Origin of the sequence: Rubinisphaera margarita, from assembly GCF_022267515.1 — a bacterium.
Taxonomy (GTDB): Bacteria; Planctomycetota; Planctomycetia; order Planctomycetales; family Planctomycetaceae; genus Rubinisphaera; species Rubinisphaera margarita.
The window spans coordinates 115,344-173,014 of record NZ_JAKFGB010000009.1 but is presented as its reverse complement, the minus strand read 5'-3'; the positions used below and the strand labels follow the sequence as shown (position 1 = coordinate 173,014).

Annotated in this window: 49 protein-coding genes and 1 tRNA gene (2 of these 50 cut by a window edge); 23 read left to right on the top strand and 27 right to left on the bottom strand. The window is 58.7% G+C overall.

Annotation, left to right across the window (positions count from 1 at the left end; translation table 11 throughout):
* From L1A08_RS03970 to L1A08_RS03950, 5 genes are all read left to right on the top strand, one after another.
* A protein-coding gene (locus L1A08_RS03970) for a hypothetical protein (protein WP_238754460.1) crosses the window boundary here: on the top strand, window positions 1–968 show its 3' portion. Its footprint begins 694 nt before the window's first position; the window shows 968 of its 1,662 coding nt (coding positions 695–1,662); its start codon lies off the left edge, out of view; the stop codon is at window positions 966–968.
* A gap of 42 nt (window positions 969–1,010) precedes the next feature.
* Complete coding sequence (locus tag L1A08_RS03965; RefSeq protein ID WP_238754458.1) at window positions 1,011–2,750, top strand: hypothetical protein; 1,740 nt, start codon at window positions 1,011–1,013, stop codon at window positions 2,748–2,750.
* Complete coding sequence (locus tag L1A08_RS03960) at window positions 2,747–4,474, top strand: hypothetical protein (protein WP_238754456.1); 1,728 nt, start codon at window positions 2,747–2,749, stop codon at window positions 4,472–4,474. The genes L1A08_RS03965 and L1A08_RS03960 overlap by 4 nt, the downstream gene beginning before the upstream one ends.
* 321 nt (window positions 4,475–4,795) lie before the next feature.
* Window positions 4,796–5,926, top strand: a complete 1,131-nt coding sequence (locus L1A08_RS03955; protein WP_238754454.1) for a PIN/TRAM domain-containing protein — start codon at window positions 4,796–4,798, stop codon at window positions 5,924–5,926.
* Window positions 5,927–5,994: 68 nt separating this feature from the next.
* A complete protein-coding gene (locus tag L1A08_RS03950; RefSeq protein ID WP_238754453.1) occupies window positions 5,995–7,866 on the top strand; it encodes a hypothetical protein in 1,872 nt (623 codons plus the stop codon).
* A 62-nt stretch (window positions 7,867–7,928) separates the two neighbouring features.
* Here the strand turns inward: L1A08_RS03950 and L1A08_RS03945 are convergent, their stop codons facing one another.
* From L1A08_RS03945 to L1A08_RS03925, 5 genes are all read right to left on the bottom strand, one after another.
* Window positions 7,929–8,372 (bottom strand): DoxX family protein, encoded by a 444-nt coding sequence (locus L1A08_RS03945; RefSeq protein WP_238754451.1) that lies wholly within the window; start codon window positions 8,370–8,372, stop codon window positions 7,929–7,931.
* 164 nt (window positions 8,373–8,536) lie between these two features.
* Window positions 8,537–9,769 (bottom strand): M16 family metallopeptidase, encoded by a 1,233-nt coding sequence (locus L1A08_RS03940; RefSeq protein ID WP_238754449.1) that lies wholly within the window; start codon window positions 9,767–9,769, stop codon window positions 8,537–8,539.
* A 272-nt stretch (window positions 9,770–10,041) separates the two neighbouring features.
* Window positions 10,042–11,373, bottom strand: a complete 1,332-nt coding sequence (locus tag L1A08_RS03935; RefSeq protein ID WP_238754447.1) for an outer membrane beta-barrel protein — start codon at window positions 11,371–11,373, stop codon at window positions 10,042–10,044.
* A 606-nt stretch (window positions 11,374–11,979) separates the two neighbouring features.
* Window positions 11,980–12,366, bottom strand: a complete 387-nt coding sequence (locus L1A08_RS03930) for a hypothetical protein (protein WP_238754445.1) — start codon at window positions 12,364–12,366, stop codon at window positions 11,980–11,982.
* Between the two features lie 91 nt (window positions 12,367–12,457).
* On the bottom strand, window positions 12,458–14,062 hold the full coding sequence (locus L1A08_RS03925) for an OprO/OprP family phosphate-selective porin (protein ID WP_238754443.1): 1,605 nt from the start codon (window positions 14,060–14,062) through the stop codon (window positions 12,458–12,460).
* A gap of 414 nt (window positions 14,063–14,476) precedes the next feature.
* Between L1A08_RS03925 and hisG the strand changes: the two genes are divergently transcribed.
* Window positions 14,477–15,355, top strand: coding sequence for an ATP phosphoribosyltransferase (hisG, locus tag L1A08_RS03920; RefSeq protein WP_238754440.1), 879 nt, complete (start codon window positions 14,477–14,479; stop codon window positions 15,353–15,355).
* Window positions 15,356–16,111: 756 nt separating this feature from the next.
* On the opposite strand, the gene L1A08_RS03915 is transcribed toward hisG, so the two are convergent.
* From L1A08_RS03915 to aroA, 5 genes are all read right to left on the bottom strand, one after another.
* On the bottom strand, window positions 16,112–17,161 hold the full coding sequence (locus tag L1A08_RS03915; RefSeq protein ID WP_238754438.1) for a DUF3500 domain-containing protein: 1,050 nt from the start codon (window positions 17,159–17,161) through the stop codon (window positions 16,112–16,114).
* Between the two features lie 121 nt (window positions 17,162–17,282).
* A complete protein-coding gene (locus L1A08_RS03910) occupies window positions 17,283–18,323 on the bottom strand; it encodes a type II secretion system F family protein (protein WP_238754436.1) in 1,041 nt (346 codons plus the stop codon).
* A gap of 449 nt (window positions 18,324–18,772) precedes the next feature.
* Entirely contained in the window at window positions 18,773–20,791 is a 2,019-nt protein-coding gene (yidC, locus tag L1A08_RS03905) for a membrane protein insertase YidC (RefSeq protein ID WP_238754433.1), read from the bottom strand.
* A gap of 283 nt (window positions 20,792–21,074) precedes the next feature.
* Complete coding sequence (locus tag L1A08_RS03900; protein ID WP_238754431.1) at window positions 21,075–21,818, bottom strand: metallophosphoesterase family protein; 744 nt, start codon at window positions 21,816–21,818, stop codon at window positions 21,075–21,077.
* A gap of 244 nt (window positions 21,819–22,062) precedes the next feature.
* Window positions 22,063–23,364, bottom strand: a complete 1,302-nt coding sequence (gene aroA, locus L1A08_RS03895) for a 3-phosphoshikimate 1-carboxyvinyltransferase (protein WP_238754429.1) — start codon at window positions 23,362–23,364, stop codon at window positions 22,063–22,065.
* 229 nt (window positions 23,365–23,593) lie between these two features.
* Between aroA and L1A08_RS03890 the strand changes: the two genes are divergently transcribed.
* The 5 genes from L1A08_RS03890 (at window position 23,594) to L1A08_RS03870 (ending at window position 28,278) form a co-directional block, all read left to right on the top strand.
* Entirely contained in the window at window positions 23,594–23,899 is a 306-nt protein-coding gene (locus L1A08_RS03890; protein ID WP_238754427.1) for a hypothetical protein, read from the top strand.
* Window positions 23,900–23,932: 33 nt separating this feature from the next.
* On the top strand, window positions 23,933–24,766 hold the full coding sequence (locus L1A08_RS03885; RefSeq protein WP_238754425.1) for a DUF1570 domain-containing protein: 834 nt from the start codon (window positions 23,933–23,935) through the stop codon (window positions 24,764–24,766).
* A gap of 237 nt (window positions 24,767–25,003) precedes the next feature.
* Complete coding sequence (locus L1A08_RS03880; protein WP_238754423.1) at window positions 25,004–25,702, top strand: DUF2293 domain-containing protein; 699 nt, start codon at window positions 25,004–25,006, stop codon at window positions 25,700–25,702.
* 507 nt (window positions 25,703–26,209) lie between these two features.
* Window positions 26,210–27,637, top strand: coding sequence for a sulfatase family protein (locus tag L1A08_RS03875; protein WP_238754419.1), 1,428 nt, complete (start codon window positions 26,210–26,212; stop codon window positions 27,635–27,637).
* 212 nt (window positions 27,638–27,849) lie between these two features.
* Window positions 27,850–28,278, top strand: coding sequence for a hypothetical protein (locus L1A08_RS03870; RefSeq protein ID WP_238754417.1), 429 nt, complete (start codon window positions 27,850–27,852; stop codon window positions 28,276–28,278).
* 1,100 nt (window positions 28,279–29,378) lie between these two features.
* Here L1A08_RS03870 and L1A08_RS03865 read toward each other — a convergent pair.
* The gene (locus L1A08_RS03865; protein ID WP_238754415.1) at window positions 29,379–29,819 is read right to left on the bottom strand and encodes an SMI1/KNR4 family protein; all 441 of its coding nucleotides are present in this window, start codon (window positions 29,817–29,819) and stop codon (window positions 29,379–29,381) included.
* A 473-nt stretch (window positions 29,820–30,292) separates the two neighbouring features.
* Between L1A08_RS03865 and L1A08_RS22950 the strand changes: the two genes are divergently transcribed.
* From L1A08_RS22950 to L1A08_RS03850, 4 genes are all read left to right on the top strand, one after another.
* A complete protein-coding gene (locus L1A08_RS22950; protein ID WP_390896845.1) occupies window positions 30,293–30,718 on the top strand; it encodes a DUF1573 domain-containing protein in 426 nt (141 codons plus the stop codon).
* Between the two features lie 90 nt (window positions 30,719–30,808).
* Window positions 30,809–31,948 (top strand): hypothetical protein, encoded by a 1,140-nt coding sequence (locus L1A08_RS03860; protein ID WP_238754412.1) that lies wholly within the window; start codon window positions 30,809–30,811, stop codon window positions 31,946–31,948.
* 190 nt (window positions 31,949–32,138) lie between these two features.
* Complete coding sequence (locus L1A08_RS03855) at window positions 32,139–32,543, top strand: IS5 family transposase (RefSeq protein ID WP_238754411.1); 405 nt, start codon at window positions 32,139–32,141, stop codon at window positions 32,541–32,543.
* Window positions 32,540–32,935 carry an IS5 family transposase gene (locus tag L1A08_RS03850; RefSeq protein WP_238754409.1) on the top strand — a complete coding sequence of 132 codons (396 nt, stop codon included), beginning with the start codon at window positions 32,540–32,542 and terminating at the stop codon, window positions 32,933–32,935. The genes L1A08_RS03855 and L1A08_RS03850 overlap by 4 nt, the downstream gene beginning before the upstream one ends.
* A gap of 130 nt (window positions 32,936–33,065) precedes the next feature.
* On the opposite strand, the gene L1A08_RS03845 is transcribed toward L1A08_RS03850, so the two are convergent.
* From L1A08_RS03845 to L1A08_RS03830, 3 genes are all read right to left on the bottom strand, one after another.
* Window positions 33,066–34,472 (bottom strand): alkaline phosphatase PhoX, encoded by a 1,407-nt coding sequence (locus L1A08_RS03845; RefSeq protein WP_238754407.1) that lies wholly within the window; start codon window positions 34,470–34,472, stop codon window positions 33,066–33,068.
* Window positions 34,473–34,962: 490 nt separating this feature from the next.
* Entirely contained in the window at window positions 34,963–35,613 is a 651-nt protein-coding gene (locus tag L1A08_RS22695) for an ankyrin repeat domain-containing protein (protein WP_261362719.1), read from the bottom strand.
* Between the two features lie 690 nt (window positions 35,614–36,303).
* Window positions 36,304–36,966, bottom strand: coding sequence for a class I SAM-dependent methyltransferase (locus L1A08_RS03830; RefSeq protein ID WP_238754404.1), 663 nt, complete (start codon window positions 36,964–36,966; stop codon window positions 36,304–36,306).
* 301 nt (window positions 36,967–37,267) lie between these two features.
* On the opposite strand from L1A08_RS03830, the gene L1A08_RS03825 reads away from it, so the two are divergent.
* The 4 genes from L1A08_RS03825 (at window position 37,268) to L1A08_RS03810 (ending at window position 42,884) form a co-directional block, all read left to right on the top strand.
* Complete coding sequence (locus L1A08_RS03825) at window positions 37,268–38,503, top strand: FAD-dependent oxidoreductase (protein ID WP_238754402.1); 1,236 nt, start codon at window positions 37,268–37,270, stop codon at window positions 38,501–38,503.
* A gap of 47 nt (window positions 38,504–38,550) precedes the next feature.
* Entirely contained in the window at window positions 38,551–39,327 is a 777-nt protein-coding gene (locus L1A08_RS03820) for an aldo/keto reductase (RefSeq protein WP_238754400.1), read from the top strand.
* Between the two features lie 280 nt (window positions 39,328–39,607).
* Window positions 39,608–41,509, top strand: a complete 1,902-nt coding sequence (locus L1A08_RS03815; RefSeq protein WP_238754398.1) for a DUF1549 and DUF1553 domain-containing protein — start codon at window positions 39,608–39,610, stop codon at window positions 41,507–41,509.
* Between the two features lie 85 nt (window positions 41,510–41,594).
* Window positions 41,595–42,884 carry a DUF1501 domain-containing protein gene (locus L1A08_RS03810; protein WP_238754396.1) on the top strand — a complete coding sequence of 430 codons (1,290 nt, stop codon included), beginning with the start codon at window positions 41,595–41,597 and terminating at the stop codon, window positions 42,882–42,884.
* 275 nt (window positions 42,885–43,159) lie between these two features.
* On the opposite strand, the gene hemC is transcribed toward L1A08_RS03810, so the two are convergent.
* Together hemC and L1A08_RS03800 are read right to left on the bottom strand one after the other, a co-directional pair.
* Window positions 43,160–44,158: a hydroxymethylbilane synthase gene (gene hemC / locus L1A08_RS03805; RefSeq protein ID WP_238754394.1), complete on the bottom strand. Its 999-nt coding sequence runs from the start codon at window positions 44,156–44,158 to the stop codon at window positions 43,160–43,162.
* 109 nt (window positions 44,159–44,267) lie between these two features.
* A complete protein-coding gene (locus L1A08_RS03800; protein WP_238754392.1) occupies window positions 44,268–45,506 on the bottom strand; it encodes an outer membrane protein assembly factor BamB family protein in 1,239 nt (412 codons plus the stop codon).
* Between the two features lie 312 nt (window positions 45,507–45,818).
* Here L1A08_RS03800 and L1A08_RS03795 point away from each other — a divergent pair, with 312 nt between their 5' ends.
* From L1A08_RS03795 to L1A08_RS03780, 4 genes are all read left to right on the top strand, one after another.
* Window positions 45,819–46,169: a PilZ domain-containing protein gene (locus L1A08_RS03795; RefSeq protein WP_238754390.1), complete on the top strand. Its 351-nt coding sequence runs from the start codon at window positions 45,819–45,821 to the stop codon at window positions 46,167–46,169.
* 389 nt (window positions 46,170–46,558) lie between these two features.
* Window positions 46,559–46,879: an HU family DNA-binding protein gene (locus L1A08_RS03790; protein ID WP_238754388.1), complete on the top strand. Its 321-nt coding sequence runs from the start codon at window positions 46,559–46,561 to the stop codon at window positions 46,877–46,879.
* 319 nt (window positions 46,880–47,198) lie between these two features.
* Window positions 47,199–47,396: a carbon storage regulator CsrA gene (csrA, locus tag L1A08_RS03785; RefSeq protein ID WP_238754386.1), complete on the top strand. Its 198-nt coding sequence runs from the start codon at window positions 47,199–47,201 to the stop codon at window positions 47,394–47,396.
* Window positions 47,397–47,507: 111 nt separating this feature from the next.
* A tRNA-Glu gene (locus L1A08_RS03780) sits at window positions 47,508–47,582 on the top strand.
* A gap of 320 nt (window positions 47,583–47,902) precedes the next feature.
* On the opposite strand, the gene L1A08_RS03775 is transcribed toward L1A08_RS03780, so the two are convergent.
* The 11 genes from L1A08_RS03775 to L1A08_RS03725 all read right to left on the bottom strand — a co-directional run.
* The gene (locus L1A08_RS03775) at window positions 47,903–49,126 is read right to left on the bottom strand and encodes a DUF1207 domain-containing protein (RefSeq protein ID WP_238754384.1); all 1,224 of its coding nucleotides are present in this window, start codon (window positions 49,124–49,126) and stop codon (window positions 47,903–47,905) included.
* A 146-nt stretch (window positions 49,127–49,272) separates the two neighbouring features.
* On the bottom strand, window positions 49,273–50,223 hold the full coding sequence (locus L1A08_RS03770) for a glycosyltransferase family 4 protein (protein ID WP_238754382.1): 951 nt from the start codon (window positions 50,221–50,223) through the stop codon (window positions 49,273–49,275).
* Window positions 50,224–50,934 (bottom strand): glycosyltransferase family 2 protein, encoded by a 711-nt coding sequence (locus L1A08_RS03765; RefSeq protein WP_238754380.1) that lies wholly within the window; start codon window positions 50,932–50,934, stop codon window positions 50,224–50,226.
* Window positions 50,921–52,051, bottom strand: a complete 1,131-nt coding sequence (locus L1A08_RS03760) for a hypothetical protein (protein WP_238754378.1) — start codon at window positions 52,049–52,051, stop codon at window positions 50,921–50,923. Before L1A08_RS03760 ends, L1A08_RS03765 begins: the two co-directional genes overlap by 14 nt.
* 35 nt (window positions 52,052–52,086) lie before the next feature.
* A complete protein-coding gene (locus tag L1A08_RS03755; protein WP_238754376.1) occupies window positions 52,087–54,015 on the bottom strand; it encodes a hypothetical protein in 1,929 nt (642 codons plus the stop codon).
* Between the two features lie 265 nt (window positions 54,016–54,280).
* Window positions 54,281–54,721: a hypothetical protein gene (locus L1A08_RS03750; protein WP_238754374.1), complete on the bottom strand. Its 441-nt coding sequence runs from the start codon at window positions 54,719–54,721 to the stop codon at window positions 54,281–54,283.
* 50 nt (window positions 54,722–54,771) lie between these two features.
* Window positions 54,772–55,536, bottom strand: a complete 765-nt coding sequence (locus L1A08_RS03745) for a hypothetical protein (protein WP_238754372.1) — start codon at window positions 55,534–55,536, stop codon at window positions 54,772–54,774.
* Between the two features lie 76 nt (window positions 55,537–55,612).
* Entirely contained in the window at window positions 55,613–56,122 is a 510-nt protein-coding gene (locus tag L1A08_RS03740; protein ID WP_238754370.1) for a hypothetical protein, read from the bottom strand.
* 15 nt (window positions 56,123–56,137) lie between these two features.
* The gene (locus L1A08_RS03735) at window positions 56,138–56,587 is read right to left on the bottom strand and encodes a hypothetical protein (protein ID WP_238754368.1); all 450 of its coding nucleotides are present in this window, start codon (window positions 56,585–56,587) and stop codon (window positions 56,138–56,140) included.
* Window positions 56,588–56,860: 273 nt separating this feature from the next.
* Window positions 56,861–57,286, bottom strand: a complete 426-nt coding sequence (locus tag L1A08_RS03730) for a hypothetical protein (RefSeq protein WP_238754366.1) — start codon at window positions 57,284–57,286, stop codon at window positions 56,861–56,863.
* Window positions 57,287–57,344: 58 nt separating this feature from the next.
* A protein-coding gene (locus L1A08_RS03725; RefSeq protein WP_238754364.1) for a hypothetical protein crosses the window boundary here: on the bottom strand, window positions 57,345–57,671 show its 3' portion. 30 nt of this gene lie beyond the right edge of the window; 327 of the gene's 357 nt are visible here — the last part of the coding sequence; its start codon lies beyond the right edge, outside the window; the stop codon is at window positions 57,345–57,347.

The following is a 57,671-nucleotide window of genomic DNA, read 5'->3' as shown; positions in this document are numbered from 1 at the left end:
TGTCTCTTGGCGAGAAGCGTCTCGATGAGGCCGAGCGGGACGTCCTCGATCTGCATCGGCTTGCCCGGCACGTGGCTCATGGCTGGACGATTATTGAGTATCTCAACGCGTCCGCCCTCGAATACGCCGCCAGTGCGGCTGCTCTGTCGTTCCTGAATGCCGAGGGGATGACCGCGAACCGGGCCGCCGGTTTTCGGGGGAAGATCGAAGAGCTCGGCTCGTTGATGACCCGCGACGAGCTTTCCATTCTGGTGGACCGCGGCGAGCGTTTGATGAGCCTCGATGCGATCGTCGCCATGTCGACGCGCCGCCTGAAGATGGAAGATCTTGTCGGCGGAGAAGCGGATGCCTTCATCCAGAAGCTCCTGACCGGGCTCTGGAACTCGGCAATCGACTGGAACACGACACTCGTCCTGACGAATAGCAGCTTCGATGCCCAGGTGGCGGCCCTGCGGAAACCAGACAACAGCGAGCGGGACAAGCTTTTTGACGCCCTGGAGAATGCGAATCTCGAACGACAGGCGAAAGTCGCGGAGTTCAAGGCCCCGTTGAAAGTGATGCTAGCCGACGCCCGCGAACGCGGCGAAGTCTACGCTTACGTTTTCGCCCGACTGCGCGAATCGTCCATGCGTCAGATCGATCGCGTCCATCAGCGAAACATCGCCCGCCATCGCCTGACGCTGCTGAGCCTGGCTCTCATCGAACACCGCATTAGTGAGAGCGAGTTCCCTGCCCGGCTCGACCTGTTAACGAAGAAGGACCTCGATGAACTCTCCATTGATCCCTTCACCAATGAGTCTCTGAAGTACAGCGTCAGCGAAGACGGCCAGTCCATGCTTCTCTACTCAGCCGGCGTTGACGGTCTCGACAGTCAGGGCCGCACTTACGGCGAAGAAACCCCGGACGGAAGTTCTGCCGACGACATCCGAGCCTGGGGAGGACATCCACCAGAGTGGATGAACAACTAACGCTACTGAGAATCACTACCTCCAAAACGATTGACTCCCCGCATGCGTATTTCCCCTGGATTCATTTTTCTGGCGTCCATGACGTCCTCCTCGTCTTCCGAAGAACGCCGCACATGGCGGAGTTGGATGCGGCGGCATCCCGTGTGGACTGTTGTGGGCGGGTTGTCGGCCTTCGTGCTGTTGCTGTCGATTGTCGCGGCCTGGGTGAACTTCGGGCAGCCGTGGCCGGCGATTCGGGTGTCGCGGGAGACGACTTATATCACCGAGCCGTTGAAGCCGAACGGATTGCCCGACTATATCGCCGCTCTCAATGAGATGATGCGGGAGGGGGTGACGCCGGAAACGAATGCGATGGTGCTGCTGCAGAAGGCGGTCGGGCCACAACCGGAAGGAAGCGACATCGAATTCGGTCACGCAATGTCTGATGAACTGGGCGTTCCCCGGTTGCCGGTTGGCGGGAGGTATTTCGTCACCGCGAATGACTTCCTCAATTCTCTACTCGCGGGCCTGAGTGAGGATGAGCGTCGGGCGGGCGTAGAGCAGTTCGATGAAGAGTTCAGTGCCGCGTACAAAGGTCCGTGGGCCCGAACCGATTTTCCCGACATCGCGGACTGGATTGAACAGAACCGGACGCCGCTCAGACTGGTTCACGAAGCCACGATGCGGGAGGAATACTTCCGGCCCGCGATCTTGCCGGCATCCGGCGATGCCTCGGATCGTCTCCTGATGCGAAGCCGTCTTCCCGATGTGCAATTGAATAGCACGATGGCGAAGATGCTGGTCTCTCGTGCGATGTGGCATCTTCAGGAGCAACGTTTTTCAGAAGCCAGAGCTGATCTGATGACCGTGCATCGTCTGGCTCGACATGTCTGCCGGGGATGGACGCTGGTGGAAGTCTTCGTAGCCATGACGATCGAAAATCAGGCAAGCACGGGGGATGTCCAGTTGGCCCTCCATCCCGAATTGCCCTCCGGAATGGCCCGCGAATACCGGCGGGAACTCGGCGAATTGCCGCCGGTGATTACGACCGAAGCCCTAGCCCGGAATGTGGATCGCGGGGAGCGAATGGCGGCTCTCGAACTGATCACTGCGATGCGGGATCGCCCGGATTTGTGGGACGGATTCAGCGGTCTGTATCGCATGAAACCTCCCCCCTTTCTACTCGACAGCACCCCTCGCCTCACGATGGACCTCAACGAGACACTCATCATCGTCAACAATGCTTTCGACCAGCTTGTCGAAGCAGTCGGCGAGCAGGACGAAAGCCGTCGAACAGCACTGAAAAGTGAACTGGAACGAATCCGGACGGAGCGAGAAAAATTCATCCAGCAACTGACACAGAACCCGGTCTCTGTCTTTCTGGCGGGACCGCACGGCCGGGGAGTCATCCTTGGCGAATGCTTCGCGTTCGCGCACATTCACAACGGATATCTGATTCATCCAAACCTGCAGGCGAGCGCGACCAGGCTGCAGCGTTCCCTCCTCGCGCTGGCCCTCGGCGAATACAAAGCTCGGCACGGTCGGTTTCCGGAGTCGCTTGCCAAACTCGTGCCGGAGTATCTCGATGAAACGCCATTCGATGCCTTTGCCGGCCGGGAGTGGATTTATCGCGTCAGTGAGGACGGGCAATCGATTCTCACCTACTCGATCGGCGAAGACCGCGTCGATGACAACGGCCGCACCCGGGACGAACCGACCGGTCCGAAAGGAGACGACATCACGATTCGAGTCGGCACTCTATCGGATGCAAATGAAGAGCCCGCCGCCGAGGTGGAGCCATGAAGTTTGCGTTGAACGGCTTCGGACGCTGGATGCGGCGGCATCCAATTCTGGCGGCCGGGATTGGGGTGCCGGCTGTCTTCGTCGCGTGGATTTTGTTTCCGGTTCTCTGGGTGCTCGTATTCGGGCCGCCGGAGTTGATCATTTCGCGGGAGACGACATTTATCACCGAGCCGCTGGATGAGGACGGGCTGCCCGATTACGTCGCCGCGTGGAATCGGCGGATGGGGGAGGGCGTGACGCCCGAGAACAACGCGGCGGCTCATCTGTGGGAAGCGACCGGGCCGGTTTTTGGAGAGACTTCGCATCGGAATTCGACGCCAGCCGATGCGGAACGCATCCGGCGTGCTCAGGGATTTGATCCGGTTCCGCCGACGGGAGACTATCTGATCAGCGGCTCTTCGTGGATTGCGAACGAGCTGGCACCCGCGCGATCGACGCTCAAGCCGGAGGACTATGAACGGGAACTCGATTTATTTCTGGAGGACGTCGAACGACTGACGCAAACGCCATGGCGGGCGGGCGGCCATCCCGAAGTCGCGGCCTGGCTCGATTCGAATTCATTGCCGCTGCAAACTCTGCGGGAGGCCGTTTCTCTGCCGGATTACTTCGAGCCGGTGATTGCTGAGCCGTTGCCGAGTCACTCGATGACCGGGGGACTGCGGTACTTCGCATTGAGTCATGACCCCAATCCTCTGCCGGTGATCAGATCGGTTCTGGCGACGAGGATCTGCCTGCATATTGGAGAGGGTGACTTTGCAGAAGCTCATCGGGAGTTGCTGACGCTTCACCGAGTGATCCATCACTGGGCAAGCCGGCAGACGGTAATCGATGTGAGCAGATTCCATGGAGCCGTCTTCATCGAACAGGAAGCCCTCCGACTTCATGGCCTGTTATCGGCTGCTCCGGGACTGCCTCCAGAACTGGCCAGGCAGATCCGCCGCGATCTCGAAGCCCTTGGACCGGCATTCCCCCGGGATGACGGAATAGAACTCGTTGACTGGAGCATGCGAATCGGTGTGCTTGAGGTGATGATCGCGATCGCCAGCGGACGGTTGCCACCGGAATTACTTGAATTCATCCTCTATCAGGAAGAAATCGAGCGTGTCTTCGAGATACTGAAAAGCATGGGGATCGACTGGAACACATCGCTTCGCTATGCCAACCGCGTGTTCGACGACGCCATTGAGATTTTGAAGGAACCCGATCCGCTGTTGCGACGGCAGCGGCTCATAGATCTCGATGCCGAACTGCGTCCACGATCACCCGCTGATCTTGGATTTCGGACGCTGACCGCTCTCTCGGGGCTCAAAGGGCGAGGCCGGATTGTCGGATGGTTCCTGATGATGCTTTGCCTGGAAGCCGACTTCGAAGGGATCGACGAAATGATCACCGATTCCGAGAGCTATCACGCGGTCGCGGTAACCGGTTACGCCCTGGCCGAGTACAAAGCGGTTCACGGCGTCTACCCAGAACGTCTGGATGAGTTGGCTCCAGAGATTCTCGAAACCGTGCCCGAAGACCCGCAGACGGCCCATTCGCTGGTCTACGTCGTGAGCGACGACCGGCAGTCGATGAAGGTTTATTCGCTGGGGGACAACCGGCTCGATGATCTCGGGGTCAATCGGACTGATCCCGATGCGCTGACTCGGTTGGCTGATGACTTGGGCATCCGAACCGGTGAGTTCGCGGCGACTGTTCCGGTTGAGCCGGGGATTTCAAATTGAGTCTTCGGCCAGGGCTCCACGACTGCCGTCGCAGTCGAACGAATCGCGGCCCGTCTTCATCGTTTCCTCGCAAATTCCTGTCAAAAGTTCGCATGTGCTGCGGAATACTGTAGAATTCGTGGCTGGAAAGTCTGGCGGCTGTTCCGAATCGCTGCATGGAAAGGCCGCAAGATGCCTGCCGATGGAGCCGGGCACCGATGGCCTGCGGCTGTGTTCCCTCCGAGGGACGGAACGTTCGTTCTGCCGTCCCGCCCGAATCCTGATCCAGCGAATCGTTTACGATCTCCCGAGCATTGCTCGACTCCACAGGAAATAGATTTCATGTTATTGAGCATCATCCGAGCTCTCTTCATATGCATTGCAGCCGGGGCGTTCGCGACGTTCGTGAACCAGCAGGACGGGATGCCGGACGTTATTCACAACAACCGGTTCCTGACCTTCTTCATCCTGATGCTGATTGCCGTCGGTGTCATTTTGACCGATGTGCTGATCAAGCGGAAACGAATCGAGGACCTCTCGGCTCTGTACTTCGGCCTGCTCATTGGGGTGTTGCTCAGTTATCTGCTGCTCCAGGCGGTGGAGCCGCTGTTCGCTCAGGCATTCGGAAATGCCGGGGTGACCTACTACCACATGTTTTCTCTCGTGATGCTGTTATCGGTCCCCTATTTCAGCATCTCGTTCCTGATGCAGACCAAGGACGATTTCCGCTTCATCATCCCTTATGTGGAGTTTTCCCGCGAATTGAAGGGGGGCCGCCCGCTCGTGCTCGACAGTCACGCCCTGATCGACGGCCGCATTGCCGAGCTGGTCGAAACGCACGTCGTCGACTCGCAGATGCTGGTGCCCGACTTTGTGCTCGAAGATCTGCAGCGGATCGCCGACAGTGGCGACAAAGTCCGCCGGGGCCGCGGGCGGCGGGGGCTCGATGTACTCAGCCGTATTCAACAGCACCCGCATGCCGAGATCCGCATCTTCGAAACGAGCTCAGCCAAGGGGATGTCGGTCAAGCATTCTTCGCACGATCAGTCGCTGATTGATGTCGCCAAGATCGTGAGCGGACGCATCGTGACCAACGATGTGAACCTGAACAAGATCGCCGGCGTGCAGAATGTGGAGGTGGTGAACCTCAACGACGTCGCCAACGCCCTCAAACCGAAGTATATTCCCGGCGAGCATGTCCGGATCAATCTCATCAAGGAAGGGGAATCGTACGGCCAGGGAGTTGGCTATCTGGACGACGGCACGATGGTCGTCTGCGAACAGGGCAAGGATCTGATCGGCCAGCAGGTCGATGTCGAAGTGACCAGCGTGCTGCAGAACAGTGCCGGCCGCATGATCTTCGGTAAGCCTTCAGGGACGGAATCGAATCAGTCGGGACGTTCGCATCGGTCTGCGGATCGAGCCGAACGCACAGAGCGGCCCGAACGAACCGAGCGCACTGAACGCAGCTGACCTGAACTTCCGCTGTCGTTGTCTTTTCCCAGTCCTGCTTTCGGGCGACAGCCCGCATCGAGTTGTGTATGTCCCTCGCTGAACACCCTGCCCCGGATACGAATGCCGCTTCCTCCTCCGCGAACCTGGAAAGCCTGCGACGATTTCCGTGGAAGAAGTCGCATCGCACGGCCATCGAAAGAGCGATTGACCGGAACCGCAGCGATCGCCTTGCGGAACTGGTTGCGTGCCGACCATTTGACGGCCAGGGAAAAGCCGGAACTCGCCTTCGCATTCAGTTGCTGACCGGTGTGAACGATCTTCTCCGCAGTCAGCCCGACAGCGATCCGTCGTTCGCCGCGGCGATCGAGTCCGTTCTCATCACCTTATCCGGAACTTCGTCGAATCCGAGCGGCGACGTGCCTGGGGAAGCGGCGGACAAGGTTCTGGACCGTCTCAACGATGCCGAGACGGTTTCTTCCGGGGAACGACTCGCCGGGATCGTTCTGCTGCTGTGTGGCGCGGACGAGAAGCGATCGCTGTTCAATGCAGATCAGTTGGTTGGCCTGTTCGAACAGGCGGCTCAGACCCGGCAGGAGGTCGCCGGAGCAGGTGGACTGCCGGAGTCGGACCACGTGCCTCATCTGGAGTCTTTGCTGGTGCGAGGCGAACTCCCCCTGCTGCTCTCGCTGGCCACGCCACAGCTCAGCGGCTCGCGGCAACTTTTCCGAGATGCCGTGGCAGGCTACGCCAGTGAGTTGGATGCCGTGACGGACGGCGACGGCACGCCGCATGCCTCACTTCTCGCTGAGTTGCCGTTCTGGCTCGACAGCTTCACCCGGGCCGCCATGATTTGCGAGGTGCTGGGAGAACGCTTTCTGAAGAAGAAAGATGCCGAGCGGTTCGACGAATTCCTGGAACGCGTCGCCAGCCTGACAACCGCCGACGGACGACTTGCCATCGAGGTCGAGACCGACGGAATCTGGGCCCGTGTGCTGCAAAATGCACTGGAGTTGAGGCACGGCAAGAAGCTGCCTCCGTGGGCCCGGCAGACCATGCTGGCCCTCAATGCACGCGTCCGCGGTAAAGCGAAGTCGTCGAGTGATGACCTCTCGGCCGCGACGCAGTCCGACTGGGGGCAACTGGTTTCGATGCGTTCGAACTGGTACGCCGGAGCCGATGTTTTGGCCGCAGCCTACGACCAGCCGAACATTCAACTAGGGTTGACGACGCTCGGCATGAGGGCCCTGGGGGGGCGATGGGAGACCGAACTGGTTCTCGACGGCGAAGTCTGTCGCCTGTCGGCGGACTGGCAGTCGCTCTGCTGGTACAGCGAGCCGGAGGGGGACTTTCTCGAGCTGCGCCTTCAGACCGAACACGCCACGATCGACCGGCAGCTGTATCTGTCGCGGAACGATCACATCGCTCTGCTGACCGATTCGATCACCACGAACGTCGATGCGGCTGTCGAAGTCCGCTGGAAGCTGCCGCTGCTCGGCAACTGGAAACCGGCCAGGCTGCAGCCGGGCCGGGCTCTGCGACTGTTCCGTGAAAAGCGAGAACTCCGGGTGATTCCGCTGGCGATCCCGTCTGATGCCGTCGAACGGGCGGACGGTTCACTGTCGACCGATGGGTCCACGATCACCGCGACGCTGACCGGCCAGCAGAATCTGTGCCTGCCATTGCTGCTCGACTGGTCACCAGTTCGCCAAAAGAAACCGTGCGACTGGAACCGCCTGACCGTGACCCAGGAACGAGAGATTCTCAACTCCCGGGTCGCCTTCGCCGCCCGTTGTCGGGTGGGCAGCAGTCAGTGGCTTTACCTGCGAAACCTGGAATTCGGCGGCTTCCCCCGAGCCGTGATCGGCCTGCACACCGATGCGGAAACCGTCATTGCCGAGTTCCCCTCCACCGGCGTCGCCGAGCGACTGGTCGAAGTCCACTACGAGGACGAAGATTAACCGACGATCGGTTGCGATTTACGCAACAAAAGCAGGTTGCGTCGAGACGCGTCCCGCTGGTCTTATTCGCCCTTCTGCGGCTTTGTCTTTGTCGACTTTTTGCGTGAGAAGATCCGGGCCACGAGCGGGTAGAGTGCGAATCGGCCGCCGCCGGTGAAGATCAGCGTAACAAATCCCGCGAGGTAGAGAGCCGCTTTCTCTTTGACCGCGAAGGCGTCGCTGGCGTGGATCATTCCGAAGGCGACGAGCATCGTGAACGCGAGAGGAATGGCGACAATCGGCGTGGCAAACCCGAGAATCAGCAGGCCGGCACAAACAACCTCGGCTCCGATTGCGGAGATCAGACTGAGCTGACTGCCCATTCCCAGGGGATCGGGAAATGAGGAAGAGAGCTCGCCGTATTTCAGCAGCTTGGGGATGCCGTGAGTCAGCATCATCCCGCCAAGGGCGACGCGGAGAATGAGCAGGCCGACGGAAGTGAGCGTGTCCTGTTGACGCAGTGCCATGATTTTTCGTCCTGTGTGCGGGAGGGATTGAGTGGGGACTCGTTTCGCGCAATTGTCTGGAAGACGTAACCGTCCCATCCGCGTAAATTGCAGCGTTTCCGTTGAAAACGCGACCTGACACGGACAGACCATCGAACGCTCGGCAGTCGAATTTCGAATTTGTTTTAGATGTCGAGGGTTTCGCGCGGGCCGATGGCGACGGTCGTCAGCTGCCCCAGCGGGTACTGATCGAGCAGCGAGCGAACATCAGCCGTCGTGAGAGCGCTCAGTGTGTTCAGATCATCTTCGACCGACCGGTATTCCTGCCGGTAAACCCAGTTGCTGCCGAGCGACGAGAGCCGTCCCATCGGGCGTTCGCTGCGCAGGACAATCCGCGAAGCGACTTTGTTCTTCGCCTGCTCGAGCTCTTCTTCGGTGACGCCGTTCTGGTTGATTTCCTCGTAGATCTGGGTGAACTTCGCGAGGTTCTCTTCGACATCATCAGGATGGCAGGTCAGGAACGACATGTAGGCTCCGGAGCCATCGTAGTCGTTGTAGCTCAGTTCGGCTGCTTCGGCATGGCCCGGCTCGATCAGTTCCCAGTACAGGCGACTGTTGGAATCGTCCCCCACGATGACGGAGAGGATGTCGGCGGCGAATCGGAGTTCGCTCTGCGACGGCGGAGCGGGAGCCATCTGTGCGACATGTTCCTGGATCGATCCTGCCTTGGTGAGGACCGTAAGACCACCGGGAGGACGTGCTTCGTCGATCGACCGATCCGACTTACCCGCTGGCCAGTGAGCGCAGTACTCCTCCGCCAGTTGAGTGAGCCGTTCCCAGTCGAGATTCCCGGCGACCGCCAGGGTGATGTTCCCCGCCAGGTAGTGCTTGCGGTGATATTCCCGCATCTGCTCGGCGGTCAACGCGGTGATACTGTCGACACTTCCCAGAATGCTGCGGGAGAGGGGATGCCCTTCGAAGTGCGTGTGCATCAGCTTTTCATACGCAGAGAAGGTCGGCATGTCGTCGTACATGCCGATTTCTTCGAGGATGACCTTCTTCTCCATATTGAAGTCGTCATCCCGGAGCGTCGGGTAGAGGATCGTCGAGATGAGCTGGAAGGTCTGTTCGAGGTACTCCGGCAGAATTGCGGCGTAGAACAGCGTGACTTCTTCGCTGGTTGACGCGTTGTACTTGGCGCCGACCTCGTCAAAGATGCGGTTCACATCGACCGGCGAAAACGTGTCGGTTCCCTTGAAGACCATATGTTCAAGGAAGTGGCTGACGCCGCTGACCTCGTCGGTCTCGTCCCGGGATCCGGTGCGAACGAAAAAGCCAAACGCCAGGCTGTGCACGTTCGGATTGACTTCGGCAACAATGTTGAGGCCGTTGGAGAGCGTGGTCTGTTGAAATTTCATGAGCAATCAATCGCTGCGAAACTGATAAAATGTCGTCAGGGAATGATAGCAGCGAGGGCGTCAGGTGACTATGGGGGATGAACCCGGGAATGTGAGCCGGGGGCGCCATTTCAGAGACGCTCAGCGGGGGCTGGCACTTTCCGGGGAGACTGCTATTTCCGGAGTTGAGGCGGCGCGCAAAAAAAATCGCCGTCGTCTGAGGAAATCCGCAGACGACGGCGTGGCGTCGTGAACTCAATTGTTCTGCATCAGGTTCGATGCATCAGCCTGAACTAGAAGGTCAGGATGGCGTCGACGCTGAAGATGAAGCTGTCGAACGGGTCGCCAGGATTGTTGTTGGCGTCGAAGGCAGCTGCGTTGTTAACAGCGTTGGCGATGGCGTTGTCCGCGAAGTAGTAGCGAACTTCCGGACGGATCACCAGGTTGTCCATCGGACGAATGTTGGTGCCGAACGTTGCCGAGTAAGCATCGCTTCCACCAGCACGCCACCATTCGAAGCGGGTACCAACACCGACCTTGTCGGTCAGATCGTAGATCAGGTACTGGTTGATGCCGTAAGCTTCGACCGAACCGAGGCCGCCGATCGAGTAGGCACTGGCCGAAGCGGCGGTACCGTATTCGGTGGCGTCGACATAGTCAGACTGAGCAACGTAGTTCCAGCGACCGTCACAACCGAAGGTGTGATCCAGCACGAGGCTGTGGCTGTAACCGGTACCAATCCAACCCAGGTCACCGAAGGTGGTGATGTAGGTCAGCGAGGTGTTGTCGCTCAGAGCAACGCTCGAACCACCCAGGAAGTTGCTGCCGCCCGAGTTCTGATCGAAAGCCGTGTCCCAACCGAGTGTCCAACCGTAGTAGTTGGTCACATTGTCGGACATGGCGTGTGTCGCCAGAACGCCGGTGTGGGTAAACGCTTCGCTGTTGAACATCGTCATCGAGTGGCTGTAGAAGAAGTTATCCGGAGCCGGAACAACTTCGTAGCCGAGCAGCGTGTAGAAGTGACCGGCTTTAACCGACCAGTCTCCGTAAGCGACTTCACCGTAGGCCTGAGGCAGAGCCCAGCCGTATCCGTTGTGAATGTTGCGGCCGTTGTCCCAGTCCCAGCGAGAATGGGTATTCCCGAAGGCTTGGGTGAACTGAGCGTCCGAACCGTACATAATGTCGAAACGTCCACCGAAGTCGACGCCGCAGCTGCCATCGGCAACCTTCTCGACATACAGCCAGTTCTGCTGGAAGTTGAAGCGGTTATCGAACTGGTTGAACAGACCGTTCTGACCAGTGTAGTAACCCATCTGTGCCCAGCCGCCGACAGTCCAGCCGTTTTCTTCGATGTCGCAGCAACCGACACAATCGTCGACGCAGAGATCATCGCAGCAGTCGTCGATGCAGAGATCGTCGACACAACCGTCGTCGTAGCTCCACAGCCCGCACATCGACTTGAGCCGACCGCAGAGGCGATCACCAGCCGAAGTGAACACGCAGTCTGGCTCACAGCATGAATCCAGACAATCGCCAGCCTGTGCAGAACCGGCGGTGCCCATCGACATCCCGGCTGCAATCAGGAAAGCGCTCAGCACCTTCCAACTCTTTGGGGTCAGTAACATCATGTTTCTCCTTGCTCTCCCTTGGGATGATTTGTGGCAGAGTGAAGGCAGGTTTACGCTCCTGCATCACAGATCCCCACCTGCGAGGATCTGATCTCATGCAGGAGGATCTGCCACAAAACGAACGAACCAGGATGGAAATCCTGTGACGAGCGCAAATGGGGCAACTCTTTCAGAAAGATTTATCGGCCACACTTGCGAAACAGGATGAAATGAATTGACTGGCCCCGTCGGCAAAACAGGTTCCTAAGAAATAATTCTGCAAGATCGAAATAACCGTTACAGATTACCGGAAATACGTGTACCCAACGCCACTATCCACCCCGGATTGTGCTGAATTTCCGGGCACAAAAGGCCACCATTCCGGCTTTCCCAGATTCACTGATACGACCCGCGTCCCGAGAAACCGGCTTCTGGCAAGCGGCTCGGCCATGATTTTTTCAGAAAATCCGCCTCTCCGGCGCGGTCAGCCGAATGCCTCGATTGCGTCACCGACGAGCTTTGCCCGGGTTCTGCAGCCTCGCAACACACTCGCTTTGCCCGATGCCAATAAAAAAAAAGCCGCCCTGAAATCAGGGCGGCTCGGCAGGGTGTCGACAGCGCGCGTTACTTAGCAGCCTTCTCCGGAACACATTCCTGGTCGCAGCAGGGGTAGAACTTCTTCAGATTCCACTTGAAGCGACAGAAATCGCGTTCGAACTCATAGATTTTGAGCGTGTTGATCTTTCGAATCCGCGGACAGCCAAGTTCGCAGCACTTCTGCCAGGGAAACTTGACCGGAGGAATACAGACATAGTCTTTCTCCACCTGCCAGCAGTAGTCGTCCTCGGTCTCGTTCTCCCAGCAGGGCTGACAGGTCGCCTTATACGGCTCGCAGACAGGCGGGCAGCACGGCGGACAACTCCCGGTCTCGAGGCAGGCGTCCTGGGCCAGGGCGGCTGAGCCTCCGCAGATCGTCAATAACAGTAAGGCCAGATAGCCAGAACTTCGCATTTTCTCACCTCTTTATAACAGCACCGATTTCAAACCGGTTCGATTTCGATGTCAGGCCGATTGTCCCTCGGCCGTTGGATGACCCCAGGCTCTAGAAATCGGCTCCGAAACGGACACCGGCCGTGAGCGAATTCCCGCCGGTGTAGCCCGCCACGGGCTCGTGATCCCGAATATCGCCGTAAATCAGGTTGAACTGCATCCGGGAATAGGCCGTCCAGTACCAGTTCAGTCCCAGAGTGGCCGTCTGACCGACGCCGCCGCGAATGTCCTGATCGGAGATATCGAGCAAGTCGTACCGGCCGGCCAGCTGCCAGGCTCCCCAGCCGCTGCCAATTCCACCGCAGCAGCGTTCGACCAGGAAGAAGTTTTCGAAGGGACGGATGCGATCGATGGAGCCATCGGTGCGATCGATCGGAATGTGTTCGCCGGTGAGAAAGTACGAAGCCTGGACGTAATAGCCGTCGAAGTGAAGATCGGGTCCCGTCCCCGCGGTGGTATCGTCCCGCTGCATCCAGATGTTCATGTACTCGCTGGTCAGCTGAAGCGAGCCAATGTTGAGCATCGTTTCGAACGCCAGCACTTCATACCAGTTGGCTCCCGCGATGCGTCCCGTGTCGAGCCAGCGGGATTCCGATCGCTGCGAGAGACGGGTGCGGAAGCGGCCTTCATTTTCATTGGTGACCATATTATCGGCGTCGCCATCGGGATTGGCGAACATCCCCGCGATGCCCAGGTGCAGATAGCCGCGACCGCCGGAGGTGCAGTCGTACCAGGGAGTTCCGGTGAATCGGGCGTGGAGGCCGTATTGGCCGGCATCCCCGCGGTTTGCGCGGTCGCCAGCGGAGTTTTCCAGCGTGGCGATCCCGTATTGCCAGTTGAACGACTCGGCGTCGTTGTAGCCGTGCATCATGATCCCCATCCGGCGGGCATCTTCGTTCACGGCTTCCACGATCAGCGGACGTTCGAGGAAAATGTTGAACCGGCTGCTGTTCCAGTGATCCAGGCCGATTGGTCGCTTCTGATGACCGAGAATCAGGCTCTGGTTATACGGAAGCTCGCGGAAGCCGATGTAAACGTCTTTGATCGCGGCGTCTTCCAGTTCAGCGAAGTCGAGCTGCATTCGCCAGAACATGGTCTGAGTAATATCGCCGGCGAACTCCATTCGAATTCGACGGAAGGCCCAGACATCTTCCGGGTCCTTGCCATAGGCGGGAGAAGCCGGATTGGGATTCTCGTAGAAGTCGATGCCCTCGCTCGATTCGGCGAAGCTCCAGTAATCCCAGTGAATCCGACCACCCACCTCGAATGTGGTCTTTTTGAGGGCGTCCTGCTTCTTCTTTTCCTCGGCTTCCTTCATCTTCTCCCAGTTTTCTTCCAGCTTCGCGAGCCGGTCGAGAACTTCCTCATCAACCGTGGTGACGGCAGGGACCCCGGGAAGCGGATCCCCCTGCCCGTCCTGGTCGTACTGAGCTTCGAGGCGGTCGATTCGGGACTCGGATTCTTCCATCCGAACGGCCAGACCTTCGAGCCAGTTGTCACTGGAGTTTTTGAAAACCAGCTGAGAAGGCACCGTGGCGGTCGCCAGCGGAGAAGAAGCGGAAGCAGGCGCCGGCGGCGGAGGGACCGGCGGCGATGCGAAAGCTGGCGCTGCCCACAGACAGCACACCAGACTCGTCAACGTAGATCGAATTTTCACGGAGTATCCTTACTCTTGAGAGACGCGACGAGTGGTCGGCTCTTACAACTGAAGTCCCTTCAGAGGCGCCCTTGTCCCCTCGCTGGTGGTGAAAGTCCGTTTATTCCGGATGCTCCACCAACGACTACTCTGAGAGCTGAATCGACTTTGATGAAATTGGGGGTTCGTCCGGAGATCGGAGTTGAACCGAATCTTAACAATTCCTTCAAATTCACATTCTGGTCGTATCGGCTGTAGCGATTGTGCAGCCTGTTGGCGAACCGCCCGTACAGGACTGCATGCGAAACACGCGGCAATCATTTCCGGGTTCGCGATCCCGTCTGCAGCCACGCTGGCATGGTCCCGAACCTCTTGGTAGTCTGCCTGTTTGCAATCACGTGCTCCAGAATTCGCATAGAGAAAGGTTTGATCCGGATGGCGGACAAGCTGCTGAAACTCGGAATCCCTGCTGGGTCGTTACAGGAAGCGACCGCCGAACTGTTCCGCCAGGCGGGCTACAACATCAAATTCTCATCGCGCTCGTACTATCCGACCGTTGATGACGACGAAATCGAGTGCCTTTCGATCCGCGCCCAGGAAATGGCCCGCTATGTCGAACAGGGCATCCTCGACGCCGGGATCACCGGTCACGACTGGATTACCGAAACGGGAGCCGACGTTCACGAAGTTTGCGAACTCGTTTTCTCCAAGGTCAGCCGCCGACCGGTCCGCTGGGTCCTGGCCGTGCCGGAGGATTCCGACATCCATTCCGTCAAAGATCTGGAAGGCAAACGGATCGCCACCGAAGCGGTCGGCCTGACGAAGATGTATCTCGACAAGCACGGCGTCAAAGCCGAAGTCGAGTTCTCCTGGGGGGCGACCGAAGTGAAGCCGCCTCGCCTGGTCGATGCGATCGTCGAAGTGACGGAAACCGGTTCATCGCTGCGAGCGAACAACCTGCGAATCGTCGACGAAGTGCTGCAGAGCACCACCCGACTGATCGTGAACAAGAAAGCCTGGGCCGATGACTGGAAGCAACAGAAGCTGAACAACATCGCTCTGATGCTGCAGTCGTGTCTGGCCGCCGAAGGCAAAGTGGGCCTGATGCTGAACGTCCGCCGGACCGATCTGGAGAAGGTCCTGAAGAGCCTCCCCGCTCTGCAGCAGCCGACGGTCTCGTCGCTGTCCGATCCGGACTGGGTCGCGATCAACACGATTATCAGTGAATCGGTCGTCCGCTCGATCATCCCGGAACTCCGCGAAGCCGGCGCGACCGGGATCGTCGAGTTCCCGATCAACAAGATCATCGACTAAAGAAAGCGGCTGCACACCGACAGGGGTGACCCCGAAAGATTCTTTCGGGGCGGCGCAGCCGTGGGAGAACGGAGTTGGTTCCGGGGGCTGGGGAGAGGGTTCACTCACACGGAAGATGAAGTCGCGCTGAATTGACACCTCGTCAAACGGCGTCCTCCAACGGCTTCGCCGCCCTGATAGCGGAGCTATCAGGGCCACCCAGGCTGAGAAACACTTGATGCTTTGCAGCGTCGAACTGTTCCCGCTGAGCATTCAACAACGCGATGAATCTCTGTGCCATCCGTCCATTGTGACAACCGCGTCGCGACCGAAGGGTGGCCCCGAAAGATTCTTTCGGGGAGGCGCAGCCGTGGGAGAACGGAGTTGGACCCCGGGGCCTGGGGAGAGGGTTCACTCACGCGGAAGATGAAGTCGCGCCGGGTGCCATGCCCACGCTCGCGTGGGCATGCTGTCCGAAAGGGTCCCTCCGGAAGAATCTTTCAGGTCCGCGAAGCATGGACCCCGCATTCCCCTTCACCCTAACCCTCTCCCCCGGCGGGGGCGAGGGGACTTCTGTGGGGTAACGTCTTAAGGACTCACCCCCGTCAAATAGCAATCCTCCTACGGCTTCGCCGCCCTGATCGCGGAGCTATCACGGCCACCCAGGCGCCGGTGCGGAACAGGACGACAAAAGCCTCCGCGATCCCTGGCGATCGCGGAGGCTTCTTTATTGTCACGTCTTGTCAGCGGCAGTTGACTGCCGGTGCGGTGATCGCTCTAGTTGATCGGCAGGGCGAAGTCGCCATCGCGGTCACGGTAGACGCAATGGATGTGGTTGGCCGGGTTGCCGGCGGCGTCCGGCTGGGTGTTCACGAACTCGATCGAGAACGAGCGGCTTTCGATGCGGTAGTAGTGGCCAATGCCCGGCTCGGTGGCTCCGGCCCAGGCGAAGTAGACGTTCTTGAAACCGTCGCGACGGATCTCTTCGAGTCGCTCTGCTGCTCGGCGATCGGTCACGGCATTGACGTAGACGTCGACCAGCTTGCGGAGGATTTCCGTCTGCTTTTCATCGAGATCACGGGCCTGGATGCCGACGGGACGATCTTTCGGCGGATGCGGACTGCCGGCATTGCGGATCTCGCGGGGAGCTTCATCGGCAATAATCGCCGACGTCTTCTGCTTGCTGCTCAGCGAATTGACCAGATCGAAGCCAAGCTGTTCTTCGTCGTGCAGCACGGCCATGTTCATTTCAAAGCCGAGATCGTTCTTCGTCTTGATGACCGCCGGGTTAGCGGCGAAGAACTGCGGCGTGGCGGCGATCAGTTTGCCATCTTCGCTGACGAAGTTGAGCGACAGGTGATGCCCTTCGAAGCTCAGCCCCCAGCGGCTCTCTTCACGAGGATCGCCGAAGAGGGTGACGTAATATTTGAGGGGATCGCGGCGATCGCGGGTCTTGGGATCTTCCAAGGAGTAGAGCAGCTTCTCAAGCGACATAATCGTCTCGGCCTTTTTGTAGCCGGCTTCGCTAAGGCAGGTCTTGAGCAGATTCAGAGCGGTTCCCCGCTGTTCTTCGCTCATCGAGCGGAGCATCAGCCCCTTGCGGGTGTCCATCGGAATGAAATGCCAGTCGACCCGCTGCGACGACTCGTAAGGCAGTAGAGCCAGGTCAGTCTGCCGTTCATCGAGCGAATTGAGCAATTCGGTTGCCCGGGCAGTCATGTCCGGTTTGGAAGATTCTTTCTTCAGCAGCGACCAGGCGTCGGAGACAAGAAGCGAGCTGCAGAGGATGGCCGCACACAGGGCAAGGAGGCCGGGGAATCGTTTCATGAGGATCAACTCCTGAGGTGGGATCGTTCAGAGTTCGGGAAGGATCAGTCATATCATAATCAACTGATCATTACCACCACCCCCGGGCGGACTCTCGCTCCGCAACCTCCGACCGGAGAGGCTACATCCCCTGCATCACCTCGTTGATCAATCCGATGTACCAGAGCATGATGCTGAAGACGACGAAGATGATGAACCCGGCAACAATCGCCCAGACAAGCCATCCGAGCGCCCCGGCCAGCGCCTGCAGCGAGCGACGAGCCTGCTCTTCGAATTCGGGGCTCAGACGATGCAACATCTCCGGCACCGTGCCCGAAGTTTCGCCAACGTGAATCATCTCGATCACATCTTTTGGGAACAGGCCGGACTCTCGCAGAGACGTCGTGACACTTTCACCCTGTTGAATCCAATGATTGATGCGGTCGGTCTGTCCGATGAAAGCGCCATTGCTGGTGGCCCGCATCGAGGCTTCGATACTCTCATCAATCGGCATTCCTGCTTCCTGCGTGAGATGATAGGCCCAGGCGAAGCGGGCGATGGCGAACGACTGCATGCAATGGCCGACCACGGGAATCCGCATTAATGTCGTGTCGAGATACGTCTGCCCGGCCATGTTCGAACGAACGATTTTGTAAGCCAGGAACAATCCTGCCGCGGTGCCAAAGACCATCGTCAGCCAGGTGATCGCTCCCGCCGTTCCAGTCAGTCCCCAGCCAAGGACATCGATCGGATCGCCGCCCTGCGATTGAGCAATCCAGCCGAGAAGCAGGATCAGTCCGGCGATGACAAAGACCGCCATGACCAACTGAATGATCGGCCAGGCGATGGCGGAATAGAAGTCTTTTCGCAGGCGAAGAAGATTGTCGTAATGATCGGCCAGTCCAGACAGGATCTCCGGGAGAGCCCCCGTCCGCTCGGCGACATCGACCATGTTGATCGTCAATTCGGGGAAGACATCCCGTTCGCGCATCGCCGGGGCGATCTCTTCGCCCTTTTGAATGTCTTCGGCAATTCGCACGCTCGCGACACGCACGTCGGGATTGGCTGCTTTCTCGCCGGCAATCAGGAAGGCTTTGTGAGCCGGGATGCCGGTTTCCAGCAGCGTGGCTAGAGACCGACACAGCAGTGCCAGCGATTTCAAGGGCAGAGAGCGACGGAACATGCGCGGGTCACCTTGCAGAAGCGGATCGAAGCCGATGCTTTGAGCATACCGCGAGACGCCTTCCGAACAAGGGCCGGCAGACCTGACGGCACCATCGGGCCGCCGACGGCACAGTATCGAGAATGAAGAAACCGAAAAGTCTGGAAGGATTCCGCAGACGTCCCGATACTTCGTTCCTCAAAGCGACCTGCTCTCTTAAACGCAAACGGCGGCAAGATGCCGCCGCTGGAAATCGAAAATCTGCCGCAAGAGGAGGCTAAGCAGACGAAAGCCGCGTACGAGAGGCTCCTTTCCTGCACACGGGGACACATTGCCCTCGAAGCGACGTCGCGATTTGATCACGACGGTCAATCAACAAGACACGGACATGGAGGATGTCCTTAGAGCGGATCGCTGATCGTTCCTGCCAACCACAATCGGCGGCAGGGCAGGCTTGTCCAACCGAAGACCTACTTCTTGCCCTTGCGGGAAGGAGCGGGCTTGAGCTGGGCGGATTTGTTGCCCGGGTTGGCGGCGGCGTCGATGGCAGCCATCTGTTCGCGGAACCAGCCGGGCTTTTTGTCGCTGGCGTCGTCGCTCGGCTTCTTCTTTCCGGTTTCGGCCTTCTTCTGCTTGAGGCTCTCAGCCGTGGTATCGTGCAGATCGAGGATTTTGCGTTCCGCGATCGCCCACAGCGACGATGCGATGAAGTAGATACAGAGACCAGCCGGGACGCGATAGAACATGAAGCCGATGAAGATCATCATGTAACTCATCATCTTTTGCTGCAGAGCCTGTTCTTCGTTCGCCGGCGGCGGGGAGAACATTTTCTGCTGAGCGATGAACAGTCCCACTGTCAGAATCGGCAGCAGGTTGAAGTCGTTGCCGAGGAACGGAATCGAAAACGGCAGCGTGAAGAGTTTGTCCGGGCTGGCGAGGTTATCGATCCAGAGGAATTCGGCCATTCGCAGATCGACAGAAACGCTGAGCGCCTGGTAGAGACCGATAAAGATCGGAATCTGCAGCAGCATCGGCAGACAGCCGGCGAAGAAGCCGCTCTCTTTCATCAGGTCCATCTGAGCCTGAGCGAGCTTTTCCTTGTCGCCTTCGTGCTTCTTCTTGATCTCCTCGAACTTCGGCTGCAGCTCCTTCATCTTCTTAGCCGCCAGAGCATGCTTCCGAGAGATCGGATACATCGCTCCGCGGACCATCACGGTCAGCATGATGATCGAGATGCCGTACGGCAGGTAGACGGTGTCGTGGAAGAAGTGCAGGATGGCCAGCATGATCTTGCTGATCCAGCCAAACCAGCCGTATTCGATAATGCCTTCGGCATCGTAAGGCTGCAGGAGAGCTGTTCTCTTGGGACCGGCGAAGAGTGTGTATTCGTGGGAAACCGTCTGTCCGGGCTGCACCGGGACGGGCGCGGATTCAATCTGGAAGCTGATCAGACTCCGCTCCGCCTCGCGAGCACGACTGATGAGCATCGGCTGAGATACCGGCGGCTGACCATCTGTCGAATTCGCCGGATCAGGAATCAGCAATGTCGCGAAGAACTGGCCATCGACTCCGAGATATCGCAGCGGAGCCCGGAACTCTTCGACCCCTTCGGGTTCATCGGCTTCGTCGAGAATGGTCGAGGCGAGGATTGTCTCGCGACGGACGCCGCCCCCGTTGAGGAAGCCCGCCTGAACCGCCAGATACCGGCGAGTGTTTTCTTCGTCTTCCAGCGGAAAGCCGACGGGTCCCTGCAAGGCATACTGCATTTCAGCCGCATTTTGCCCTGTGTTCCTGAACTCGAGCGTGAGTTTGAGTTCGTACCCTTCCGCCGAGGTGTCACGTCGGGCCGGATCTCCCTTGTGCAGTTCGTAGATCTTGCGCAGCACCAGGTTTCCGTCCGGAGCCGGGTATTCGAACACGACTTTGTGATCGGTCAGTTCCTCTTCGACGACGTTCCAGTTCACACTGTCGAGCGATTTGCCCTGCGGGATCAGCTGATTATCCACGGCCGCCGCACGGAGGTCGAACGTGGCCAGTTTGCTGCCCTTGACCGAGCCGAGCAGTTGCAGCGGACGTTCGCGATCGGTCAGTTCCCGGTAGCGGTTGTCGTTGAGCTGCAAGGAGTTAATCGCGGCTCCAGCGGCCTCGAGTTCAACCTGCATGAAGAATTCGGACTTCGGATCCAGAGTTCCGATCGTGACGCGTCGAGCGGGGAAGTCAGCGACTTCCTGCGACGGGGCCGAAGGGGCAGGTTCCTCAGCGGGAGGCTCGTTTGCGTTATTCTCGACGACCGGAGCTTCGGGCTTCGGCGTCGAGGTTCCTTCCGGATCGGCGACCAGGGCCTGCTTCTGCTTATCCTGGGCGATTTGCCGAGCAGCCTTCTGCTCGATCAGCTCCGGATAGAAGTACGGGAGACCGACGTTAAGCCAGAGGTACATTGCTCCGAGCGAGAGCACGAAAAACGTGATAAAACGTCGTTGTTGATCCATCGACGGGGAATCTTCCGGGAAAAACAGAAAGCCAAAAATCGGGTCGCGAGAATTGGCGGTATTGTAGGGAAATCACAGGAGTGGCGGGAGGCATAATCCAGCCGAACGCAGCCGCACTCTCCAGAAAGGCCGCCCGCGCAAAGGGCTCAAACACCGTGAATTACGGCGTTCGACCAATTCCCCTGCCGGTGTTCGCGACGTGTGCGCCGCATTGCCGCACCCCAACCGGACCCGCATCGACACTGCCGGCTTCCCTGTCCGGCGACTGGCGCTGCGTGCGGGACTACCGGCCTTCGCGAAGCCGGTCACCCAGGAAGTTGTCGAGCTCGGGAATCGGATAGATCTTGCTGGCCGTCTGCTCGAAGTCATATTCGACCCGCTGGAAATTCACCGTCTTGCCGTCCAGGATGACGTAAGACGCCCGCGGATCGCCATTTCGCGGCTGGCCGACCGATCCGACATTCACCAGCGCCTTGCGGTCGTCCAGCTCGTAACGGAATTCGATCTCTTCCGGAGCAATGAAATTCAGATCTTCCGTGAAAACGCCCGGGATATGGGTGTGCCCCTGAAAACAGTGGCGTTCCACGAGACTGAATATCCGCTCCATTTTCCGCTGATTGTAGATGTCTTCGGGGAAGACGTACTCGTTCAGCGGGTTGCGGGCTGAGCCGTGCACGAACATCACTTTGTCTTCGCGCCGGATTCGCGGCAGTTCGCCCAGGAACTCCCAGCGTCTCTCGTTCTTGCTGCGATCCCCCGTTTCCAGTTGCTTTCGCGTCCAGAAAATGGCCCGTTCTGCTCCGGCGTTGAAGCCTTCCGGGTCGAACATCGCCGCCTGATCGTGGTTGCCGAGGATCGTTACCTTGGCTCTTTCCATAATCAGATCGATACATTCGCCGGGATTCGGCCCGTATCCGATAATATCGCCCAAGCAGTAGAGGGTGGGAACGTTCTTGCTGGAGATGTCGGCCAGCACGGCCTCAAGTGCTTCCAGATTCCCGTGGATATCGCTGATAATCGCTAACAAAGTCGGCTGTCCCTGATCATCGGATGCCCGACGACGCTGCTCCTTGAAAGTCGTAAAGCCATGCTCGCGGTGGAAAAGCCACCTGACGAGGTTCTGCGCCGTCTCTAGAAGCCGCCGCCACGACGACCTCGCCCAGAACAGGCCAAATTTCAGTGTATCGCAGCAGATTCGCCGGGGTCAACAAACGACAACATCAATACAACAGGGAGAACGCAAATTCCTGTCATGAGTTTGCACAACCCGATCAGCGAGCCGAGGCACAGAATTTCTCCAGATCTTCGAAGTAATTCGGGTACGTCTTCGCCGTACAGCCCGGATCAGCGATCTCGATGCCCGGATACTTCAACCCGATCAGGCTGAAACTCATCGCCATGCGATGGTCGTCGTATGTCTGCACGCAGGCCGGCTTCACTGGGCCAGGATGAATGGTGTAGCCGTCGTCGTGCTCATCGGCTCGAATTCCGAGCCGCTTCAGTTCGGTGACCACGGCGGCCACACGATCGGTTTCCTTAATCCGCATGTGGGCCACGTTACGGATTCGTGTCGGTCCTTCCGCGAACACAGCGACGGCGGCCAGCGTCTGTGCGGTATCGCTGATGGCGTTCATGTCGACTTCAATTCCCTGCAAAGGACGCCCCTGCAGCGTAATCGATTGATCGTTCCAGGTGACCACGCAGCCCATTTCTTCCAGCACATCCACAAAGTGAACGTCCCCCTGCATCGCATTTCGGCTCAGGCCGGGGATAGTCACTTCGCCTCCGGTAATCGCTGCCGCGGCGAAGAAATAACTGGCTGCTGAAGCATCCGGCTCAATCAGATAACTGCAGCCTTTGTAGCGCTGAGGCCGAATCCGGTACGACTGCAGATCTTCGGTTTCGACTTCGACGCCGAAGCGTTTCATCACGTCGAGCGTCATTTCGATGTAGGGAATTGAAACGAGTTCTCCTTCGACGATGATTTCGAGCGGCTCCTGTGCATAGGGAGCCGTCATCAGCAGGCCGCTCAGGTACTGGCTCGAAAGATTCCCGGCAATGTGAACCGTTCCGCCGGGCAGACCGGCACCGCGAATCGTGACGGGCGGACAGTTATTCCCGAGCGAGCACCGGGCCTCAACGCCGAGTTCATTCAGTGCGTTCACCAGATCGACGATGGGGCGTTCCCGCATCCGCTTGTTGCCGTCGAGCGTGAATTCGCCGTGGCCTGCCGAACACAGGGCCGTCAGAAAGCGGATGCTCGTCCCGCTGTTTTCCAGCCAGAGGTCCGCATTGCTGACCGGGATCTTGCCGCCGCAGCCGGAAATGGAAATCACCGAATCGTCCAGCTTCTCCCACTGAATCCCGAGACGCTCAAGGCTTTCCAGCATGACGCGCGTGTCATCGCTGTCGAGCGTCCCCTGCAGTTTGGAGACGCCGTCGGCCAGAGCGGCTACGATGAGCGCCCGGTTGGTGATGCTCTTGGACCCGGGCGGCACAATGCATCCGCTGACGGGGCGGCTGACGGGCTGGATGGCGATCGGGTCGCCGTTATGTATGTCTTTGGTTGTCATGATGTTACTGCAAAGAAGAGCGTCGGAAGATCGATCCGGTATCATAGGGTCCTGCCGGGAGTCTGACCAATGAAACCCGCCTTGTGGCATTTTCGGGTTTGTGAGACACTTGTAAAGCATGCAAATTCGCACGCTCTGCCGGTGGCGTATGGTCACCATTTCAGACTGTGTGCAGGACCCACGGACGGGCCAGCCGAGGCTTCCGCGGATTTCTCAAGGATGGGACAGGATGACCAGATTGCTCGCCCTGTTCGCCGGCATTCTGCTTGGCGGACTGCTGATGTACTTCTCATTCAGCTACCACATCGTGACGACCGGAAAAAAGACGTACTACGTCCCCAAGACGAAGGCTCAGGTGGCCGATTTCTACGTCGACATCCGCGAATGGAACCACCAGAACTGGGCCGAACACCCCGAACTGGCAAACGCAATGATCAAAGCCGGCCATGGCGACCTCGTCCGTCGCAGTATCGCTGAAGACCTGCTCGATGCCGTGTTCCGCCGCAGCGGCGCACCGGATCGCGTCCGCAAATAGTCCCGCCTCCCCTGCAGCCAGCGAGTCCCCGTCATGCCCAGCGGTCAAAACCTCGAAGCCGGTCCCGTTGCCGTCCGCATCCGCCGTGGTTCGGTCGCCTGCACCCTCGGTCTACTCTTGTTGACCGGCTGCAGTGGTGGAACGTTTCGCGCGAACAACGACGATGTCCCCAATCGGTATCAGATCGAAACCGAAAGCATGATCCTTCACAGCGACGTGAAGCTCGACAAGGATCACGAGATCATTCAAAACCTGATGCAGCTCCGCCGCGATATCGGGCAGGTGCTCGAACTGAAACTCGGCGAGAAACAGGTCGAAGTTTACCTGTTCAAGGATCAGGAGTCGTACAACAAATGGCTCGCCAACAACTATCCCGGTCTGCCGCCGCGACGGGCGTATTTCATCGGCACCTCACAAAGTCTCTGTGTTTATACTGTCTGGTCCGATCGTGTTCTTGAAGACCTGCGGCACGAATATACGCATAGCGTTCTGCATGCTTCGCTGCCCAAGGTGCCGCTCTGGCTCGATGAAGGACTGGCCGAGTACTTCGAACTGCCGACGGCTCCCGGAATTCCCCGAGCCGATTACCTGGCCGAACTCTCCACCCTGCTCCGCAATGGCTGGCGACCAAACCTGCAGCGTCTCGAACGGCTCGAAGCGGTCGGCGAGATGCAGCGGCTCGACTACGCCGAATCCTGGGCCTGGGTCCACTGGATGCTCCACAACAACACACAAACCCGCACCGCACTGCTCGATTACGCCCACAACCCGGCTCTGGCCAGCACCCAGCCGCTCCTCCGCCGTCTGCAACGCGTCCACCCCGACGCCGAAGCCGCCCTCATCCAATGGATCGAAGGCGCCCGGTAATCGAAACGAGTGGCCCAGCCGCCCGGCCGACAGTCGGTGCCCCGGCGGGCTTGCTTAGCAGCGTGATCCCCCCATCATGTGTGCCACTGCTGGCTTGCCCAGCAGTGCATTTTCACCACAACGCGTGCCACTGGCTCCGCCAGTGCATCAACAAAACACAGACACCTGCTTCCAAAGTGACACGCAATCCGCGTCCGCACAGCGAACCCTACTCCAGTTGACTCCCATTTGAAGATCATGCCGAAACGTTCTCCTGCCAAGACTGCCGTCACGTACTCCCCCGGCCCTTCAGACAACACAATTCGCTCTTCCGATGGCAGGGTCATCCCGATCCCGCGCGGCTGGGAACTGCTTCCGCCGGGCGACGCCGGCCTGACCCGCCGCGTGAAGGCGGCTGGCGAGCACTATGTCGTCGCCGAAAAACGAGGCCGCAGAACATTCTCACGCGGCGTCTTCGCTCCGGCTGCGACGATCGCTCAGATCCGCAAGGATCTCGAAGCCGAACGTTCGACCGAGAGTTACGCCCGCAAACAGGAAGCGAGCGCCCGCAGACGGGAGAAGGTGCAGACCGAATACGTCGAAGACTTCCGCGGCGCCATCCTCAGCTATCTGAACTTCGCCCCGCAACACGCCGAGATGGCCGAACAACTGGCCGACGCGGTCACGGCTCACGCCACCCCCGTCGGCAGCGGCACCGTCGCCCGCACGAAACGCATTCCCATCGAAGACCGCGCCCGAGCAGCCGTCATCGCCTGGATGCGCCACCAGACCACCGGCTACGACGACATGACCATTCCCAGAGTCAAAGGCAAACGTCGCGAAGTCAGACGCATGCTCGCCGAACGCTCCAAACGCCTGCTGGCAAGATACCGCAAGGGAGAACCAGCCGACGAGGGGTGCCCACTGCAAAACGCCCTCAACCAGAAAAAGCCATAACCCGGTATCGGGTGCCGGAATATCGGAGCGCGCCGTACCGGGTGCCATGCAACGCGGTTCAAGCTTCGGCGTTGGGTGCCATGCCCACGCTCGCGTGGGCATGCCTTGTCTTGGACGTCACTCCAAAGAACGGCCCGATGGTCCACCACCAGTTTGCGCAGCAACAAGCCGTCGCCCCTCGACAATCATTCCGTCCTGAAGAGATCTCCCCCGATCGAGAAGGCGACTTCGATTTCGATCGATGTTGCAAACAACACGGAGTCGATAAGAACGGCCCACGGCAAGCTGCTTGTGACTTCGTCACCCGGAGGTGAACCTCCGGGCCATCCCGTCTTCCCGTTATTCTCCGTCGAGGACAGAGCATGCCCACGCGAGCGTGGGCATGGCACCCGGCTGATCATGGTTTCATTCTGCCCTCCTGCCGCTTCTCTGATTTGACATTTTCCCGGCAACTCAGGATCGTTGGAATCATTCTCCGCCCCGTTTCTTTCAGCCTGAGTCGCTCTCATGTCCGATCGTCCCAACATCATTTTTATCATCACTGATCAGCAGCGGTTTGACACCATCAATGCGCTCGGCTTCCCCTACATGGAGACGCCGCACATGGATCGGCTGGTCAATGAGGGGACGACGTTTACCAACTGCTTCATCACGGCTGCTTCGTGTGCACCGGCTCGGGCGAGTCTGTTTACCGGGTATTATCCGCACACAACCGGCATCCTGAAGAACGCCGATCTCTGGCGGCGGTCGTGGATTGAGAAGCTGGCTCAGGCCGGGTATCGCTGCGTGAACGTCGGCAAGATGCACAGCTATCCGTACGACACGCCGCTCGGGTTTCACGAACGCTACGTCGTCGAGAACAAAGACCGTTACCTCGAAGAGCGGTTCTACTTCGATGAATGGGACAAAGCCGTCCGCATTCGCGGGCACGTCAAGCAGCAGCGGGAACTCTATCGGAAGCGGGACGATTACCGGCAGGCGCTGGGAGCCTTCGACTGGGAACTGCCCGAGGATCTGCACAGCGATATGTTCGTCGGCGACATGGCCTGCTGGTGGCTCGAATCGAAGCCGCAGACCGAGCCTCTGTTTCTCGAGATCGGCTTCCCCGGGCCGCATCCGCCGTACGATCCGATTCCGCGATACACCGAGTCGTACATGAAGAAGGACCTGCCGCTGCTCGATGTGACGCAGGAGGAACTCGACAATCAGCCCGAGCCGTTCAAGGAACTCCGTCAGCACAATCAGGACATCGACCACGACTCGGTGGTGCTGGAATTGAACCCCACGCCCGAACAGCGGCACCGTCAGCGGGCGTATTACCTGGCGAACGTGACGATGATTGATGAGAAGATCGGGAAGATTCTCGAAACGCTCGACCGCAAAGGCTACCTCGAAAACTCGATCGTCATCTTCACTTCCGATCACGGCGACTGCATGACCGATCACGGACACAGTCAGAAGTGGACGATGTACGACATCATCACCCGCATGCCGCTCATCGTCTGGTCCCCCGGCCGCATCCCCGCCGGCAAACGGATCGAAGGCCTCTGCCAGCAGATGGACATCGGCCCGGCGATTCTCGAATGGGCTGGCGCGGAGGTCCCGAAAGGCCTCGAAGCCCAGTCGATCGGCCCGGCCATCACCGATCCCAGCTGGCAGCCGCGAGACTATGTCTTCGCCGAACAGGCCCAGGACGGCATCCTCACCGGCACCCAGTTCATGACCATGGTCCGCAGCCCCGAATGGAAGCTCGTCCACTTCCTCGACGAACCCTGGGGCCAGCTCTTCGACCTCAACCAGGACCCCAACGAAATCAACAACCTCTGGAACAGCCCGGAGCACATCGACAAGAAACGCGAACTCCTCGCCGTGCTGCGGGAGTGGCGGATTCGGAGTGGATATCAGACGTCGCAATGGGCAGCGGAGTGGAGGTAAGGCAGAAACGCTCCACTACAGTGGACTTCCCCGAAAGGGGTGCCATGCTCACATCGCGCAGCAGGGTGAGCATGCCGCTGGGCGGCGATTGTGAAATGAAGATGAGGGAAGTGTCCTGACCGATGAAACTTTTCGTTTGAATGATGATGGATAGCAAGAAAGGCGTCATCTACGTTTCTCCGGTACTGTCTTTCGTAGGGACGTCGCTAGAGATGAAAGAAGCGAATGAAGCCAGGGCAGTTGCTGCGGAGCAGGATACTACGCGCTGCAAAGGACTAAGAATTCGGAGTGTCGATGCAGGTCGAGATTTTCTTGCATTACACCTGGAAAACGGTCGTACCTTCAGGATCTACTGCGACGGTGATTGGGTTCGTTGGGAGATAGCCGACGGAGTTGCCCCCATTGGGTTTCGCGATGAAGAATCATGGGAGATCGAGTTCGAACTCAACGATCGGGTGATTCGATACGGTTTCCCAAGAAAGATGTTGGTGGACGGATTGCCGGGTCGGTCGGTGAGGATGATCACTGTTTTAGGAAAGTGTTTGTTCCTCGCACTTGACTCGTTCCAGTACATGTTCGACTCATGTTTGGACATGGCGGATAACACATACGTCTTTCTCTATAACGAAGAGAACGAGTGAAGCTTCCTTTGTGGGAGGCCCCGGAGAGGGGTAACCAAATGAGTTTAGGGACAGAGCCTAGTAGTAAAGCCAAATTATGAGCTTAACTCCTTCACAAAGCAGTGCAGACAAGAAGATATCTTTACGCCGGAGAGCGGAGAAAAAGGGAAAAAGTTCTATAAAATGGTATTTTGTGTTATGGGATAACGGCCGCAGCGTGGGAACAGCACAATACGCGGATGAGCGCATTATCCACACAATACATACAGTATTCCCAGTAACCTCATTTGATCGATTGGTTGAGATCGTCCCCGTTCTAGCGGCAGAATCCAATGCTCCAACGCTGCATACCAGACTATCAATTGCTGTCCACGGTTTCCCTACAGCACTACATCTTAACGAGCAGACGAGTTACGATCCGCAATGCCAAGCCTACGAAGTGTGGGAACTGCTCCACCCCCTTTTCGAACTCATGCCACCCCGAAACAACACATCTCCGCGATCTGATGCTTTTTGAGGTGGCAGGATGGCACAGAGATTCATCTCTGTGTTGCGGAGCAACAGGAGGCTTGTCTTCGGCGTTGAAGAATCGGGATGTGCACCGTGCCGGAGGACTGCGGCGGAATAACCGAGCGTGAATTTGCGACAACTGCGAAAGGGTAGCTCCGGTTGATTCAACCGGGGTGGCGCAGCCACAAGAGGTCGTCAAGACCCCGCCGAGATCAACACAAAAGACCTCTTGCCGACTCCGTCGGCCCCGGTAGCGAAGCAACCGGGGCTACCCGCTCCACTATAGTGGACTTCCCCGAAAGGGGTGCCATGCTCACATCGCGCAGCAGGGTGAGCATGCCGCTGGGCGGCGATTGTGAAATGAAGATGAGGGAAGTGGCGGGATGGCCCGGAGGTTCACCTCCGGGTGACGAAGTCACAAGCAGCTGGCCGGAGCCGCCTTTTAACAGCAGACACGGAGACCGGTAAACACGGGTGACTTCACATTGAGATCGGATGCACCATGAACTGAGGTTCGTGAACGGGCAACTGCTTGTTGCTCCGCAAGCGGGAGGTAAAACTCCCGGCCATCCTGCCTGCATGTTGACGGAACGCGATTGGCTTCCGGTATTTCAGGCATCGACGTGCAGGCATTGAATGCGTAAATAGGTTTCAAAGGTCGGTGAGAGTTCGGCAAGACCGCCAAAATCGTGGTCGTAGATCCAGACCCTTCCGTTCGCATCCATGCCGACGGGATTGCCAGAGTGATCTTCGGATATGACAACGAAAGCCTCGCTTCCGGGTACTCCGTTGTTGCGATACCACCTCGTCACATCGACCACTGACCAATGGTCATTTCCCATGACTTCAACAGGTCGGAGTCCGAAGATGGGATAGGGGCCAACCATCGCCCCACCGAACTTCAATAAGAACTCTCGAAAATCGGAATCGAAAGGAACGCCAAGTTCTCGCGATGCGTGATCAACTTCTTCGTTCGATGGGAAAGACTGTGCATGGAGAATCGGAGACTCCGCAAACTCTGCACGCAGGAGTTCGATCGTTTCATTCCTCATGGGGCCGGTTCTACATAAAATTTCGCGGAGGCCGTGCCGGGGCAACCTCTTCGATCGCGGGATGGCCCGGAGGTTCACCTCCGGGTGACGAAGTCACAAGCAGCTGCCCGTAGCCGCCTTTAAGCACCAAACACGGAGACCGGCAAACAAGGCTTGCTTCACATTGAGATTGGACGCATCATGAACCGAAGTTCGTCAACGTGCAACTGCTTGTTGCTCCGCAACCGGGAGGTAAACCTCCCGGCCATCCTGGGTTTTCGATAGTGAAACCGTTGAGCGACGTTTTGATGGTGTCTCTGCCACAGTGACCATGTCATCGCACGATCGGCAGGGGCGGCCTGCTTCAGAATGACCTCCACCAGCAGGCGGCGGACTTCGGGTGAACGCTTGCCCTGATACGCGGCCCACCGTATAACTATGAACACGACGCAGATGACTTTTCAACAGACATTGAATCTCCGGGAGCTTATCGGATGACGTCTTCACAACCCGGATTCATTTCGCTCGTCATCCAATCTTTTGTATTCTCAACTTTGCTGTCCTATTGGATGCTGCGATTGTGGCTCTTCGTACCTGTCTCGCCTCTCCTCATTGATCCCGAAACAGAGAATCTCGGATCGTTGCGTTCAGGCGAGGCCCGGACCGTCTCGTTCGCGGTCACTAATATTGGTTCGTCACCCATTCAGGTTATTGGCGTAAACAACAAGTGCTTTTGCAAGTCGGTGTCGAAGCTGCCAGTCAATGTCAATCCTGGGACCACCGAACCTATCAATGTTCAATTCGTGGCTCAACCTTCGAAAAGCAGGTCAGTGAAAATCAATATCCCTCTGGTGACAAACTCTCCCAAATGCAATCTGACGCTTGGCATTCGCTACACATTATTAGGACCGCATTCATGAAGACCGGTTTATTTGTGTTCTTTATCGTCGCCTGCATGGCGCTGACGTCGATGGACTATCTCACATTAGTTTCAAGTGCAGTCGCAAAATATGACCTGGGATGTATTGGAGATTGCAAAAGAAGAAGTGATGGCAATTGCTATCCGGACTATTTCAGCCCCTGTGAGGGAAAGAACGGAGAATGTGGCTGTCCGTCGACGGAGCCCCACTAGTGTCCCTGTGAAGATTGAAGTGTTCAGCCAATATCGACATGCGTTTTCGCTGTCCATGCTATTGACAGGATGGTTTGTTATTTTCAGCCCATCAGCTTTTGCTTCTAAAAGCAGTTCAATGTCTGAAGAAGCTATTTCATTGCAGGAGGAAATAGTTAGAAATCGGTCTCAAATCCTAAAGGGACTGAGTTTTCAGATGAATTATGAGCACGGGTGTAGTGTTGCTTCTCTAACCCGATTCAGATCGTCCGTAGTCGTTCAAAGCCCATACTGTGTGATCGAATCAACTCAAGTGGATAGCACGAAGTCCGTAAGAGGATTTAACGACCAATACTATTTCGTGCTGAAGTCGCGGTCGGAAGCCGTAAACTGGAACGTCGACAAAATACTTTCGCAGGAACCGAAAGCGAGTGTTGTAAACGTGGTTGGAAACGCTGATCACTCGGCATCGCTTGAAACGCTGCTGGCCTCGACAAGTTTCCTGTATGACATCGAAGGCATTCCAGTGGAATCGTTCTTCGTCGAGAACAACATCGAAGTGACCCCAGTGAGGGATAGCGATGAATCAGCGATAGTCATTAATTTTGAATTGGAGAAGCCGCTAAGCAGCCCTCTGTATGCTGAGAAGGTTCTTCGGGGTCAGGTGATCCTCAATCCTTCGCGGAATTATGCAGTGGAATCATATAAGATCGTGGTGGAAGATCCTTATATTCCCAATAGTGAACAGCGTATAGGGAGAACGGTCGTCTGGCAGGCCAGTTCGGGTGCTGTTCCTCTGAAGATCGAAAGAGTCTTCGAGGGCGAAGGAAAGAAGTGTGTTACGGTATGGGAGATCAGTGATTGGGTGCAAAGTGCGATTGGTAGATCGCGATTTACGCTGTCTCACTACGGCATTTCAGAGCCGCACTTTCCTAGCCGGTCGAGTTCAAAAGTCGGATTTATTCTTATTGCCGCCAATTTAATCGGCTTAGTAGTAGTAGCGACCATCGTGCTGTATCGGTGGTTTAGAAGCCACTGACGGACTGTGCGATGGAGACTTTGACGGAGCCAGTGACGCGCTAAATCGTCCATGGATCATCGCAGGCTTTGGGAACCCGTCTTTTGAAGACGTTCAAGGCGTTACGGTCGTCACTAAGTGGCATGGACATTCGGACTTGCCAGGGAAGTTGGTATTTGCCAGCATTGGTGCAACTCAAGGAGGGGAACCAATGCGTCGACGACATGAACTGACTGATGCTCAGTGGGAAGCCATTAAGGACTTGTTGCCCGGCAAGGCGAGCGACCCGGGACGTACGGCTCAAGATAACCGTTTGTTCGTCAATGCCGTGCTGTACGTGCTGAAGACTGGTGTTCCCTGGGCCGACTTACCGGAGCGGTTCGGAAACTCCAACTCGGTCTGGAGGCGTTTCGATCGGTGGTGCGAGAAAGGCATCTGGGAGCAGTTGTTTCACGCCCTCGGTGAAGAGGACCTCGTCGAAGAACTCAAGGAAGTCCATCTCGACTCGTCGACCATCAAGGCGCATCAGACCGCTTCGACCGGTCGCCGTCAGGCGGCTGAAAAAAAGAGGAAGCCGACGAACGGCGCTGCCTGGGACGCAGTCGAGGCGGATTGACGACAAAAATTCACGCCATAACGGGCCAAAGCGGTCGGTTAATCCGGTTTGTACTCACAGCCGGTCAACGGGGCGATGCTCCCCAAGCGGAGGTCTTACTGAGCGAGTTCGAACGTGGCAAAGTGGGCATGATTGTGGCGGATACGGCCTACGATTCGGATGCGATTCGTCAACGGGGCAAGCAGCTCAAGGCGAAAGTCTGTATCAAGCCGAACCCCACGCGAAAGGTAAAGAAACGCTACGACAAAGTGATCTACAAGAACCGCAATCGCATCGAACGGTTTTTTGGTCGAATCAAACGCTGTCGTCGCGTGGCAACTCGTTACGAGAAGAAAGCCAGGAACTTCGCGGGCTTCATCTGGCTCGCCGCCCTCGTGACCGACATGATTTGAATGTCCATAGTCTCTAGGGCACCCGCTAGGGACAGCGTTGTCAATCCTCAAACGCCCATTCCCGGCCGCTTGTTGCTGCGCAATCCAGAGATGAATCTCTGGACCATCCCTGACGCGAACGGCCAAGGGTTCAACCCTGTTCCTCAAGCGACTCCCACGGCCCCGTGATCGCCAGTGTGAGGCCCGGGGTCTGGATGTTGACGAAGAGCCATTGCCCGTCGGGGCTGAAGGTGGCGCCGGCCCATTCGCGGCCGCGGTAGTCGCCTTTGAAGTTGTTCTTTTCGCCCTTCAGCTGCATGTCGTTGACGGCCAGCGGGACCAGGCGGCCGCTCTGGGAGAGCAGGTGGATTCGCTGCGGGAATTCGTCGTCGCCGTAGTCGCCGTCTTCACAGAGCACGAGACCGCCGTGCGGGTTGACGCAGAGGTTGTCCGGCATGTTGAGGACATCTTTGCCCGGGCTTTCGAAGAGGAGCGTTAGTTTTTCGCGGGCAGGATCGTACTGCCAGATCTGTCCGGCCTTTGCGGCTCCGCCGCTGGTGGCGTCGAAGTAGATCATCCCGTTACCGCTCCAGCAGCCTTCGAGGCGAGCGAAGGTGGTGCCGCCGAGGTTCTTGCCCTGCTTGAAGACTCCGAGTTCATCGGGCTTCTCGAGTCCCGGCGTGCTGGCGAGCGTTGGCTCGGGGATGGTGTGCCAGCGAACGTCGAACGCTTTGCCCGGCTCGACGTGGCCCCGGAGATCCTCGTGGCCGATGACTTCGGCGATCTGCAGGGTGCCGCCCGCTGCGAGCTTCTGCTTCTGATTGGGAACGAACCGGTAGAAGCCGGCGGTGCCGCGATCTTCGGTTTCGTAAACGATCCCGGTCTCCCGATCGATGGCGACGGCTTCGTGGACGAATCGTCCCATGGCCTTGAGCGGCACCGGCGTTTTGACGCCTTGGGGATCGACTTCAAAGACCCAGCCGTGATCCTGCTGGAACGTTCGCGGCACGTTCTTCTTGTAGTGATCGATGGAGCCGACGCCGAGCACGGTTTCTTCCGCGGTCAGCCAGGTGCCCCAGGGGGTGACGCCGCCGGCACAGTTCCGGCTCGTGCCGCTGAGAGCGATTCGACTTTCCAGCCACTGCCCCTTGCTGGCATCGAACTTCAACGAAGTGCATCCGCCGCGGGCGCGACTGTCGAAGGGAGAGCCACCGTTCACGGGAAGGGCATCGCCATCGTTGCTGACTTCGTGATTCCGAATGATCGTCACGATGCCGTCGCGTTCGTCGACAACGCCCATGCCATCGTGTGCCGGAGGCGTCGGCGTTCCATCCGACATCGGATCGCTGGTCCAGCCATAGCTGACATAGCGAAAGCCCTCGGGCAGACGGATCAGTGGTAAGCCCGTGGTTTCGTCGTTTGCCGGCAGAAGTGGGAGCCGGGCTCTGGCTTCTTCTCCCAACGCGGCTCGTCCGCCGAGCGCGGAGAAAGCGGATGCCACGCCGTATCCGCAGACCGAAGAAAAGGTTTCACTCAGAAACTCGCGACGGGTTCTCATCGTTGGGCCTCAATTTCCAGGGGCTGTCTGTGTGGGATGCGCGGGGGCGACTTCCCGGCGGGAATCGTTCGGATTCATGATACCGGTTGAATGGGTGAGGTCGAAAGTTGGCTGGGGGTGATTTTCCGGGCGAGTGGGGGATATGAACGGGAGATGAAAGAGGGCCTGACCTCAAGGAAGCGACGTTGAAGGACGCACAGACAGGAATGTCTGTGCCACCCTGTCGCGCGAAAAACTGAGTGGAATGGTGGATGGCTCAGACGCGTGCGTCTGAGTGGCGGAGCCACAGGAGGTCGCTGACCGGGGTTCTCTGTCTCGGCGGGAGGGGGAGCGATTGATATCCGCTTCCTGTGACTTCGTCACCCAGACGTGCACGTCTGGGCCATCCTGTTGGGGTGGGTCAGCGGGCTTGTTCATCTCGACGTTGAAGACAAGCCTCCTGTTGCGTTGCAACACAGAGATGAATCTCTGTGCCATCCTTTTAGTTGGTCTAGTATGTAGTGTCGTTCGGGGGGAAGTCGGGGCCGACGCCGGAGCCTTTGTAGGAGAGTTGATCGATCACCGATTTCTCGCGGCGGTACCAGCTGGCCCAGCTGAGAGGTGTGTCTTTGTTGGCGTCTCGGAGGGTGGGGTCGGCTCCGGCGTCGAGGAGGAGTTGGATGACGTCCGGGCTGCCCCAGGCGGCTGCTCGATGCAGCGGTGTTTCGCCGCGAACGCGAGCATCTCGCCACAAGGCGTAGGTTCTCATGCCGGGTTTGGTTCGCTGGTTCGGATTCGCTCCATAGTCGAGCAGCATCTGGACCGCGGCGACGTCGTCGGAACTGGCGACGAAGTGGAGGACGGTTTCGCCGTTGTGGTCGCTGGCGCGGTTGACGTTGGCCCCGGCCTCGAGCATGAGTCGCACACATTCGATGTTGCCGCAGACCGCCGCGATGACCGGAGTGATGTTCTCATTCCGCTGCTGATCGGGGTCAGCTCCGTGCTCCAGCAGATAGCGGGTGACCTCGGGATGAAACGTGAGCAGCGGCCCCATGCCGTGTTCGTCGACGCTGTTCGGATCGACTCCGCTTTCGATCAGACGCCGGACCGTGTCCAGGTCGCCCTTAAAAGAGGCTCGGATGAGTTCATCGTGCCGTGGCATTTCGGGAGTCCTGGAATGAACGCGTATTGGGGCTCTCAGAGACTCCTCACAGGATACCGCTTTTCCTTGAGATGTCTTTGCTCAACACAGAGATCTACCTCTGTAGCCCGTCTCGCGAAAAACTGAGTGGAATGGAGGATGGCTCAGACGCGTGCGTCTGAGTGGCGGAGCCACAAGAGGTCGCTGTCCGGGGTTCTCTGTCTCGTCGGAAGGGGGAGCGGTTGATATCTGCTTCCTGTGACTTCGTCACCCAGACGTGCACGTCTGGGCCATCCGGTTGGGGTGGGTCAGCGGGCTTGTTCAGCTCGACGTTAAAGACAAGCCTCCTGTTGCGTTGCAACGTCGAGCCGTTCACGGTGAGCATTCAACACAGAGATGAATCTCTGTGCCATCCCGTGTGAAAAACTGATCGTGGAATGAAGGATGGCTCAGACGCGTGCGTCTGAGTGGCGGAGCCACAAGAGGTCGCTGACCGGGGTTCTCTGACTTGACGGGGAGGGGAGCGGTTATCACCCGCTTCCTGTGACTTCGTCACCCAGACGTGCACGTCTGGGCCATCCGTCGCACAGGTAGAGGCACTGCTGGGCGAGCCAGCAGTGGCACCCTGTTCGTGGCAAATCTGAACGCTCAACGCTCAACGCTCAACGCTCAACGCTCAACGCTCAACGCCTATCGCCTATCGCCTATCGCCTATCGCCTAACCCCCGAAATCGTCACGTGGCGGTCGCTTGTCTGTTCGATGCGGAGGTCATCGAGCGGGAGGTCCTGGAGCATCTCTTCGATTTCGTTGAGGGTCATCGAGGCGTGGAGGGACTGGCGGAGGAGTTGCTCGTGGACCGGGTCTCCGCTGGTGACGTGGAGGGTGACGAGGCGTTCGACTTCGGCTTCGGTTTCGGGGCGGAGGAGATCGCGGATGAAGAGGAAGCCGCCCGGTTTGAGGAGGCGGGTCGCTTCGCGGAACAGGCCGGCGGGTTCGGGGAGATGGTGCGCCAGCGTGTTGGACATGGCGATGTCAAAGGAGCCATCGTCAAGCGGAAGGCTGGTGGCGTCTCCGGTCGCGAGGGTGATTTCGTTCTCGTAGCCGGCGGCGGCGACGTTCCTGCGGCCGGTGACGAGCATCGGTTCGGAGAAATCGATCGCATGGACCTGGCACTTCTGCCGACTGAGCAGTTCGATTGGAATCAGAGCGGTGCCGGTGCCGAGATCGAGCACGCGAGTCGACGGCGTGAGGGATCTGCGGGCGAGCAGATCGGTGACGAAGCGGGAGTTGACCTCGGAGTGATCCATGTTGTCGTAGGCGTCAACTTCGTCCTGTTCGTCCATGACTTCCGGCTCGAGCGTGCGGGGCAGCATGAAAAGATTGCCTTTCGGGAAGAGGATTTGATGAATTTTCGCCAAACCGGTCTGGCTCCGATTTCGCGAGTCCTGATATGATCGGCCCGTTTTTCTGAATGTAAACCGAGAGGAATGCGGAACAGGCCCTCTCACCAGCACTCATTCATCGATTCATTCACGATTTCTGCTGTTGCCGGGAAGATCGAGCAAGGCTTCGCTCTGCTGAGAACTCCGACCGCAGAACGATCCAGAATACATACGGGTTGGCCTCGCCGGCCGACACCACTTTTTTCGGGTACAGGGAAGTACAGTGCAGGCCATGGAAGTTGACGTCGTTATCGTCGGGGGCGGAATTGCCGGCCTCTGGACGCTCGATCATCTGCGACGGCAGGGATACCGCGCCGTGCTGGTCGAGAATCGCGCTCTGGGCTATGGGCAGACAGTCAGTTCGCAGGGCATTATTCACGGCGGCCTGAAGTATTCGCTCAAAGGCGTGCTCACCGCTTCGGCTGATGAAATCCGCGAGATGCCGGTCCTCTGGCGGGACTGTCTGAGTGGCGTTGCCGAGCCGAACCTTTCCAAGACGGCGATTCGCAGTCACAGCTGCTATCTCTGGCAGACGCGGGCACTCGCCTCACAGGCGGGAATGCTCGGTGCTCAGCTCAATCTGCGGGTGAAGCCGAAGGAAATTCCGGAAGCTCAACGCCCGGAGATTCTCCGTGAGACGCCGGGGCATGTGTATCGGCTCGATGAACAGGTGCTGTCGCCGGCTTCGCTGCTGGAGTGCTTCCGCAGTCGGCTGGCGGGCTACCTGCTGAAAGTCGATGAAGCCGAGGGGATCTCCCTGGAGCAGGAAAAGTCGGGGCAGATTACCTCGGTCGTTCTGCGCCAGAACGGCCGCGAGATGACAGTCCACTGCCGTGCAGTCGTGCTTTCCGCGGGTGCGGGGAACGCTTTGCTGAGCAAGGAATCGGGCCGCGAACATGCGATGCAACTGCGGCCGCTGCATATGACGCTGGCTCGTGGTCCACTGCCGATGTTCCAGGGGCACTGCATCGATGGCGCCAAGACGCGGCTGACAGTGACGTCGGATTATCTACGGGACGGCCGCGTCGTCTGGCAGCTCGGCGGAAATCTGGCCGAACAGGGAACGAAACAGCAGCCGGACGAGCTGATTCGTCACGCGGCTGCGGAGCTTCAGGAAACATTGCCGGCCATCGATCTGGATGAGGTCGAATTCGCGACGTACCGAATCGATCGAGCCGAGAAGCAGGTTCGACTCGGGTTGAGGCCCGACTCGCCGCAGATTCTGCGACATGGCAACGCTCTGACCTGCTGGCCGACCAAGCTGGCATTCGCCCCGCGATGTGCCGAACGAATCAGCGCGATGCTGGAGAAAGATCTGCGGATTAAAGCGGGCGGCGAAGAGTGGACGCCGGACGAACTGGCAGACTGGAGCATGCCAGCAGTGGCGGCTTCTCCGTGGGAAGCGGTGGAAACCTGGTACACGGCGGACGGATCGCCGGTTCCGGGTGAGTTCCGCCGCGCTTCGTAAAGCCGTCTTCAGAAACACAGGTACCGAGAACGATCAGAGGCCCTACGATGCAGACCGTCAAACTGGGAAAAACGGGACTGGAAGTCTCTCCGGTCGGATACGGTGCGTTCAAGCTCGGCCGGAACCAGAAGACCAAATACCCCGAGAGCTACGAGCTTCCGGATGATCAGGAAACGACGCGGATTCTCGAGTCGGTACTCGATCTGGGGATTCGACTGATCGACACCGCTCCAGCTTACGGTATCAGCGAGGAGCGGATCGGGAAGCTGATTTCCCATCGTCGCGATGACTTTGTGCTTTCCACGAAGACGGGCGAACTCTTTGAGAATGGCGAGTCGCACTACGACTATTCGGCAGCCGGGACGCGGGCCAGCATCGAGCGGAGCCTGAAGCGGCTCAAAACCGATGTGCTCGACATTGTGTTCGTGCATTCGAACGGTCGCGACAGCTTCATTCAGCAGCAGACCGATGTCGTGCCGACGCTGCAGAAGCTGAAAGCAGCCGGGCTGATCCGGGCGATCGGTTTTTCCGGCAAGCAGGTCAGCGGTGCGGAACTGGCTCTCGAGTGGGCCGATGCGCTGATGGTGGAATATCACATCAGCGATACGAGCCACGCCCGAGTGATCGAAGAAGCGCATCGCCGCGAGATTGGGATCATCGTCAAGAAGGGCCTGGCTTCCGGACATTTGGCCGCCCCGGAAGCGATCCGCTTCGTGCTGGGCAATCCGCTGGTGCAGGCGATGGTGATTGGCGGCATGAACACGACGCATCTGGCTTCAAATTGCGACGTCGCCCGGCGGCTGCTGGCTCAATCGGCAGCCTGAACAGGAGCATCCCCGGAATCGGGATGAATACTGTTCTTTCGTGCGCTTTTTCTCGTGCTGATGAGTGGGGATTGACGCCAATTGCGCCAGAATCGCGAAGAAATTTGCGAACAATCTGTGTGACAGTGCGGTGAAATCCGGATATAGTATTGAATCAATCAGGTCCGATCGATCGCTGCTATCGGCCTTTAAGATGTGATTCTCACACGGCGTGTCCCATTCGCTCAGGCACGTTGCAATGCTCTGTATGCACTCGTAAATCAAAGCAGGATCTATGGCTATGATGCGCAGGACGATGGTTTTCCTCACATGCACCGTTGCCGGGCTTTGCCTGGCAGGGGGAACCGGTTTCGGTCAAGGTCGGGCCAAACCGAAGAACGAGGTTCCGGTCCCTACACGTCCGATCAAGATTGCTCCCGTTGATGACAAGCTGGCCGAACAGGTTCGCCGCTCGGCCTTTCTGATCGACCGAATGGTCGAAGCCAATTACAAGAAGCAGGGTGTGACGCCGAACCCGGTGGCTTCGGATGAAGTGTGGGTGCGTCGGGCCTATCTGGTCGCGACCGGCACGATTCCTGAATACAAGCATGCCCGGGCCTTCATTCGCTCCCGCGCTGGCGACAAGGATCAGCGGCTGGTTGACGAGCTGCTCGAAGATCCCGGCTATGCCAGCCAGATGTACAACTACTGGGCCGATCTGCTCCGCCTGTCGGAACGGATTACCAACAACGTGCCCGGCCGCCCGTACATCGAGTGGGTTCGCAAATGCTGCGAAGAGAACAAACCGTACGACGAGTTCGTCTACGAGATGCTGGCCGCTGAAGGCAAGATCTGGGAGAACCCGGCTGCTGGATACATCCTGCGTGATTCCGGAATGCCGCTCGATGCCGTGAACAACACCGTTCGCGTTTTCCTCGGCACTCAAATCGGTTGTGCCCAGTGTCACGATCACCCGTTTGACCGGTGGACTCAGAAAGAGTTCTACCAGATGGCCGCCTTCACGTTCGGAACGAACACGCGTCGTTCGGCTGCCGACAAGATGTTCGGCGGCGGGAACGTGGTCAGCCGCCTGCGGGAAGAGCTGGCGACGATCGACGAAAAGTACGACGGTGGCGGTAAGTACAACCGCTTTCTGTCCGGCAACCTGATGGATGTGCACGATGTGAACCGGACGCTGGTTCTGCCGCACGACTATCAGTATGAGGATGCGGCTCCGAAGTCGAAGGTGGAAGCTAAGACGATCTTCGATCCCCAGCCGGTCGTAAAGGCGGGCGAGACTCCGCGTGAAGCCATGGCGAAGTGGATGACCGCGAAAGAAAACCCCCGCTTCACCAAGACGATTGTGAACCGGATCTGGAAGAAGACGTTCGGCGTCGGACTGATCGAGCCGGAAGACGACATGCGTGACGACACCGTGGCGTCCAACCCGGAACTGATGGACTTCCTGATTTCCGAAATGCATCGGCTGGACTTCGACCTGAAGGAATTCCAGCGGATTCTGTACAACACGAAGCTGTTCCGTCGGGAATCGACGATGGTCGAAATCGACCTGAGCGTTCCTTATCACTTCCCCGGCCCGGTTCTTCGCCGGATGACGCCGGAGCAGGTCTGGGATTCGTTCATCACCCTGGCCACGATGGATCCGAACTCGTATCAGCCGAAGCCGGCCATGATTGATTCGACGATCATGAACATCGACATGGCCAGCGTTTCGGCTCAGGAAGTGTTCGATCGCAACAACGCTCTGAACGAATCGAACGGCTACAAGTATCGGAAGGCCCGGGACGACGTTTACAAGCACGAAGGACTGCTCCTAGTGCGAGCCAGCGAACAGCCGCAGCCGGTCCCGCCGGGGCACTTCCTGCGTCAGTTCGGCCAGTCCGATCGCGAAACGATTCAGGGGAACTTCGATGGTGGCTCCGTGCCGCAGGTGCTGCAGATGTTCAACGGACCTCTGACTCACCTGCTGCTGCACGAGAAGTCGTTCCTGCACCACAACGTGGTTTCAGGACGGTCGCCTTCGGATCGTCTTGAAACGATCTTCCTGAGCATTCTGAACCGGTTCCCGACCGATGAAGAACGTCAGGTCGCCGAAGACGAAGTTCGCGAGAACGGCCCGGCTGGTTACGGCAACGTGATCTGGTCGCTGGTCAACACCCGCGAGTTCCTGTTCGTTCAGTAAGTGAATCACCTCTCTGCCGATTCGCGAAGAGTCGGCAGAGTTTCCGCGGATACAATACACAATCTCCTGCCAAGGAATTTCAGATATGCTTACGGATCTGTTGCGTCGGACGGAAGAGCCGAACCGTCGTCAGTTTCTTGAATTTGCCGCCAAGTCCTGCCTGGGCGTGACGGCGTTCCCTCTGCTCTCGCAATTCGCTCACGCCGCACCGTCGGGTGGTGACGAAGTGAAAGCCAAGAACGTCATCTATCTGTTCATGTCCGGTGCGATGTCCCATCTGGACACGTTCGACATGAAAAAGAACAGCGATGTTCGGGGTGAAACCGAGGCCATCAAGACCAAGGTACCGGGCATCCAGTTCGGCAGCCTGCTGCCAGGCCTGGCGACCCACGCCGACAAGATGGCCGTCATTAACTCGATGTACACCGAGACCGGCGACCACGAAGGGGCCCGCTATCTGATGCGGACCAGCTACAAGGAGATCAGCTCGATTCGCCATCCGCACATGGGCGCCATGGCGATCCATATGCACGGTCGCCGCAACCGGATGCTGCCGGACAACGTGGTCGTGAACCCGGAAGCCCGTCACCCGGCCGCCGGTTATCTCGATCCAGGGACGAGCCCACTGCCGGTTGGTGATCCGCTGCGAGGTCTGGAAAACACGACCGCTCCGGACTACCTGACTGAAGATTCGTTCCATCGCCGGATTGATCTGATCAACAAGTTCGACAAGAACTTCCAGAACAAGTTCAAGCAGACCAAGGTCGATGCGTACAACAACTTCTACCAGCAGGCCAGCACACTGCTGTCCAGCGATGAGCTGAAGGTGTTCGATCTCTCCGAAGAAGATCAGGCCATTCGCGATGAATACGGCATGGACCGCTTCGGACAGGGCTGTCTGCTGGCCCGCCGACTGGTCGAGAAGAACGTTCGCTTCGTCGAAGTGAGCATCGGTGGCTGGGACATGCACACCGACATCTATGAAAAGCTGCCGGATGCCCTCGGTCGGATCGACAAGTCTGTCTCAGCTCTTCTTAAGGATCTGGAACAGCGTGGCCTGTTGAAGGACACGATGGTCGTCCTGACGACTGAGTTCGGCCGCACGCCGCGGATCAACCAGAACGCCGGTCGCGACCACCACCCTGCTGCCTTCTCAAGCTTCCTGGCCGGAGCCGGCATCAAGGGCGGACAGGTCTACGGAGCCTCGGACGAAGAGGGTAAGTACACCATCGACGATCCCGTGGCCGTCTCCGACTTCAATGCCACAATCGCCACGGCGATGGGTCTGGACCTGAGCAAGGAAATCATTGCTCCGAACGGACGCCCATTCCGCGTCGCTCACGACGGAGCTCCGATTTCGAAGATCCTGGCGTAGTTCAACGCAACGACCTGAAAGCAAAAAGCACGTCTGCAATCGCAGGCGTGCTTTTTTTGTGAGGGGAAGCCCGCCGGATTTTCCGGATGGCTCAGGCGCGTGCGTCTGAGTGGCGGAGCCACAAGAGATCGCTGACCGACGTTCTCTGCAGTGCACTGGCAGCCTGCAGTCGAATTTCGAATTTGCTCCAGCGATGAACAGCAGCTTCCTGGGACTTCGCCCCCCAGACGTGCACGTCTGGGCCAGCTCAATCAGGAGAGCCTGTTATCAGCCACTCACTCCGGGCGTTGCTCGATCAGTTCCGCGGCGCCCTGCTCAACGAGTTCGCGGGCAACTTCGGCTCCGAGATTGCGGGCGTTCTCGCAGGCGGCATCGAAGTACTCGTGAGTGAGGGCATCACGCCCGACGGGCATGCCGGCTGTGGCTTCGAGTTTCACAGTCCCGTCGCGAGACAGCACGACGCCGGTCAGCAGCAGCTCGGTGACATCTTCATCAAGCCGGCAGTCAACGCCCACCGGCGCATGGCAGCCGGCTCTCAGAGCGGCCAGGAGAGCCCGCTCGGCTGTGGTGGCCAGACAGACGTCGGCTTCCGTCAGCTCTCGCAGCAGATCAATGACGGGCCTGTTGTCACGCCGGCATTCGAGTCCCAAGGCTCCCTGCCCGACCGCAGGGAACATCACCGGAGGCTGCAAACGGCAGGAAAGGCGATCGTGCCATCCGAGGCGGAGCAGACCGGCTGAGGCGAGAATAAGAGCATCGTACTCACCATCGTCGAGCTTCTTGAGCCGCGTGTTCAAGTTCCCCCGGATCTCCGCCAGTTGAAGATCAGGACGAGTCGCAAGAAGTTGCGCCTGACGGCGAAGGCTTCCCGTTCCAATCTTCGCGTTCTCCGGCAGGACGGCCAGCGGGTTGGCGGGATCTACCTTCTCTTCTTTGCGGCTCGCCGGAAGCACGAGAGCATCCCACTTCACTTCCCGCTCCGGAATGCCGGCCAGAATAAGATCCGGCTCCAGAATCTCGGTCGGCAGATCCTTCAGGCTATGCACGGCAATGTCGGCCCGGTTTTCCAGAATGGCTCGCTGGACTTCGCGGGTGAAGACGCCCGTACCGCCCATCTGGTGCAGCGGCTGCGTCTGATCGGCGTCGCCGCGAGTGGTCACGTCGACGAGTTGGACATCGAGTTCGGGGTCGACGGCGCGTATCAGATCGGCGACGTGATTCGCCTGCCACAGCGCCAGTTGACTTGCTCGAGTTGCGATCCGGATCTGCTTCATAGCTCTTACTCAATCACTGCTGTCGACCTCTCGATCGAGATCACATTTCTTCAACACGGACGGCACCAGCGGCCGAAACCGCATCGTAATCGGGGAGCCCGGAGGAAAACTAGGGACCGACGACTGGCAGACAGACAACGTGCGATTTCGTCCGCACGATCAGCCGTCCGTCTGCAAAGGCCGGGGTAGCCCGGGATTCTTCCTCCAGAGCGACGCGGCTCCGCTCGATCGCCTCGCGTCCGGTCGCCAGAACCACGAGGTTGCCATCGGTATCGACGTTCAACACGTTCTCCCCCACACAGATTGGCGATGCGAAGTAGTTGCCGCCGACGCGATGCTGCCAGACTTTCCGTCCAGTCGCTGCTTCCACGCAGGTGACAATTCCCAGATCGCCCCACAGGTAAAGCAATCCCTCCTTCTCGACGGGAGTGGGCACATGCGGAGCCCCCCGCTCGATGCGGTACGCCTCCTCAATACCCTGCTCGCCTCCCGCGTTGCGACGGAGCACAACGACGTTTCTCTCGCCTCCCTGGGCTCCGCTTCCGGTAATCAGCAACCCCTGCTCCGTCACAAAGGGCGACAGAATTGCCCGCTGCGAAAAGTCACCGAACGGAGCGATTTCCCAGAGGACCTCACCGCTCTTCGGCTTGACGCCAATCACACCTTCGAAGCAATGAGAGAAGACGATTTCCGGAGAGCCATCGGCAGCCTGAAAGAGTCCGGGCGTGGGATAGCAGGCGCGTTCCCCTTTTCGATCGAGCCGCCAGAGTTCTTCTCCCGTCTCAGCAGAAATCGCCACGAGAAAGCTCGGCTGCTTCTGATCGTGAGCCACGTACACGACGTCCTCAAAGACCATCGGCGAACTGGCTCCCCCCTGCCCGTGCGTATAAGGACCGAGTCCGAATTCCCAGAGCGATTCCCCATCGAGCGTGAAGGCATTCAGAACGGAGTTCTCTGGATCCTGCCAGAGGACAAAGAGTCGATTGCCATCGATGGCCGGCGTGCTGGCTGCAAACGCATTGTTCTTGTGCTTCTTATAAGCCGCGAAGGGGAATCCCTTCCGCCAGATTTCATCTCCCGTCGTCAGATCAAGACAGAGCAGAACCCGCTGGCTGGACGCCTCATCCGCGCCCGTAACGAATACCTTTTCTCCGGCGATCACCGGCGAAGAAACTCCCGTTCCGGGCAGAGCCGTTCGCCACGCCACCGGTTGCTCAGAGAACGTCCCCGACCACGCCACATTGGAGACGACACCCCGCCCTTCCGGGCCTCGAAACCGGGGCCACTCCTCGGCCTGAACCGAGAGTGTCAGCAGGACAACAAGTGCGAGACTGGCAAGGGCCTTCATGGACGCGGCTCCTGTCGGGAGGATGTGAATGCTGCAAACCTCAAGAGGGGTGACACCCAGTTATACCAGATTGGAACCCGATCCGGCACGATCCGTACCGCTGGAAACTGGAGGGAAATCACCGACGGTGAGAAGGGGGATTTGCAGAATCGCCTCTCTCCAATCAACCGCTCTATCCGGCATCCGCCCAGGCAGTTAATGCTCCCTGCACCGGCGCGGAAGCGAATTCAGGACAACGTTCAATTCGTGACATATAGTTGAGCAGCCAGCACTGCGATCCCGTGAACCCTATGTTGCCCAGGAGTCTCTCCCATGTCATCCGATCCATGGAGCCGCCCTTCCCTCGAAGACCTTCGTCAAATCCTGGAAAGTATCGGAAAACCGGGTTCAGATAACGTTCGGGCTGTCGACCGGCTCGAACTGTCGGTGCCTGCGGAAATCGTAACGAGCCGCGGCAACACCATCTCCGCGGTGACGCGTGAGATCAGCCGTTTCGGCTTGGGCCTGCTGCATCGCGGAGCTCTTCAGCCCGGCGAAGTGACCGTAAAAATGGCCAGCGAGAACCGCCAGTTCGACTACCGCGTCGAAATCAAATGGTGTACCCCCTGCGACCGCGGCATGTTCATCAGCGGCGGCGAGTTTCTCGCGAAGGAAGAGAATTAACAGCCACCCTGCCCTACGGCAGTGGACTCCTCTGCAGTGGACACATTGAAAGTCGGACAGCCTCGTTGATCGGCTTCGTACCTGATCGCGTGCCCCTTCTGTTCACCTGCTCGCACCGCTCCTGATTCCCGGTCGGATTCCGGTCGGATCTGACCGCCGAGCCGCGCTGTGAGCCGCTCCTCCTGCGCGAAATCGGAGCCCTTGCAAGCCCTTATTCGGGTCATTCTTTTTATCCATCTCGTGCGGATTCTCCTGTTTTTAGGGCCTTTTCGTGCTGTATTGATTGACAATAGGCCCCGCGCGTACTTTACTACGGTCTCTTTGTTCGATTCGAACGACGCACCACGATTATCAACGAAGTTTGTAACGCACCCCTATTGGAGGCTCGCATGGCTGCGAAACAAGAAAAGCCAATGTCGAAAACGGAAATTCTCAATTCCCTGTCGGAGTCGACAGGTCTCAGCAAGAAGGAAGTCAGCTCCGTTCTGGATTCCCTCAACTCGCTGATTGAGCAGAATCTCGGCAAGAAGGGCCCCGGAGTGTTCAACATGCCCGGTCTCTTCAAGATTCAAGTGACCCGCAAGCCAGCCACGAAAGCCACCCAGCGCCCGAATCCGTTCAAACCGGGCGAAATGATGGAAGTCAAAGCCAAGCCGGCCCGCAACGTGGTCAAAGTTCGCCCTCTCAAGGGGCTGAAGGATATGGTCTAAACGACCATCAGGACGAGGCTCTTGTTCAGCCGCTTCCGCAATTTCAACGGACCAGACTGCAGGCAGCCGACAGGTGGCTGCCTGGCCTGATCCGGCGACTCTCAGTGTCGCATCCGACCCGTTGACAGCCTGCCACTGTTTGATCGCCACATCCTGACGAGACCGGCCTTAAACCTCTCTTCAGCGTTTGGAGAAAAAATTGGGGCGAGAAGGCTTGCCAGCAATCACCGTACCAGTATAATCCGGTTACGTTAGGTCAGTGGATGTCGTCGATTGAATTCAGAGAGTTTCGCACGAATTGCGGCGGAGGAAGAGCAAGATGCTGGTCCTGTCACGGAAAAAAAATGAGAGCATCGTGATCGATGATCGGATTGTGATCACGGTTGTCGATATTCGAGGTGATAAAGTACGCCTGGGAATCGAAGCTCCCAAAGACGTTTCGATCCATCGCAGCGAAGTTTACGAAGCAATCAAAGCCCAGCTCGAAGCCAAAGATGTTGACGAACCTGTCACCTGACAGCGTGTCTCACCTCGAAACCCACCTCACTTTGGCTCAAGGCATCTGCGGTTAATTGCCGAAAACCTAAATCATCCCGGATGATTACTCATCCGAGTCAATAAGCTACCCGGCCCCATCGTCTAGTCAGGCCTAGGACACCGGATTTTCAGTCCGATAACGGGGGTTCAAATCCCCCTGGGGTCATTTCCCTCCCGAGATCTCGGGAGGGATTTTTTATGCGCGACTCGAATGCTACTCGGAAGGCACATCGTTGAGCTCTGTCCTCCGATGTCTCGTGGAGCAGGCTACTCGCGGCAACAGCAGGCTCACGGGAATGGGGTCGCCGATCAGTTCGCGGCCTGACCCGCATTTCAGCCCAATCTCAAGTGAGGGCTACGCCGGCCAGGGGTCGAGCAGTCGGCTTTCAGAGCAGACTCAATATTCGACGGCAGGCGTTTGCCGGAGCAAACTCAGCATGGCAGAGGATGGCCGCCGAGCGACTGCAGGAGAAGCATGACAATGCTTTAGAAGTCGTACCACATGCCGATGCCGTACAGCTGTTCCCAGTCATTCAGGAACGAAAGCTGAAGCGACTGCCCGTTGTAGTACTGCAGTCCGATGCGGAACAGGCTTTCTTTTTCGACGCCCCGCCACTGCACGCCCGTCACGACATTCACGCCGCCGCTCCATCTTACTTCTTCGCGAATCAGCCCGCTAACCGCAAAGAACGGATCGGGCCGACTGATGGGCGTCGTGCAAATCGGCGAATAATCGACTCCGAACTGGAAGTGCCACGGCTCCGCCCCTCCGTTCTTGTTGTAGGCGTAGTCCGCTTCGGCATAGAGACGCAACTCAGGGACCGGGAAATACCCGCCCCCCAGGACGATCGAATCCCGCAGATAATCGAGCCGCGGATAGGTCGGGTTCCGCAGCAGGAACTCATCACCGAGGTGAGAACTGATGTGATACCATTCGAGTTTCGCCTGAAACTGACCCTGCCGCCAGGTCAACGGGACACCGACTTTGAAGTCCACGGCATCCAGGTCGAGATTCTCACCAAATACAAGGCGAGGAAATGCTCCGCCCCAGACATCCAGCTGCCAGCCCTCGTTGTGATCTTCGCGAGCCGTGCCGTATCGCATAATTCCCGCCCGGCCCCCGGCTTCCAGCTCCCAGATCCAGCCGGTTCCGTTCAGGTACAACAGCGACTGAGCCAGTCGCGGCTCACGGGGTGCTCCGAGATAGGAACTGTACAGTAAATCGGACGGCAGCAAGGTCCACTGATAATACTCGCTCCCCTGATACGGGAGGCAGTACTCGTCACGGCTACCGTGTGAATCCAGCGAGTAAGGGAGATCGACCGGGCCACGCGGCGGAGCCGCCCCGTCGAAGTTGAGTTCATAAGGAGATTGATAGACTTCACCGTGGCCTCCGTGTCCCGGGCCTTCCTGAAAGGTGTGGCCTCCGGGCATCGGCAGAACAACCGGGGGCTGAGGAACACTGGAATCTGTTCCCCGATAGTTCCCGGGTGGACCATACGGACTTTGTGCAGGCGGCGCCGGCGGCATCGACGGACGAAGGACCGGCTCTGTCGCAGCCGTTTGGCGATAGCTCGATGTCGGCGGACCGGCAGCGTGCGGCTGGGGCGAATGCAACTGGGCAAGACTCGCAGCCGGGCTCGCAAACAGGCAGATGATGAGCCCGCAGAATCGCCGGGCCACGTCAATACAGCTGGGGAAACGGCACATCGAAGAACCTGAGATCGGTCTTGGGAGGGGATGTTCAAAGGAAGGGCTGGGCCTTATACCCCATCAATCCGCATCGCACCAGAGGAATCAACGGCCCCCGAATCCTGGGTGTTTACGACACAAGGGGGACTCCTTTTTTGTAGCTCTTACAACGACTTGAACACATCCAGCAGCCGGCCACGGAAGGCTCGCAGCGAAAATTGGTCAGCTCTCTCGCGACATCGATCCGCTCGCTTCCGCCATTCCGACCGGCTCATCAGAGCTGCGACAGCGTCACTGAAATCGTCAGTCGTCCGACACAGGAAGCCATCCGTCTCGCCAAGTTGCTCACAGAAACCACCTGCATCGTCGACAATCGGTACGCATCCGCACCGCATTGCCTCAGCCACTGTTCGACCGAACGTCTCCCTGAGGTCGGGATGGTGATAGAGCATTGCGTGCCACTCGTGAAGCCGACTTCGTGCTCCAAATTCGGCGTTATGAAACGCGACTCGACCACCACAGGCTTCGGCCAGTCGATCTTTCAGCTCCTCTGGACAACCGACGAACTCCCACTCAACTGCAGGATGTCGCCGGGCCAGAGTGTCATAGAACTCAATCAGAGCCTCGGGCCACTTTCGAGCAGTCGGCGTGCAGATCCGCCCGACTTTGAAACCGTCGGTCGCCCTCGTGCGTCCTTCAATCGGAGCAAGCGGCACCCCCTGATGCAGAACACTCCACTCTCGTTGTCCCAGCAGTTCACGGAGGTATTGCGAGCAACAGGCGGTTCGATGAGCCGCCGCATGTCCGCGAGCCGAAGAATGCACATACTGCACGATCGGAACCGAAGGCAGATCGGCACCACTATTCCAATGCACCTCGCGACTGGAGATGTTATGCAGCAGCACGAGATCAGCGGACCTGACCGCGTCGGTCCACTCCAGTTGCCTGGCATGCTCAATCCGGCAATGCCGAAAGGCGATCTGAGTCACCCGCGTCGGAGGACTTCGAAAAAGAACGTGATGTTCCACCTCCGGAAGTGCCCGAGTGACGGACCAGGCACAAGCCGCGGTCCCTCCAACAATGTTGCCCACGTTGCAATATTGCAGCAGCCGCATCTAGCCTCTCCCAACAGCCGCATCCCCGGCCCACTTCAAAAGAAAGCGGCTGCGGTCACGCTGCCACAACACGGAACGCTCGTGAACTCGTTGCGTCGACTGGTGCCCGCGATGCCTCAGCACCCCCTTCGGGAGCAGGCGCGAACTCGCAGCGACCCCCAGCAGCGCTCTCCACCGAAGCTGCCAGTCCGTATCCGACCAGTACAGAGACATCGCCTCGTCGAACCGCCCGACCTCTGCAAAGAGCTTCATACTGAAGCCCACACACCAGCCGGCCAGCATCGAAGACCAATCCGTCCCAGGATCGAACATCGCGATCCGATCGAGCAGCCGTTCCCGTCGACGCTCGGCTCCCAACAACTGACGAGGGTTCTCTTCCAGGAGGCGAACGGCCGTCCCAATCCATGGCTGCAGCGTCATCGCGTCATTATTCAGAAGCACAGCGTAAGACGTTCGCACCGCCTGAAGCCCCAGGTTCCAGGCAGACGTTACTCCCTGATGGGGCTGCGAAAGAACCGTTACTTTGTGCCCCAGGTATCTCCGGGCGCACTCCGCCTCAACAGGTGCACTCCCGTCATCAACCACGACAACATTCACCGCTCCCTCATGGTGCCGCCAGAGTGAAGAACAACAGGAAATTGTTTCCTCCCAGGCGTTGTACTGAGGAATTACAACCGTCAGCTGCTGGCAGAGACATTTATCCGACTTCATTGATCTCCACCGACTCGCGCTGCATGCGTTGAATCTCTCTTCGACGGACGTCTTGATCCATCATCCGCAGTGGCAGATCGGCTTCATCGTCGGCGGGCTCATCGTCTGCCATCTGTTCACACGCAATCGGCCGATCCTTCCCGTCCGGTGACCAGTGCAGCGGACGGAAATCCCGCATGGTCCACTGCAGTGCCGGCAGTCGCGGCTCGGTCCGTTCATATAGCCCAACTGTCGGCTCGCTGAGTGGCCCAATCAATCCAGTCAAGTCGCCGACGACTTCGGCGATGTCGCGATACGGGAAATAATCGTTCAGACGGCTTCCCGGCGTAACGGACACCAACTCCAGTCCGGCCATGGTCATCGAGCGTCGCGCCAGCCGCAGATATTGCACAACCCTCATGTAGTGCTGATCAGTCGCCACTGCGGCTTGAAACGATTTTCTTTGCTCAAAGTGATACAGCTGGCCCGGTGCACATCGAATCAGTTCGCGTCGCGACACCCCTGCCTTTTCACACGCAGCCGTCACATCCGCCAGCGCTTTCCCATTCGGCAGCTTCGCACCCTTTTCCAGAGACATACGACACAGCTCCGCCGAGGCCTTGATATGAAGATCGCACCCAGCCAGATAAATCCTGCGAAACCCCAGCTGAAACAGGATATCGATCGCCTGCACGAAGCTGTCGTTCCAGTCGACAATCCTTCGATGCGATTCACTGACAAATCGCTGAAAGCCACGGTGGCGATCTCCTTCGAAGAAGTACAGATTCGGACATTCGCACACTTTGTAGGTCGTCTCCGGAACCAGGTCCATCGCCCGCCGCTCGTGCACAAACTTCATGATGCCGGGATCCAGATAAACCGATTTCAGGAATCGCACGGTCGGATCGTACGCCGTCCAAAACGTCGGACGCAGGAGCCCGGTCCCCGCCAGATTGATCCCCATCCGCGGAATCGGCGTCTGCAAAATCTGGTCAGCGACTTCGGCCGTTAGAGACGGTCCGCCCCCAATCAGCCAACACGCACTGGGCATGGGACCGCCGAAGGAACCCGCCAGTTGGGACGCAATCCGCTCGCGATCCGTTCCCGCTCGAAAGAATACCGGTGACTCTTCTTCCATCCTTCGCTCTTTCGTTTGATCGTTGCGTTTGCCTACTACCACAGGGTGCTGTCTGTGTCCGCGCTCCCTTCAGACTCGAATCCCGCCGAGGACATCCCGTCCGAACCATGCCAGCCACTGCTCTCCACACTCTGGCTTCCTTCGATCCAGGAAGAACGCTCTTCCCATGTCTCCGTCCCGTCCGCACCCGAAGAAAGATCCGGCTCTGTCGACCCACCCTGTTCAGACGAATCTTCCCACGACCCCGATGCCGTTACGCCGGACTCGTCCCAGCTCGACTCGTCTCCGTGGTCCGAACTGGTCACCTCCGCCCACGAACTGACGTCACTCCCGGAGTCCACACCCTCAGTTGTGCCGCCCGACGTGTTCGGATCGCTTGTTCCGCCAGAGTGACTCCAGTCGCTGCTTCCTTCACTCGCACTCACAGGCTCCGTCAGGTCAGAATCAATCATGGAGTCTGCGGTCACGGAGTCAGAATCACGGGTTCCCACATCGCCCGAGGATGCCGAAGACTCTGCCGACCAACTCGATCTCCCCGTCGTCTCCTCGCTCACTGCTTCACTCGATTCGCCACTCATTCCAGAAGTTCCCGCCGAACCCTCCTCACTGAGAGGTCCTTCCGACGTGCCCGACCAGCCGCTCATCTCCGTGGATGCCGGCGTCGTTCCACCCGAACTCCCACTCTCCTTCGCGGAATCCAGCGATGACCACGAATCACTCACTTCGCTGGAACCCAGGGAACTCCAGTCCGAGCGGACTAAGCTCGTCAAATCCGATCCAATGCTCGTCGCCGAGTCCTCTGACGTCGCCGAATCATCCGAAGTCAAGCCTTCGCTACTTTCGCTCTCCGACACTCCACTTCCGTCGGTATTGCTGTTCTCAGTCAGCGACAGGCCCTCCGAGGAGAGCGTCAGATCCGAGCCCCCGAAGTTCGAAATCCTGTCCGGAAGCTCCCACCGCTCGTCATGGGGCGGCTCAGGCCAGAGATTCCTCGGATCTTCCGGCCCCAACTCAATCTGCAACACCGGAGCATGGTCGAACAGCACGCGAACTCGCTCCGCCTGCATCGTGACCAGTTCCGTCCCATTCCGGTCCCGCAACTGAACCTTCCCCTCCCAGGGAACTGGCAGCACCGATTGCGGCTTCGTCTGCAACGCATACTGGGTCACCGGATGCGCATACACACGAAAGAACTCCGTCACGAACGCCCGCGAATCCTCCTGCGTCCGGATCCAGGGAATCCAGATTCGTATCCGACGCTCGCCATACTCCTCAATGCTCGCCGGCTGCCGATAGTTCCCCCGCCATCGAAACGAACGCCGCGCCACCTGAGACGAATCGTCCCGTCGATCGTAAACGTAATCCCCGGTCAGCATGACCCGATTAAACAGCCGCTCCCGCGACCGCGAACTCGCCAGGCGAGTCAAATCCCGATGTTCCTCGTACGTCGCCAGCAATTCCTCACGAGGCTGCAGAAAGAAGAACCGCCGTTCCGCATCGACACCCCAGCTCGCATTCCCGGCTCGCAAAGCCAGGTCCTTGATCACGCTGCGAACAGTCTCCTCGCCGTGAAACTTCAACGTCGTCACGTCATCAACCAGCGTGCCCGTCTCAATGAGATCAGGAACATGCAGAATGTGTGTCTTCCCGGCGACATACTGCTCAATCAGCTTGCGAATCAACTCCGCCGAGTTGACCACATAGTCCTGAGACTCCACGTCGTGATTCGGGTCGTTGCCAAACTGATCCGTCCGTCCATACCGATGAGGCTTCGGCCCGCCCGAAACCGCGGTCAACGCTCCAGGAAAGACTTCCGTCAGCTCAACCCCCGCCCCCTCCAGCTGAACCCGCATCCCTGCTGGAGAATCACAGTCCACCTGCTCAACGCGTCCAAAGTACCACCGAACCCCGGTCGAGTACTCAAACGCAATCCAATGCCCCGGCTCAATCCCATCCCGACTCATGAACTCCTGATTCAACCGGAGTTCACCCGGCCCACACCCGCCTTGCCGATGCAACTCAAACCAGCAGCGCTTCACCGCACTCTGCGACAACACCCCCAGAAAATCCTCCGGGTCATGCCCATAGTGCAGTATCAACCTCTGATAACTCACCACTCCTCCTCAATAGACTGAACCCCGAAACTCCCGTTTCCGCCCAGCCATCCGGACACCACCCAACGAATAATCTCCACGCAGCACCCAGCGCCTAACGCCTAACGCCCAGCCCCTACCCCCCACCCCGCAACACCGGATCATCCGCATGCAACACCAGCGAATACACATAAAGTTCCGGCCGCGTCAGGTCATACACGAACCGCGTCACACTGCACTCCTGGAAGTAGCGAGAGCTTTCATCCCCCTCATCGCGGTACAGATAAACCGAGAACGACGCATCCCCGTCCGCATGAAAAACCGCTCTCAGGTCCTCCAGGGCGGCCAGCATCTCAACCTCACTCAACAGAAGTTGATCGCCAACCCGGGCCACTTCCCCGTGAAGCGTGATATCCACCCCATTCCGCGATCGCCCAACCGTCCCGTCACCGTCTTCCAGCAGCACCTTATACCGCTCAAAATCCCAGCTCTCCTGAATCTGCACCTTCGTAATCGGTTGCGGCAACGCATGGAACGTCCCCGCTTTCAGAATCGCCGGCCGGAACACCAATCCCATCTTCGCCCCCCGCTTCTACCAGACCGAACCCGACTGGACGGACCACGGCTTCACCCGCGGCGATTCCGCAATCGATGCCCCGCAAACTCCAGATCCCGTACCAGCTCATTCAGATCGACCGGCTGCGACACATGAATCGAAATCTCCCCGAACTGATTCACCGTCTGCTCACCCTCACCGCCACTCTTCCGCGCAGGCAACTCCGCCTTCGCCGTCCGTCCCTGATTGAGATCATCCAGCCGCCCGATTCCGATCTCTGCCACAGCCGACTGTTGAAGCACAAACTCTCCCGCCGTCAGCCAGGCCGGCACCCGATCAATCCCCGAGCGTCCCGTCACCATCCCACCCGAAGAATACCCTCGCCCGCCATTCGACACCCGCGACGATCCGCCGCCCCCGCCGCCATTCCCCTGCACACCACCGCCGCCCGGATTCGTACCTCCACCAACCGGCGGCACCCCGACACCTCCGCCGCCACCGCCGGAAAGCGACGCCAGCTGCGCCGCCACTCGAGCGATCATCGCACTCAACTGCCCCAACGCCTGCATCGCCGGCGAAACATCAATCGACACCGACATCCCACTCAACTGTCGCACCTGACTCGCCACCTGGCCCAACCGACTCGACACCTGAGCCAACGGCGACATCAGACTGCGAAACTGCGAACCAAGCCGCGACACAGCCGCCCCCGACTGCCCCAGCCGATTCAACTGCTCATTCAAAGACTCCAGCCGCCCCAGTACCTCGTCCAGTTCCCCCTGAAACTGAGAACTGTCCGCCAGAATCTGAATACTCAACGACTCACTAAACGACATCACCTCTCCAATACGCTTTGAGTACGCGCCAGACGCGTGCCATGCCCCCTAACGCCTGGCGCCCAGCGCCTAACGCCTAAATCCTCGAAACAACCGGCGCCACCACAAACGCCTTCCCGGTGAACGAGATCACATTGAACTCATCCCCTTCCGAAAGACTCAGCGTCTCCCGATACACCTTCTCGAAGACCACCTTCTCACTCGCCACGCCGGCCGGATCAATCACCCGGAACTCCAGCGTCAACGTCTCCTGCTCGCCATCCGCCGACGTGCTCGCCACCCCCGTCCCCGAAGCCAGCGTCAGAAACTCATACAACTGAAGTGGATCCGCCCCGTCAGCTCCCTTGCCAATCAGCTGCGTCCACTTCGCGGAAAACGAAAGCGAGACCGACGCCTCATCTCCTTTCCGCAGATGCCCTCCCGCAATCCGTCCCCGATCCTTGATCTCGATCGTGTTGACCCGCTCCGTCCAGGTCAGGTCCCCCTCATCCAGCAACACCGTCAACGATTGCGGCGTCGGCTGCGTCCCGTCCTGCAACACCAGCTCCGCATCCCGCAGATTCCTCACCAGGTTCGTCACCGCCATTCCCATCCCTCACTTTCACTGCATCATCTGTGCGATTCCCCGAGCACTCACCAGCACATGCTGAAGCTCGCTCCCCAGCACCCGCTGCTCAATCCTCGAAAGATCCCGCACCTCGACATCACCCATCCGGGCATAGCCGACCGCCGGCTTCGCCACGTCCGCAAAGTCCCGCACCGCCCACACCCGCCGCGAAATCGCATCACGAGTCGCATCCACCAGCCCCGGCATCGTTTTCAAATCCGTCCCGCGTTTCGCAAAGCAATGCACATCGAGGAGAAACCGCATCGACTTCAATCCCACACGCGTACTCGGCAACTCCAGAGAACTCGGCACCTGCAACTCCACCCAGGATGACTCCGAAGTAAAGTCGCACTTCATCCCGGGATAAATCGACGGACACCCACCCGCGAACGTCTCCTCCCAGAACCCCATCAAACTCTGCAACAGATCCCGACTCTCAACCATCAACATCATCCCCCCACAGCCCCGGCTCTCACCCGCCCAAACGACTCTCCCAGAACGGGTGTCATGCCCACGCTCGCCTGGGCATGCTCAAATCACATCAACTCCCGTAGACTGACATAGCCGCAGGCGTATCCCACCACATGGTGCATCCACCCCAGTCTGGCCCAGACGCGTACGTCTGGGTGACGAAGTCACACGAAGTCGCTCACATACGCCACCAACTCAATTGACCGCCCGCCTTGTCCGCAGCCCCACCAGCGACTCATCTCCCGTTCAGACCCCGCCGCCCGAAGTCATCGCCCGCACCACTCCATCCAACACCTTCCGAGCCGCCTCCAACCGAGATCCCTCCAACGCCCGACGCACCATCGCTCGCCCCGGCCGTCCCCGCGCCCCGTACTCCAGGAAGACTTCATACTCCACGAAGTTCGCCGCCTCGAGTCGACTCCGCTCCCCTTCGTCATAAGCCGACGCCATCCCTTCGCCCTGGCCAGCTCCGCCAGACCCCAGCATCTGCTCAGCCGCCTCCCAGCCCGCTCGCGAACGCCCCGTATCAACCGGATGATCAGCAATGACCCGCGAAAGCACATTCCGCCCCGCGTCCCGGAGGCTCTCCGTCCGCTCTCGTCCAATCCGCGAACGCCCCGCCCCCCACCTCGTCAACAGCTCGCCGACATCCGACTCCACCGAGATCTGCATACTTCACGACTCCCCAACTCCACCGACTGTGCCATTCGCTCCGCCCAGCGCCGTCGATTCACCGACGCCGCACGGCCAGGTCGAACAATCCCCCCTCACTCATGTAGCGGAACTCCTCGATCGCATACTCTTCGCCACGCACAATCACCCGGTCCGTCAACGCCGGACAGTCCTCCGGCAACTCCTCGCTCCGTACCAGCACCTGCAACTTCGCCCCCCGCGTCTGCTCGGCTGCCTTCTCAATCCCTTCGTCACGAACCGTCCCCACCAGGCCGACCACATCCCGGTCGTCCCACGACTCCGTCACCGTCCCTGCTTCCACATCCACTTCCGTAGACACGATCCGATAAACCATCTCATCCCCCAAATCTGCGAACGCCACTCC

What these genes read in the sequence shown, in the direction of transcription:
- L1A08_RS03965 (WP_238754458.1), top strand. Translation starts at nt 1,011, where the DNA reads ATGCGTATTTCCCCTGGATTCATTTTTCTGGCGTCCATGACGTCCTCC.
- L1A08_RS03960 (WP_238754456.1), top strand. Translation starts at nt 2,747, where the DNA reads ATGAAGTTTGCGTTGAACGGCTTCGGACGCTGGATGCGGCGGCATCCA.
- L1A08_RS03955 (WP_238754454.1), top strand. Translation starts at nt 4,796, where the DNA reads ATGTTATTGAGCATCATCCGAGCTCTCTTCATATGCATTGCAGCCGGG.
- L1A08_RS03950 (WP_238754453.1), top strand. Translation starts at nt 5,995, where the DNA reads ATGTCCCTCGCTGAACACCCTGCCCCGGATACGAATGCCGCTTCCTCC.
- L1A08_RS03945 (WP_238754451.1), bottom strand. Translation starts at nt 8,372, where the DNA reads ATGGCACTGCGTCAACAGGACACGCTCACTTCCGTCGGCCTGCTCATT.
- L1A08_RS03940 (WP_238754449.1), bottom strand. Translation starts at nt 9,769, where the DNA reads ATGAAATTTCAACAGACCACGCTCTCCAACGGCCTCAACATTGTTGCC.
- L1A08_RS03935 (WP_238754447.1), bottom strand. Translation starts at nt 11,373, where the DNA reads ATGTTACTGACCCCAAAGAGTTGGAAGGTGCTGAGCGCTTTCCTGATT.
- L1A08_RS03930 (WP_238754445.1), bottom strand. Translation starts at nt 12,366, where the DNA reads ATGCGAAGTTCTGGCTATCTGGCCTTACTGTTATTGACGATCTGCGGA.
- hisG (WP_238754440.1), top strand. Translation starts at nt 14,477, where the DNA reads ATGGCGGACAAGCTGCTGAAACTCGGAATCCCTGCTGGGTCGTTACAG.
- L1A08_RS03915 (WP_238754438.1), bottom strand. Translation starts at nt 17,161, where the DNA reads ATGAAACGATTCCCCGGCCTCCTTGCCCTGTGTGCGGCCATCCTCTGC.
- L1A08_RS03910 (WP_238754436.1), bottom strand. Translation starts at nt 18,323, where the DNA reads ATGTTCCGTCGCTCTCTGCCCTTGAAATCGCTGGCACTGCTGTGTCGG.
- yidC (WP_238754433.1), bottom strand. Translation starts at nt 20,791, where the DNA reads ATGGATCAACAACGACGTTTTATCACGTTTTTCGTGCTCTCGCTCGGA.
- aroA (WP_238754429.1), bottom strand. Translation starts at nt 23,364, where the DNA reads ATGACAACCAAAGACATACATAACGGCGACCCGATCGCCATCCAGCCC.
- L1A08_RS03890 (WP_238754427.1), top strand. Translation starts at nt 23,594, where the DNA reads ATGACCAGATTGCTCGCCCTGTTCGCCGGCATTCTGCTTGGCGGACTG.
- L1A08_RS03885 (WP_238754425.1), top strand. Translation starts at nt 23,933, where the DNA reads ATGCCCAGCGGTCAAAACCTCGAAGCCGGTCCCGTTGCCGTCCGCATC.
- L1A08_RS03880 (WP_238754423.1), top strand. Translation starts at nt 25,004, where the DNA reads ATGCCGAAACGTTCTCCTGCCAAGACTGCCGTCACGTACTCCCCCGGC.
- L1A08_RS03875 (WP_238754419.1), top strand. Translation starts at nt 26,210, where the DNA reads ATGTCCGATCGTCCCAACATCATTTTTATCATCACTGATCAGCAGCGG.
- L1A08_RS03870 (WP_238754417.1), top strand. Translation starts at nt 27,850, where the DNA reads ATGAAAGAAGCGAATGAAGCCAGGGCAGTTGCTGCGGAGCAGGATACT.
- L1A08_RS03865 (WP_238754415.1), bottom strand. Translation starts at nt 29,819, where the DNA reads ATGAGGAATGAAACGATCGAACTCCTGCGTGCAGAGTTTGCGGAGTCT.
- L1A08_RS22950 (WP_390896845.1), top strand. Translation starts at nt 30,293, where the DNA reads ATGACGTCTTCACAACCCGGATTCATTTCGCTCGTCATCCAATCTTTT.
- L1A08_RS03860 (WP_238754412.1), top strand. Translation starts at nt 30,809, where the DNA reads ATGACCTGGGATGTATTGGAGATTGCAAAAGAAGAAGTGATGGCAATT.
- L1A08_RS03855 (WP_238754411.1), top strand. Translation starts at nt 32,139, where the DNA reads ATGCGTCGACGACATGAACTGACTGATGCTCAGTGGGAAGCCATTAAG.
- L1A08_RS03845 (WP_238754407.1), bottom strand. Translation starts at nt 34,472, where the DNA reads ATGAGAACCCGTCGCGAGTTTCTGAGTGAAACCTTTTCTTCGGTCTGC.
- L1A08_RS22695 (WP_261362719.1), bottom strand. Translation starts at nt 35,613, where the DNA reads ATGCCACGGCACGATGAACTCATCCGAGCCTCTTTTAAGGGCGACCTG.
- L1A08_RS03830 (WP_238754404.1), bottom strand. Translation starts at nt 36,966, where the DNA reads ATGCTGCCCCGCACGCTCGAGCCGGAAGTCATGGACGAACAGGACGAA.
- L1A08_RS03825 (WP_238754402.1), top strand. Translation starts at nt 37,268, where the DNA reads ATGGAAGTTGACGTCGTTATCGTCGGGGGCGGAATTGCCGGCCTCTGG.
- L1A08_RS03820 (WP_238754400.1), top strand. Translation starts at nt 38,551, where the DNA reads ATGCAGACCGTCAAACTGGGAAAAACGGGACTGGAAGTCTCTCCGGTC.
- L1A08_RS03815 (WP_238754398.1), top strand. Translation starts at nt 39,608, where the DNA reads ATGATGCGCAGGACGATGGTTTTCCTCACATGCACCGTTGCCGGGCTT.
- L1A08_RS03810 (WP_238754396.1), top strand. Translation starts at nt 41,595, where the DNA reads ATGCTTACGGATCTGTTGCGTCGGACGGAAGAGCCGAACCGTCGTCAG.
- hemC (WP_238754394.1), bottom strand. Translation starts at nt 44,158, where the DNA reads ATGAAGCAGATCCGGATCGCAACTCGAGCAAGTCAACTGGCGCTGTGG.
- L1A08_RS03800 (WP_238754392.1), bottom strand. Translation starts at nt 45,506, where the DNA reads ATGAAGGCCCTTGCCAGTCTCGCACTTGTTGTCCTGCTGACACTCTCG.
- L1A08_RS03795 (WP_238754390.1), top strand. Translation starts at nt 45,819, where the DNA reads ATGTCATCCGATCCATGGAGCCGCCCTTCCCTCGAAGACCTTCGTCAA.
- L1A08_RS03790 (WP_238754388.1), top strand. Translation starts at nt 46,559, where the DNA reads ATGGCTGCGAAACAAGAAAAGCCAATGTCGAAAACGGAAATTCTCAAT.
- csrA (WP_238754386.1), top strand. Translation starts at nt 47,199, where the DNA reads ATGCTGGTCCTGTCACGGAAAAAAAATGAGAGCATCGTGATCGATGAT.
- L1A08_RS03775 (WP_238754384.1), bottom strand. Translation starts at nt 49,126, where the DNA reads ATGTGCCGTTTCCCCAGCTGTATTGACGTGGCCCGGCGATTCTGCGGG.
- L1A08_RS03770 (WP_238754382.1), bottom strand. Translation starts at nt 50,223, where the DNA reads ATGCGGCTGCTGCAATATTGCAACGTGGGCAACATTGTTGGAGGGACC.
- L1A08_RS03765 (WP_238754380.1), bottom strand. Translation starts at nt 50,934, where the DNA reads ATGAAGTCGGATAAATGTCTCTGCCAGCAGCTGACGGTTGTAATTCCT.
- L1A08_RS03760 (WP_238754378.1), bottom strand. Translation starts at nt 52,051, where the DNA reads ATGGAAGAAGAGTCACCGGTATTCTTTCGAGCGGGAACGGATCGCGAG.
- L1A08_RS03755 (WP_238754376.1), bottom strand. Translation starts at nt 54,015, where the DNA reads ATGAGTCGGGATGGGATTGAGCCGGGGCATTGGATTGCGTTTGAGTAC.
- L1A08_RS03750 (WP_238754374.1), bottom strand. Translation starts at nt 54,721, where the DNA reads ATGGGATTGGTGTTCCGGCCGGCGATTCTGAAAGCGGGGACGTTCCAT.
- L1A08_RS03745 (WP_238754372.1), bottom strand. Translation starts at nt 55,536, where the DNA reads ATGTCGTTTAGTGAGTCGTTGAGTATTCAGATTCTGGCGGACAGTTCT.
- L1A08_RS03740 (WP_238754370.1), bottom strand. Translation starts at nt 56,122, where the DNA reads ATGGCGGTGACGAACCTGGTGAGGAATCTGCGGGATGCGGAGCTGGTG.
- L1A08_RS03735 (WP_238754368.1), bottom strand. Translation starts at nt 56,587, where the DNA reads ATGGTTGAGAGTCGGGATCTGTTGCAGAGTTTGATGGGGTTCTGGGAG.
- L1A08_RS03730 (WP_238754366.1), bottom strand. Translation starts at nt 57,286, where the DNA reads ATGCAGATCTCGGTGGAGTCGGATGTCGGCGAGCTGTTGACGAGGTGG.